The organism is Hydrogenophaga palleronii, assembly GCF_031457455.1.
Lineage (GTDB): Bacteria > Pseudomonadota > Gammaproteobacteria > Burkholderiales > Burkholderiaceae_C > Hydrogenophaga > Hydrogenophaga palleronii_A.
The window spans coordinates 280697-338085 of record NZ_JAVDWU010000006.1 but is presented as its reverse complement, the minus strand read 5'-3'; the positions used below and the strand labels follow the sequence as shown (position 1 = coordinate 338085).

Genomic DNA, 57389 nt, shown 5'->3' with positions numbered 1-57389 from the left:
TGAACATCTGGCATTTTCCCTGTATGCCACAGACGCCGACATCCCACATCGGCTGTCGAACAGTGCTATTCGACTATCGTCTGATCCAGAAGGCGAGTCTGGCCCATAGCGAACGTGGCTTTGATGATCTTGCCCGCTTGCACTTCATAGACGCAAATCATCTCCACGGTCGCAAGGCCCTCAGGAAACGTGCGCGTGACCAGTTCGTGGTCTACCACGACGCTTTCCATGCAGGTTCGGTGAAGCAACTTGGCGTGAAGGGCAGGATCCTTGAAGCGCTCCTCCATTCGCTGGCGTATGGCAGCCTGCCCTCTGGCGAGCGAGCCTGCGTGCAGCAGGAATTGCTCCGCGTCCTCGCTGTAGGTGGAAAGCCAGCCCTCAAGGTTGCGTGCGTTGTAGGCTTCAAGTTGCGCCTGAACCACATTGATGGATGCATCCGAGATAGGCGATGATTGCTGTGTTTTCATTGGCTTTTTGAATGCGGATGAAACCTCGCTGCGCCTGCTACCACCCAGACTTGGCGGCCTGGCGCTCGACTGCGGCATTATCGATCCATGGCCACCATCACCCTGCCCCATCTGCGTCGCTACGCCATTGCCCGCAGCCTCTTCACCCCCACCACCCTGCCCAGGGCCATCGAACGGTTGGGCTTTGTGCAGGCCGACCCGATCCGCGCGCCTGCGCGCGCCCAAGACCTCACGCTGCGCCACCGGGTGAAGGGCTACCTCGCGGGTGACCTGGAGCGGCGGTATCCGCAGCTGCCGGTGGAGGAGGATTTTTTCGTCAACTACGGTTTCGTCACGCGCGAGCTGCATGCGCGCATGCATCCGCGCACGGCTCGCATCGAATGGCCAGCCGAGCGCTGGGCGCAGGCCCAGGCGGTGTGGCACCACGTGCAGCAACTGGGCGTGGCTCACCCCCGTGAAATTGACGCGCACTTTGCCCATGGCCACACCACCAACTGGTTCGGTGGCCGGTCAAAAGCCAGCACACAATTGCTGGATGGCATGCATTACCGGGGGCTGCTGCGCGTGGCGCGGCGGGCCAATGGCATTCGCCTCTACACGGCACACATGCCCCAAGTGGCGCCCGACGACGTGCCGGCGGTGCTGGACCAACTGGTGGACGTCTTAGTGAACAAGTACGCACCCTTGCCGCTGCCTGGCCTGCGGCAACTGGTGGCCATGCTCAAGCATGCCGTGCCGCAATGGCAAGGCGACTTGCGCGCCGCCCTGCTGCGCGCGACGCAGCGGTTGCCCCGTGCAGAGGTGGAAGGGACAACGTGGTTCTGGCCTGAGGGAGAAGACCCGGGCTCACGCCGCTGGAAGGCACCTGAAGGGGTGCGCCTGCTGGCACCCTTCGACCCCGTGGTCTGGGACCGCGACCGCTTTCAGCGCTTTTGGGGCTGGGCCTATCGGTTCGAGGCCTACACGCCACCTGCCCAGCGCGTGCGCGGCTACTACGCCATGCCGCTGTTGTGGCGTGATCAGGTCATCGGCTGGGGCAACCTTTCAGTGGTTGGCGGCACACTGCGGGCCGAGTTGGGACACGTCAGCGGTGCAGCGCCGCAAGACCTGGCCTTTCATTCCGCGCTGCAGGCCGAGCTGGCGTCCTTTGCAACCTTTCTCGGTGTCGCCAGTCGTTGAGCCAGTCCGCCGTCTGCCCCGTCACAAGACAGACGACCGCGGGTGCCGATCGTTCAGCAATTTCCCTTCTTCGCCTGTCCGGGCGGGCAGAACTTGCCATTGCTCTTGCCATGCGAATGACCCGGGTCCACGACCACGGCGCCCGAGGGCGTGTAGACGGCGCAGCTGGTGAGCGATGCAGCCACAAACAGCAATGCGATGAGTTTTTTCATGGGGTGTCTTTCCTTGTGAGTTGAAGGGGCAGTCTATGCGCTGGAACCCCAGCGAACCGATACCCCTTCACGCCATCGGCACAGAAGGACATTGCAGCGCTGAGAAGCGCGCACAGGGCCAGCGAAGCCTGCTCAGCCCGGCCGGATGTTGTTGCGCTGAATCACTTCCGTCATGGCCTTGGTGTCGCTCTGAATGCGGCGAGCCAGACCCTCAGGGCCGGTGCCGGCCACCTGCCAGCCCTGCAGGAAGATCTTCTGGCGGATGTCTTCGCGGCGCACGAATTCGGACAACAGCCCGGCGAGCTTTTGCACGTTTGCCTTGGGCATGCTGTTGGGCGCGGCCACGGCGTTCCATATCTCTAGCTGGAAATCGCGTACGCCCGCCTCAGACAGGCTGGGCACTTCAGGCACCACGCTGCTGCGCCCAGCGGACGTGACACCAATGGCACGCAGTTTGCCGGCCCGCACCTGGGCCATGGCCAGGCCTGGGGGCAGCAGCGACATCTGGATCTGGTTGGTGAGCATGGCGGCAATCACCTGCGGGTTGCCCGGGTAAGGCACATGCACGGGCGCGATGCCGGCCTTGGGCTTGAGCAATTCCATGCCCAGGTGGGCCACCGTGCCGACGCCGGGGGTGCCGTAGTTCCACCGGTCACCGCCTTCGCGGGCAGCGGCAAAAAAGGCTGCACCGGTGGCGGTGGTTTCGGCCGGCACGCACAGCACCAACGGGGCCACGGCAATCAGCGCCACCGGTGTGAGGTCCTTGAGCGGGTCGTAAGGGGTGGCCGGATTGAGGATCTTGGCGATCGTCATGTTGCCGTTGATCATCAGGCCGATGGTGTGATCGTCGGTGGCGCGCGCCACCAGGTCGGCAGCGATGTTGCCACCGGCGCCGGGGCGGTTCTCGATCACCACGGGTTGACCGAGGGCCTGCGAAAGGGGCTCGGCCAACAGGCGGGCCATGAGATCAGGCGAGGACCCGCCCGGGAAACCCACCATGATCTTCAGCGGCTTGTTGGGCCAGGCGGCCGACTGGGCCTGGGCGGCGGGCAGGATCAGCGAAGAAGCCATAGCGGCTCCCACGGCCAGCGCGTGGCGGCGGTTCGGGGCGGTGGGGGGTGTGGTGGTGTTTTTCACATTTGTCTCTTTATGGTGGGGAGCGGAAAAAAGGCAGGCTCATCGTATCGGATGGGGTGGACCGCTGTACAGCCAGGGATTGTCCATGAGGCGCTCGTCCATCAGACCCAGCCCGATGTTGCGGCCCAGGCGCAGCAGCCCGGTGGCATGAAAGATGGTGCCGTTGCGTTGTGAGCGGGCCTGCACGCGTGCGTTGCGCGACCAGCGCGTGCGGGCGTAGCGGGCGAGCAGGGGCGACCAGTCCACCGGCCCCTGATGGACGGCCTCCTGCAGCAAGCGACCCAGGGTCCACGCGTCTTCGATGGCCATGGCCGCACCCTGCGCCAGGTAGGGGCGCAACGGGTGGGCCGCATCCCCCAGCAGCGCCACGCGGCCGTGTGCGTGCTCGTCGGGGCCGCGCATGGGCGGGCGATCGTTCAGTGCCCAGAGCTTCCATTCCGATACGGCGTCGATCACACCTGCGAGGCTTTCACACACCTTGCCCATCGCCCGCTTCAGATCGGCCGCATGCGCTTCGTGGGTCCAGCTCTCGGCGGGCTCTGCATGCCCCTGTCCCAGAACACCTTCCACCACGGCCACCACGTTGAACCAGTCACCGCCGCGAACCGGGTAGTGCACCACGTGCAGCCTCGGACCCATCCAGGCCGTGACCACGTTTCCACGCGATCCGATCGGCATGTCACGCGCAGGCACCATGCCCCGGTAGGCCAAATGCCCGCTGGAGCGCACGGGCTGTGCGCCCAGCAAGCCCGTGCGCACCTGGCTCCACAAACCGTCGCATCCGATGAGCGCGTCGCCCGCGACCTCGCGGCCATCTTCCGTGTGGACACGCACACCATTGGCCGTGTCTTCAAAACTGGCGATGAGGGTGTTGAGCGAAAGGGCCACCTTCGCCTGGTGTTGCACGGCGTCCAGCAGCAGCTTGTGCAGATCGGCCCGGTGCAAGGTGGCGTAGGGTTGACCGTAACGTGCCAGCATGACCGCACCCAGCCGAAGGCGACCCAGCGACTTCGCCGATCGGGCGTCGCACACGCGCAAGCTCTCCGGAAAAGCGGCGCAGGCACGCAAGGCTTCAGTGAGGCCCCACTCGTGCAGCACGCGCACGGCATTGGGGCCCAGTTGCAAGCCAGCGCCCACTTCACCAAACGCGCCTGCCTGTTCCATCACGTTCACCGATGCGCCAGCGCGTGCCATGGCCAATGCACAAGCCAGACCGCCAATACCACCGCCGGCCACCAATACGTTTTTGTTCATTGGCCCGAATTGTCCCCCGGCAGGCGCTTGGCGCCTTGACACAGGGCAAACCGGCGCATGTTCACCTGAAGGACGGCTGGAAAAAAATGCACCTCCGGTTCTCAGACCTCAGCAGACATTCACATTCCTAGGCCACTCGGTTGAACCAGAGGAGCGACAAGCCTGCAGACACCATGACCAATACCGATGCCAGCAAAGCCAGCAGGCCAGCGATTTCGGTTTCCTTTTTTTCCACCGTCAGTCGGGTGCTCAGCGACTCGTACACCTGCTTGAGGTTTTCTGCCGTGCCAGCATAGAAGTATTCGCCCTTGGTCTTCTCGGCCACATCCTTCAGCGTCTCTTCGTCCAGCCGCACTCGCATGGACCACCCCTCAAAACCGATGATCTCGCCATCGACCGTGCCCACACCCACGGTGTAGACACGCACTCCCCGGTCGGCCGCCATCTGGGTCGCTTCCGCCGTTTCCACGCCAGTGGTGCGCTGTCCGTCGGTGAGCAGGATCACTGCGGCCGAGGTGTAGGAACCGGGCGCCACAGGCGTGAAAGGTGCTTCATCGGATTTGGGCTGATCCAGGGAACGGCCCTTGGGCGCAAACGGGTCGCTGTTGCGGCTGTAGGTCATGTCGCCGAGGTTGATGCGCTGCTCGGGAAACAGTTCGGACAGGGACACCACGATGGCGCTGCCGATGGCGGTGGCGCGCTGGAGCTGGAATTTGTCGATCGCGGCGACCAGGTCTTCGCGACTCAGGGTGACGGGCTGCACCACCTGCGCGGTGCCTGCAAACGCGACGATGCCCACCTTCACATGGCGCGGCAGCTCGGCCAGAAAGGCTTTGGCCGCGTTCTGCGAAGCCACCAGCCGGTTGGGCTGCACGTCTTCGGCGCGCATGCTGCCTGAGACGTCCATGGCCAGGATGATGGTCTGCTCCTGCGAAGGCAGCACGATGGACGCCATGGGCCGGGCAGAGGCCAGCAGCATGGCCGCGAACGCCAGCAGCAGCAGCAACGGCGGCACATGCCGGCGCCAGCCGGGGCCTTTGCCCATGGCCTCGCGCACTATTGCCAGGCTGGCGTAGCGCAAGGCCGCGTGCCGGCGGCGGCGCAACAGCCACCAGTAGATCAGCACAAGCAACGGCAAGGCCAGCAGCAGCCAGAGAAACTGTGGCCAGATGAAGGTGACGGGCAGGTTGTTCATGCTCGGACTCCCAGGTGGGATGGCAGACCGGCGCGCAGGCCGCTGCGGCGCTTGCGCAGGTCCACGAATCGCAGGACGGCGTCGGCCAGATCGTCGTCGGTGGCCAGTTCCAGCGTGTCCACACCGGCACGCGTCAGGCTGTTGCGCAGCACCGCTTCACGTTCGGCGGCGATGCGGGCGAAACGCTGGCGAAAGCCGGTGTCGTGGGTGTCCACCAGCAGTTGTTCACCGGTTTCAGCGTCTCGCATGGTCAGCAGACCCAGGTCCGGGAGCTCCTGCTCCAGGGGATCCAGCAGGCGCACCGCCACCACATCATGGCGCCGCGCCAGTTCGCCCAGTGGTTTTTCCCAGTCAGGTTCGCTGATGAAGTCGGACACCACGAACACCGTGCTGCGCTGGCGCACGGTGCGGGTGGCGGTCGTCAACAGGTCTGAGAGGCGGGTGGCACCAGCGGGCGGTGTCTTCTTGCCCGGCTTGACCGAGGGCGCAGCGGGCTGCTGGATCAGCTGCAACAGGCGCAGCACCTGATTGCGACCACCCCGCGCGGGCAGCACGGCATCCACCGCGGCCCGTCCGCGCGAACCGTAGAGCACCGCCCCAACCCTGTTGCCGTGGCGGCTGATGAGCCGCGCCAGCACCGCCACAAAATCGCGCAGCACCTGGCTCTTGTGCTGGTCGCCAGAGCCGAAGTCCACCGACGGGCTGAGGTCCAGCAGAAACCACGCAGCCATTTCGCGGTCTTCGGTGAACACGCGCACATAGGGCACTTGCTGGCGCGCGGTCACGTTCCAGTCGATGTGGCGCACGTCGTCGTGGTGCTGGTATTCACGCAGGTCGGCGAGGTCCAATCCCGTGCCGCGCATGAGGGTGCGGTAGTCGCCCTGCAGCAAGCCATCAAGCCGACGGATCACCGTCCACTCCAGGCGGCGCATCAAGGCATCTGCGCGTTCGGGCACTTCGGCAGGCAACACCCGTGCCGCCACGGCTGATGTGTCTGGGGGATGAGACTTGAAGAGACCGAAGAACATCCTTCACCCCCGTATTTCAATACTCCACGCCGGAACACGATCCGCAACGCGTGAAGCGCCCCTTCCAGGGCTCCCGTGGAACCGGCCTTGCCGGGCCACAGGGTGCGTCCCCCTCCCGCCGAAGGCGAGAGAGGGGGAAGACGCGAAGCGGCGCAGGGGGTGTTTCATGTCAAGCAACACGCTTCTCGTGTTCAAGCGGCTTGGCTGGTGGGGTGATCGCCGCCATGATGCGTTCAATCAGCGCATCGGCATCGAGCCCTTCGGCCAGGCCTTCGTAAGAGAGCACCAGCCGGTGCCGCAGCACATCGGGCACCAGATCGGTCATGTCTTCAGGCAACGCGTAGCTGCGGCCCCGCAGCATGGCCAGCGCGCGGGCCCCTTCCACCAGCCCAATGGTGGCGCGCGGGCTGGCGCCGTAGGTGATGAACGCACCCAAGCCCTTGATCCCGTGCTTTTCCGGATTGCGCGTGGCAGACACCAGCTTCACCGCGTACTGCACCATGGAAGGGTCCACGTACACGTTGCGGCACTGGGCCTGCAAGGCAGCCAGCTGATCGGTGGTGGCCACCGACTGCACCGTTACCGCAGGGCCGGTGACGCGCTCGACGATGACGTACTCTTCCTCGTCGGTCGGGTAGTCGACCAGCACCTTCATCATGAAGCGGTCCACCTGCGCTTCAGGCAGCGGGTAGGTGCCCTCGGTCTCGATCGGGTTCTGTGTGGCCATGACCAGGAACGGCGAAGGCACCTTGTGCGATTCGCCGGCGATGGTCACCTGGCGCTCCTGCATCACTTCCAGCAGCGCGCTCTGTACCTTGGCAGGTGCGCGGTTGATCTCGTCGGCCAGCAGCAGGTTGGCAAACACCGGACCCAGTGACGTGCTGAAATCGCCGGTTTTCTGGTTGTAGATGCGTGTACCGATCAGGTCGGCCGGTACCAGGTCGGGTGTGAACTGGATGCGCTTGAAGCGCCCGCGCACCACATCGGCCAGCGTCTTGACCGTGAGCGTCTTGGCCAGCCCCGGCACCCCTTCGACCAGCAGGTGTCCTTGCGCCAGCATGGCCACCATCACGCGCTCCAAAAACCGGTCCTGCCCCACCACCACCCGTTTGACCTCATACAGGATCTGCTCCATGAGCTGCGCTGAATCGGGGGTGTTGGATGTGTCCATGGAGCGCTCCTGAAAAAAAGCTAAAACGGCGGAAGGCCAGCTGCAGATGCGGCGCTTTCAATCGGCACAGCAAAACCGATGCCAACAAAGGTCCGGTGGCTGGTGGGATTCAGAATACCGGTGACCACGCCCACCACCTCACCACCCATGGTGACAAGCGGTCCACCCGAATTGCCGGGGTTGGCGGCCGCATCGAACTGGATCAGGTTGCCGATCTCCTGCTCACCTTCCGGTGACTGGAACGAGCGCCCCAGGCCAGACACCACGCCCGCCGACACCGACGGACCAATGCCGAAGGGGAACCCCACGGCCACCACCTGGTCGCCAGGCAGCAGATCTGCCGTGGAACGCATGGTGGCGGCAGCCAGATCATCGGGAATCGTGTGGGCCTGCAGCACCGCCAGATCGTTTTCGGGTTGAGCCCCCACCACGCTGGCGGCGGACTCGGAACCATCTGAGAAGGTCAGTTTCAAGGTCTCGGCACCCTGCACCACGTGCAGGTTGGTCAGGATGATGCCTTTATCCACGATCACCACGCCTGTGCCCACGCCTTGTTCTTCCTCTTCGCCCTTGGCGTTCTTGGCGAACGACATCACCCGCACCACCGAAGGCCGGATGATCTCCGCCGCCTTCGCGGCCGCAGAAGGCAAGGTCTGGGTGGTCAGGGTGCGCAGCACGGCTGCGTCAATGTCCTTCTGCGTCAGCGCCTTGGCGCCCATGGCTCCTTGCTGCAGACTGGTCGCCAGCAGCAGGGCCGCCAGCAAGGCCAGCGCCGCCCACATCACGCGCGGGTTGATGGCCGCACGCGCCAGACCGGCGCGCAAGCGTTGCCGGCCGCCTGGGCGCACCGCCGTTTCGCCGGCAGGCGTTTCGCCACCGCTGTCCGTCGGCACGGGAGCGCCGCCCGCCCCAGGCCTTGCACGGGCCGTTCGGCTGTAGAGAGCGGGCTTTCGCATGGCAACTCCTTGGAGGCTGGCGGAAAACACATCATGCCGCGTTGCGGCCGCTGGCTCAAGCGGTCAGCAATTGCCTGAGCACGAAGGGGAGGATTCCACCGTGACGGTAATAGTTCACCTCCACCGGCGTATCGATGCGCAGCGTGACCGACAACTGGCGTATCTGACCATCCGGGCGGGTGATCACCAGCTGCGCATCGCTCTGGGGGGTCAGATCCGGGTGCGGCAGCACGTCGATGGTTTCTTCGCCGGTCAGGCCCAGGCTTTCCCAGGAATCACCAGCCTTGAACTGTAGTGGCAGCACGCCCATGCCCACCAGGTTGGAGCGGTGAATGCGCTCAAAACTGCGCGCAACCACCGCCTTGATGCCCAGCAACTGCGTGCCCTTGGCGGCCCAGTCACGGCTGGAGCCAGTGCCGTATTCCTCGCCTGCGAACACCACGGTGGGCACACCGGCGGCCTGGTAACGCATGGCGGCATCGAAGATGCTCAGCTTCTGCCCTTGGGCGGCGCCTTCGAGCTGATAGGTGGTCCAGCCACCCTCCTCTCGCGATCCGCTCGCGTCGGGGGCCAGCATGAGGTTTTTGATGCGCACGTTGGCAAAGGTGCCCCGCATCATCACGTCGTGATTGCCACGCCGCGCGCCGTAGCTGTTGAAGTCCGCCTTGAGCACGCCGTGTTCCAGCAGCCACTGACCAGCGGGCGATTTTTCCGCGATGTTGCCGGCCGGCGAGATGTGGTCGGTGGTGATGGAATCGCCGAACAGTGCCATGATGCGCGCGCCCTTCACCGAAGGCGGTTCGCTCGAAACCGGTGGCGCAAGCTCGAAGGTTTCAAAAAATGGCGGCTCTGCGATGTAGGTGCTCTTGGGCCAGGTGTAGGTAGTGCCGTTCACACCACGAATGCGCTCCCACAACTTGCCGGGCTCGCTGGCCACACGCGCATAGTTGTCGCGGTAGGCCTTGCCCTTCATGGCAAATTTCATCAGCGCGTGGATCTCGTCGCTGGTCGGCCAAACGTCGCCCAGGTACACCGCTTGCCCACCTTTGCCCTTGCCCAGTGGCTCGGTCATGAGGTCCGTCATCACATTGCCCGCGATGGCGTAGGCCACAACCAGCGGCGGGCTGGCCAGGAAGTTTGCCTTGAGGTTGGGGTGGATGCGGGCTTCAAAGTTGCGGTTACCTGAAAGCACGGCGGCGCACACCAATTCGTGTTGGGTGATGACTTCGTTAAGTTCGGGCGCCAGATCCCCCGCGTTGCCAATACAGGTGGTGCACCCATAGCCCGCCAACGAGAAGCCGAGTTTCTCGAGATAGGGAAGCAGCCCTGTTTCGGTCAGATATTCAGTGACGATGCGCGAGCCGGGCGCCAGCGAGGTCTTGATATGCGGCTTGACTTTCAGCCCGGCCTCCACCGCCTTTTTGGCGAGCAGACCCGCTGCCAGCAACACACCCGGGTTGGAAGTGTTGGTGCAACTTGTGATCGCGGCAATCAGCACGTCGCCGTTGCCCACGGTCAAGGCGCGACCGGGCACATGAGCCGCCGTCTTGGCGCTGGTGCGGGCCGGCTTGTTCGCTTCCATCTCGGCCACAAAACGGGGCGCACCAGGCGGGGTCGGCGTTTGCCGCATGGTGCCTGGCACGTCAGAGCGTCCTTCCGGCTGGTAGCGCGTGTGCAGCAGTTCAGCGGGTCGATTGAAACCGTTCAGGGCATTGGGCAGGCTGAACAGTTCGGCGAACTGACGGGACACCTGGCCCAGCTCGATGCGGTCCTGCGGGCGCTTCGGGCCAGCCAGGCTGGGCGTCACCGTGCCCAGATCCAGCCTGACCACCTGCGAATAGTCGATCTCACCCGCCTTTTGTGATGCCCCTGCCGCACCCGGCACACCGAACAGACCCTGTGCGCGGAAATAGGCTTCAAAGGCTTCGATCTCGGTCTTGCTGCGGCCCGTGCCACGGAAGTAGTCCAGCGTCTTGTCATCCACCGGGAAAAAGCCCATGGTGGCGCCGTACTCTGGCGCCATGTTGGCGATGGTGGCGCGGTCGGGCAGTGTGAGCGAGGCGGTGCCGGCCCCGAAGAATTCCACGAACTTGCCCACCACCTTGTGGCTGCGCAGGATTTCCGTCACGGTGAGCACCAGATCGGTGGCGGTCACACCCTCGCGCAGGCGCCCCGTCATCTCGAAGCCCACCACGTCGGGCGTGAGCAGGTACACGGGCTGGCCGAGCATGGCGGCCTCGGCTTCGATGCCGCCCACGCCCCAGCCCACCACGCCAATGCCGTTGATCATGGTGGTGTGGCTGTCGGTGCCGACCAGGGTGTCCGGGTAGTACAGGCCACCCTTCATGTGCACCCCACGCGCCAGATGCTCCAGGTTCACCTGGTGCACGATGCCGAAGCCGGGTGGCACCACGCCAAACGTGTCAAAGGCCTGCATGCCCCACTTCATGAACTCGTAGCGTTCGCGGTTGCGCTGGAATTCCAGCTTCATGTTCAGGTCGAGCGCGTTCTTGCTGCCAAAGTGGTCGATCATGATGGAGTGGTCCACCACCAGATCCACGGGCACCAGCGGCTCGATGCGCTCGGGATTTTTGCCCAGGCGCTCGGCCACACTGCGCATGGCGGCCAGGTCAGCCAGCAGGGGCACGCCGGTGAAGTCCTGCAGCACCACGCGCGAAACGGTGAATGGAATTTCGTCGGTGCGCGCAACGTGTGGCTGCCACTGCGCGAGTTGCGCCACATGCTCGTCGGTCACGCGTTCGCCATCACAGTGGCGCAGCACACTCTCCAGCACGATGCGCAGCGAAACCGGCAACCGCCTGACCGAAGGAAACTGCTTCGCCAGTTCAGGCAGCGAATAGAAACGACCGCTCTTGCCCGAAGCGGTCTTGAAGGTCTTCAGGGTATTGGAAAAGGGATGCGAAAACGGGGCGCTTTGTGCCATGGGGGCTCCTGCAGGTTCGGTCGGACGTCTGCCCATTCTGTCAGTTGCGCCCATCACCGTGCAGTCAGCATGGTTTGACGCGCTTCAGGCGTCAAGCCCCGGCGACCTGGTTTCAGGTCATATGCGCCCCATGAGCAGCAGAATCACCACCACCACGAGCACCAGCCCCAGGATGCCACTGGGACCGTAGCCCCATGACCTGCTGTGCGGCCAACTGGGAATGACGCCCAGCAACAGCAACACCAATACGATCAAAAGAATGGTTCCGATGCTCATGGCAATCTCCTCAAATGGCTTTTCAGCGGGTTCAGTTGGTGGTGGCGGGTGGGGCCGGAACGACGATCACGCTGGTATCGCCGCCAGTGCGCCCTTTTTCACCGGTTTCGCCTTGAGCCCCAGCACTACCGGTGTCTCCAGTTGTGCCTGTGCTACCGGTGCTACCGGTGCTGCCCTGGGCACCGGTGGCGCCCGTTTCGCCAGCCGGGCCGGCTGGTCCGGGAACCACCACGGTGGCAGGGGGTGTGTTGACCACCACCGGTTCACGGTCACAGGCGGTCAGCGCCAGAGTGGACAGCGCGGCTGTCAGCAAGAGTGCGAGTTTCATCAGAGTTCCTGGTTGGATGCACGGAACCTGCATCAAGTCGATGCTCTCGGCAGGCTCAACAGGTCTGCATGACCTGATGAATCGCAGCGTAGACCACTTGTACCCCGGCATCTGTTCGCTGTCGCACACGGCAGCCACCAACCGAAGCTGGCCGGGATCAGGCCGCCACCACCATTCGAGACTGACGCAGGCCCATCCACTGCAACTCGGCCAGCGCCGCCACCACCAGCACCTGCACCATGAGATAGGCCACACCCAGGATGGTGGCGCCGGGTGCACCACCCAAAGCCAGCCAGAGACAGCCGATGACCCAGGCGAAGTTGCCAACCACGAGCACCGCCAAACCGGCGCGGGACGGCGTGCGTTGCATGGCCAGCCAGGCGGCCAGCGCCACGAAAGCAAAGATGGCGATGCCGGAAGAGCGCAGCAAGGGCTCGGACAAACCCAGCATCCCCGACAACAGGCCACTGGCCGCCAGTTGCAGCAACCCGGTGCCCACACCGGAAATGGCGTCGAACGCCAGCACACGGCGCAGGCCAGCTGGGGAGGTGAAGTAGGCAAGTACTGACATGGTGAACTCCTTGAAAGGTTGAAACGTACGGTTGCTTGGAACCGGTCGCCATGTTCCAGTCCACCCTGCACAGCGTCCATAACCTCAGAGGTCATGGCCGGCCGGCTGCTTTCGACCTACGATGCCGGGCATGCAGCGCCATTCCTTGCCCTCGTCCGTCACGTCCACTCCGTCGCCTTTCGGCGAGCGCCTGCGCCACTGGCGCCAGCACCGCCGCCTGAGCCAGCTTGACCTGGCCCACGTGGCCGACGTGTCCACCCGCCACCTCAGCTATGTGGAAACCGGCCGCGCCAGCCCCAGCCGCGACATGGTGTTGCGCCTGGTGGACCGGCTGGATATTCCGCTACGCGAACGCAACGGACTGCTGGAAGCCGCAGGATTTGCCCCGATGTACCGCGAACGTCCGCTGGATGCGCCCGACATGGCAGCCGCCCGTGCAGCGGTACAACGCATCCTGGACTGCCATGCGCCCTGGCCTGCGCTGGCCATGGACCGCCACTGGAACCTGGTCATGTCGAACCAGATGGTTTCGGTGCTCATTGGCGATGTGGCGGCAGAACTGTTGCAGCCGCCGGTGAATGTTCTTCGCCTGAGCCTGCATCCGCAGGGCCTGGCGCCACGCATTGCCAACCTGCGGCAGTGGCGCGACCACCTGTTCGAACGCCTGCGCCAGCAGATCCACACCACCGGCGACGACACCCTCGCCGCCCTGCTGGCTGAACTCAAAACCTACCCGGACCACCTGGGCGGCGAAACGGTGTCCTTGCCCGGCGAACACCACGGCGTCCTCATGCCATTCGAATTCCACACGCCACAGGGTGTGCTCAGGCTGATCAGCACCACCACCGTGTTCGGTTCGCCGGTGGACATCACGCTGCAGGAACTCGCGCTGGAGACTTTCTTCCCAGCGGACGAGGACACAGCAGCCCGCCTGCGTGCGATGGTCGCCAGCGAGTGAGATTCAGAAGGTTCGTGACTCGTCAACCACCGAGAACGAGCGCCCCCATTGCGCGTGCGTGATGACACTGCCATCGGTCCTGCCGTCGAACCGGCCCCCCAGCACAGCACCCTGAAGCACCGCACTGGAACCATTCGAATCATCTGCGCGCGAGTCATCGCTGCTGCCACGGCACCCTCCTGGGCTCAGGGGTGCGATGTATTCCAAAGATGTACAGCTGGCATGCTGAGGTCCAATCCCCCGTGTCGCGGAAACCTGCTCAAGAGGGTGTGACCGGATGGGCGGTGCATGCCAACCTTAGAATTTGTCGCATGGTGATAAAAATTTCTCGGGGATGGAACGTCAGCGGCGATCAAGGTCTGCCACCCGGAAGGCCCAGCAATGCCCAGAGCCGGTCCGATGACCCGCCGCTGATGGGGGTGATTTGATGCAGGACACGGCCTCTGTCCTTGCGCTTGCGCCCGACGAGGCTTCCGCCAAGGCTGCGCGGGGCTTGGTGGCTCCGGCCAAATGGCCCGCGCTCGGTGCCGACGAGGTGGCGGTGTGGGGCGAGTGCCAGGGCAGTGGGTCCAAGCCGTATCAGACCCAAGTCGATCTGTCGGGGCCGGCTTTCCGCTGCTCTTGCCCGAGTCGGAAATTCCCCTGCAAGCACGGGCTCGCGCTGTTGCTCCTGAAGGTGGACGACGCCAGCCGCTTCAAGGCGGCAAGACCCGCCTGGGTGGACGAGTGGCTGGCCTCGCGCGAACAAAAGGAAAAGAAGAAAGAGGAACGCGAAGCCCAGAAGGCCGAGGCCCCGCCCCCTGACCCGAAGAGCGTGGCAAAACGCGAGGCCCAGCGCTGGGAGCGCATCGAAGGCGCGGCCCAGGACCTGCAGCGCTGGATGGCCGATCAATTGGCCCATGGCTTGGGCGCGGTGGACGACGATACAGTTAAAGGATGGCAGGCCATGGCCGCCCGCATGGTGGACGCACAGGCGCCGGGTCTCGGGCAGCGCCTGCTCCAGGCCGCCGAGCAAGTTCGCCAGGGAGCGGACTGGCCCGAACAGGTGTTGCATCGCCTGGGGTTGCTGCAACTGGCCTGTGACGGCCTGCAACGCCGCGCCAGCCTGCCCGAGGCGGTGCAGGCGGACTTGCGCCAAGTGGCTGGTTGGCCGGTGGACAAGGACGGTGTCATCGCGCACGGTGATGCCGTCACCGATCGCTGGACGGTGCTGGGTGTGGTGCAGGAGATGCGCGATGCCAAGCTGACCGAGCGGCGCGTGTGGTTGCACGGGCAACGGAGCCAGCGGCGGGCCTTGCTGCTGGACCACGCCTACGGTGGGCGCGGCTTCGAGCAGGTCTGGGTGGGCGCGAGCAGCGCTGAGGCAGTGCTGCACTTCTTCCCCGGCGCGGCGCCTTTGCGCGCGCTGTGCGAGGGGCCTCAGCTCGGCGGTGCGGCGGTCTGGCCGGCCGAGCCACTGGCGCAGGAGTGGGACCGCATCACCCAACGCATGGCCGCCTCGCCCTGGATGGGGCTGCACCCGCTGGTCCTGCACGACGCCACGCCCGAGCGCACCCCCCTCGGATGGCGCTGCCTCGTACAGGGCCGCAGCCTGGACATGCGCACCGACGAAGCTTTCGGGTGGCAATTGCTCGCGCACAGCGGCGGTCGAGCGCTGAACCTTGCCGGCGAATGGGACGGTCAGGCGTTTTCGCCCATGAGCGCCTGGCGCGATGGCGAAGCGGCGCCGCTCTGGACCAGGAGCCAAGCATGAGCTTCGCGCCGGGCCGCCCCAAGCAAGCTCGCACCGCAGCTCGAAGAGCGGAGGTTGCCTTATGAGCAGCGGTGTGTTGGCCCCGTTGCTGCCCATGGCGCTGGTGGGCACGGACCGCCACGCCGATGCCTGGCCTGTCTGGCCGGGCGATCACGGTACCGTGATCGAAGCGGCGACCATCGGCGCCCCGCATCCCGCCACCGGCCTGCTGCGTGCTGCCGGTGTATTGGCCACCTGCCGGCTCGCGGGCGCCTTGGGACAGCCGGCGGTGGCGGGGCCACGGCCCGGCGCCGGTGCCGAAACACTGCCGCCCCTGGAGGACAAACGCCTCGTGGGCCTGATCGCGTGGGCACTGGAGCAGGGGCCGGTGCGGCTCGGCGGCGAGTGCCTGGCGACCCTGGCCCAGCGCGGTCTTCGGCTGCCGGCGGAACTGTTGCCCACCGCGCTGGATGCCAGCCGGCGGGCCACGGTCTTGCGGCCTTGGCTGGCGCCGGTGCTCGGCGCCACCGGTTTCTGGCTGGCCGCCCAACGGGAGGACTGGAAGCATGCTGCGGGCGTGCAGACCACCGACGAGGCCGCCGAGATCCTGTGGCAGGAGGGCAGCCTCGAACAACGCTGCGCCTTCTTGCGCCACGAGCGTCGCCGCGCGCCCGAGGCGGCGCGCGAGCGGCTGAGCATCGCCTTGCCAGAGTTGGCGGTGCGCGAGCGTGTTGAACTGGTTCAGACGCTGAGCGTGGGGCTTTCGATGCAGGACGAGCCCCTGCTCGAACGCTTGCGCACCAGCGACCGGGGCCGCGAAGTGCGCCAGCTTGCGTTGCGTCTGCTGCTGCGCCTGCCCCAGGCGGCCCATCCACAACGCGCGGTGGCGCGGCTCGCGCCCCTGGTCGTGCAGCAACGCGGACTGATCCGCAAGCACTGGAGCATCGACGCGCCCACCGCCGTCGGGGTCGACTGGGCCGGCGATCAGGTGGAGGCAGAAAAACCCAAACACGACAGCCTGGGCGAGCGCGCCTGGTGGTTGTATCAACTGGCGTGCCAGGTTCCGCTCACCTGGTGGGGCGAGCACACCGGCATGGCGCCCGAAGAACTGCTGGCCTGGAGCGCCAAAGGCGATTGGAGCCAGGCCCTCACCCGCGCCTGGTTCGAGGTGCTACTGGCCACGCCCGATCCCGAATGGGCCGACGCATTTGTCAATGCCTTGCCTGCTGCCAGCAAAGGCCTGGACACCGCACGCCTGTTGCCCATGTTGTCGCCCACCGCGCGCGACAAACGCTGGGAGCGCCTGCTGCACGGCGGGGGTTCGGCGGTCGAGGCCTTGTTGCCGGAAATGGTGACGGCTTGCCCATTGCAGCCAGAGCAGGCTGTTGCGCGCCTGGCACCCGACCTTTCGAACCGGCTGGTGGCCTGGATCCATGCCCGCCTGGCCGAACCCAACGCCAACGCCTCATGGGTGCTGCGCAGCCACTTGCCCGATCTGTGCTGCATCGTCGATGCCTCGGCGCTGCCGGCCTTGAACGCGCTGCCCCGCAATACCGAAGAAACCCCGGCCATGGCCGAACTCATGCACGTTGTGGCGCAGATCGTTGCCACGCGTGACGCATTGAAAGACGCTTGATGAACACCTCCACATCCACCACCCCAGCCGATGCCGTGATGCGGCAACACGCCGAACAGCAGTTCGCCGAAGAGCTCGCCGAGCTGGCGCGGCAGGATCAGCGCACCCGTCCCGAGAACTGGGCGCTGTCACCCTGGGCCGTGGTGCGCTACCTCATGGGCGGTCGGCTCGACAACGGCTTCGAGGTCAGCCCCAAGTACATCGGCAATGAGCGCCTGATGGAGGTGGCCGTGGCCACGCTCGCCACCGACCGGGGCCTGCTGCTCTACGGCGTGCCGGGCACGGCCAAATCCTGGGTGTCGGAGCACCTGGCCGCAGCCATCAGCGGCGACTCCACGCTGCTGATCCAGGGCACGGCCGGGACCAGCGAGGAACAGCTGCGTTACGGCTGGAACTACGCCCAGTTGCTGGCCCACGGACCGTCCGAGAAAGCGCTGGTGCCCAGCCCGCTCATGAACGCGATGCGCCTGGGAAAGATCGCACGCGTCGAAGAACTCACCCGCATCCCGGCCGACGTGCAGGACAGCCTGATCACCGTGCTCTCCGAAAAAACCCTGCCGATCCCCGAGCTCGGCAGCGAGGTGCAGGCGGTGCGCGGCTTCTCGGTCATTGCCACCGCCAACAACCGCGACAAGGGCGTGAACGAGTTGTCCTCCGCACTCAAGCGGCGCTTCAACACCGTGGTGCTGCCGGTGCCATCGAGCGAAGAGGAAGAGGTGAGCATCGTGGTCAGGCGCGTGGCCGACATGGGCCGTGCGCTGCAATTGCCCGCCGAACCGCCCGCGCTCAAGGAGGTGCGGCGCATCGTGCAGATCTTCCGCGAGCTGCGCAACGGCAAGACCGAAGACGGCAAGACCCAGCTCAAGTCGCCCAGCGCCACCCTATCCACCGCCGAGGTGATCTCGGTCATCAACAACGGCATGGCGCTGGCCGGCCACTTTGGTGACGGCGTGCTGCGACCGCACGACATGGCCTCGGGCCTGATCGGCGCCATCGTCAAGGACCCGGTGCAGGACGCCGTGGTCTGGAACGAGTACCTGGAGGCCGTGGTCAAGGAGCGCAGCGACTGGAAGGATCTGTATCGCGCGTTCCGGGACCAGGCGTGAAACCCGTGCGCCCCTTTTGACTGCGTCCCCGATGAGCGCCTTGCACTATTTCGGTGTGCGTCACCATGGCCCCGGCTGCGCGCGCAGCCTGCGCGACGCGCTGTTCGCCTTGCAGCCCGACTGCGTGCTGGTGGAAGGGCCGCCCGAGGCCGATGCACTGGTGCCGCTGGCCATCGCCGACGGCATGCAGGCGCCGGTCGCGTTGCTGAGCTATTGCCCCGACGAACCCGGCTTCGCGGTCTACCACCCCTTCGCCGAGTTTTCGCCCGAATGGCAGGCCCTGCAGTGGGCGGCGCGCGCAGGCGTGCCGCTGCGCTTCATCGATCTGCCGCGCGCGAACGACTTCGGGCTGGACAAGGCCCGCAAGGAAGCGGCGGCCCAGGCAGCTCAGGGCGAGCCCGTCGGCGGGCTGGACGAGGTCCATGGCGAAGATCTCGGTGCGGGCGAAGCGGCCAGCCACGCAGAGGGTCCGACCTCAGACGAAGCCGCCGCCACAGCGAACAATGACCCGCTGAGCTGGCTCGCCCGTGCGGCCGGTTTTGACGACGGCGAAGCCTGGTGGAACCATCTGGTGGAAGAACGCGGTGCTCCCGAGTCCATCTTTCCGGCCATCAGCGAGGCCATGATCGGCTTGCGCCGCGAGCTGGGCGATCCGGTGCGCAGCGCCGACGAGACGCAACGTGAAAAGCTGCGCGAGGCCCACATGCGCCAGTGCATCCGCGCGGCACAGAAAGAGGGGTTTGAGCGCATCGCGGTGGTCTGTGGGGCCTGGCACCTGGCCGGGCTGCAGGCCGAGGTCAAGGCGCGAGACGATGCCGCCCTGCTCAAGAGGCTCCCCAAGCTCAAGGTGCAGGCCACCTGGGTGCCCTGGAGCTACCGCCACCTCACGCGCGCCAGCGGCTACGGCGCCGGCATCCACTCACCCGGCTGGTACGAACACCTCTGGCGCAGCCAGGGCGCCCCCCTGGAGCGCACCGCTGGCTGGCTGGCGCGGATCGCCCGGCTGATGCGCGCGCGCGACCTGGACTGTTCCTCGGCCCATCTGATTGAAGCCACCCGCCTGGCCGAAGCGCTGGCGGCGTTGCGCGGGCGCCCCGCCCCCAGCCTGGCGGAGTTGCAGGAAGCGACCCGCTCCGTGTTCGCCATGGGTGACGATGCGGTGTTGACCTTCATCCGCGACGAGTTGCTGATGGGCGATCGCCTGGGCACGGTGCCCGCGAGCGTGCCCACCGTGCCGCTGCAGCGCGACCTGGAGCAGGCCCAGAAGTCGCTGCGCCTCAAACCCGAGGCCTTGCAAAAGACATTGGACCTCGACCTGCGTCAGCCCAACGATCTCGCGCGCAGCCAGTTGCTGCACCGCCTGAACCTGATGGACATTCCCTGGGGCCGCATCGCCACCGTGGGGCGCTCGGCCCGCGGCAGCTTTCACGAAATCTGGACGCTGCAATGGCAGCCGGAGTTCGCCTTGCGCGTCATTGAAGCCAGCCGCTGGGGGCAGACCATCGCGCAAGCCGCGTCCGCCCAAACGGTGGACCGCTGCGCCGGTCTGCACAGCCTGGCCGAACTGGCCCAGGTAGTGGACAGCGCCCTGCTGGCCGACCTGCAACCGGCGGTGAACGCCGCCACGCGGGCGCTGCAAGACCGTGCCGCGTTGACCGGCGACGCGGCACAGCTCCTGACCGCCTTGCCGCCGCTGGCCAATGTGTTCCGCTACGGCAACGTGCGCGGTACCGACGCGGCGCTGGTGGCGCAGGTGCTCGACGGTCTCATCCTGCGCGCGGCCATCAGTCTGCCGCTGGCGGCGATGGCGCTGGACGAGACCGCCGCCAACGCCTTGCGTGAGAGCGTGCTCACGGCGCACAAGGCCATCGGCTTGCGCGATAGCGCCGAACAGACCGGCGCGTGGCAGCGCGCGCTGCGCCAGCTCGCCGAGGCGGCGGGCGTGCACCCGCTGTTGCAGGGCCTGTGCTTGCGCCTGCTGCTCGAAGCCGGTGTCTGCAGCGACGACGACGCGGCGCAGGCCATGTCGCTGCACCTCTCACGCGGCGCCGACCCCGCGCAGGCGGCGGCCTGGCTCGACGGCTTCCTCAACCGCAACGCCACCGTGCTGCTGCACGACGCCACCGTGTGGGGCCTGCTCAATGCCTGGCTCGCCTCGCTGAGCGAAGACCATTTCCTGGGCGTGTTGCCGCTGGTGCGCCGCAGCTTCAGCGCGTTCGGCGCCAGCGAGCGGCACGACCTCGCGCAACGCGCCAGCCAGGGTGTGGTGGCCGCACCGGTGTCCGCCGCGCACAGCGAGTGGGACCTGACCCGCGCCCTGCAACCGTTGCCCGTGTTGCATCAACTGATGGGACTCAACGTATGAACGAGAACGACCTCCCCGACGCATCGCCGATTTCCGACGCCCAGCGCCTGCGCCGCTGGCGTCTGGTGCTGGGGCGTGAGGCCGACGAGGCCTGCGGCACGCTCTCCGGCGAGCTCAAGGAAATGGATCAGGCGCTCTCGGCCCTGTACGACCCCACTGGCCCCGGCGGTCTGGGTGCCAAGGAACGGCGGGGTGGTCGTGAAGCGTCGGCGCCCAGCGTGGCGCGCTGGCTCGGCGACATCCGCAAGTACTTTCCCGGCCAAGTGGTGCAGGTCATGCAGCGCGATGCGCTGGAGCGCCTGAACATGCGCGACATGCTGCTCCAGCCCGAAATGCTCAAGAGCATGCAGCCCGACGTGCACCTGGTGGCCAACCTGATCGCGTTGTCGAAAGTGATCCCGGCCAAGACCCGGGACACCGCGCGCATGGTGGTGCGCAGCGTGGTGGACGCGCTGCTGGCCAAGCTCGAAGAACCCATGCGCTCGGCCGTCAGCGGCGCGCTCGACCGCAGCCAGCGCAACCGGCGCCCGCGCCACAGCGAGATCGACTGGAACCGCACCATCCGCGCCAACCTGCGGCACTGGCAACCCGACTACCGCACCATCGTGCCGCAAACCCTGCACGGCTATGGCCGCAAAGCGCGCCGGCCCCAGCGCGAGGTGATCCTCTGCATCGACCAGAGCGGCTCGATGGCAGCCTCGGTCGTCTACTCCAGCATCTTCGGCGCTGTGATGGCCTCGTTGCCCGCGGTGTCCACCAGGCTGGTGGTGTTCGACACCGCCGTGGTCGACCTGAGCGATCAACTGGACGATCCGGTCGAGCTGCTGTTCGGTGTGCAGCTCGGTGGCGGCACCGACATCAACGGCGCCGTTTCCTACTGCCAGAGCATCATCCGCGAGCCCCGCAACACCATCATGGTGCTGATCTCCGACCTGTACGAAGGCGGGGTGGAGGCACAGCTGCTGCGCCGGGCCAATGAGCTGGTGGAAAGCGGTGTGCAGTTCATCACCCTGCTCGCGCTCAGCGACGAAGGCGCGCCCAGCTACGACCACGCCCTGGCCGCCAAACTCGCGGCCCTGGGCGTGCCCAGTTTTGCCTGCACACCCGATGCCTTCCCCGGCCTGATGGCCGCCGCCATCCGCCGGGACGACATCCACGCCTGGGCCGCCACACAAGGGATGGTCACGAGCCCCAAAGCGCGTTGACGTTCCTGTCCACTGCGCCCTCATCAGGCACTCCAGGCGTGGTCTCCGTGATCCGGCGAACCGCCGTCGCAACCGCCCAAAAAAACGGCCCCGAAGGGCCGTTTGTTGATTCAGCACATCGCCGCCGCTCAGGCCGCAACGCCTTTCGCGTTCTCCGCATACTCTTCGATCTGGTCGAAGTTCATGTACTTGTAGATCGCCGCGCCGTCCTTGTTCACAACACCCATGGCTTCGTGGTACTCGGCCACGGTGGGGATCTTGCCCAGCTTGGAGGCAATCGCCGCCAGTTCGGCCGAAGCCAGGAACACGTTGGTGTTCTTGCCCAGACGGTTGGGGAAGTTGCGGGTGGAGGTGGACACCACGGTGGCGCCTTCGCGCACCTGGGCCTGGTTGCCCATGCACAGCGAGCAGCCTGGCATTTCGGTGCGCGCACCGGCAGCGCCGAAGTTGGCGTAATGGCCTTCCTTGATCAGCTCGCTCTCGTCCATCTTGGTGGGTGGCGCCACCCACAGCTTGACCGGGATGTCGCGGCTGCCGCCGAGCAGCTTGGCCGCTGCGCGGAAGTGGCCGATGTTGGTCATGCACGAACCGATGAAGGCTTCGTCGATCTTGGTGCCGGCCACTTCAGACAGGGTCTTGGCGTCGTCCGGATCGTTCGGGCAGCACAGGATGGGCTCGTGGATGTCGGCCAGGTCGATCTCGATGACGGCGGCGTACTCGGCGTCCTTGTCAGCTTCGAGCAGGTTGGGGTTGGCCAGCCATGCCTCCACCTTCTCAATGCGGCGCTGCAGGGTGCGCGCGTCCTGGTAGCCATCGGCGATCATGTTCTTCATCAGCACGATGTTGCTGGTGAGGTACTCCTTGATCGGCTCGGGGTTGAGCTTCACCGTGCAGCCTGCGGCCGAGCGCTCGGCCGATGCGTCGGAGAGTTCAAACGCCTGTTCCACCTTCAGGTCTGGCAGACCTTCGATCTCCAGAATGCGGCCCGAGAAGATGTTCTTCTTGCCAGCCTTGGCCACGGTCAGCAGACCGGCCTTGATCGCGTACAGCGGAATGGCGTGCACCAGGTCGCGCAGCGTGATGCCAGGCTGCATCTGGCCCTTGAAGCGCACCAGCACCGACTCGGGCATGTCCAGCGGCATCACACCGGTGGCGGCACCGAAGGCCACCAGGCCGGAGCCGGCAGGGAAGGAAATGCCGATGGGGAAACGGGTGTGCGAGTCACCGCCGGTGCCCACGGTGTCGGGCAGCAGCAAGCGGTTGAGCCAGCTGTGGATCACGCCGTCGCCGGGGCGCAGCGACACGCCGCCGCGGCTGCTGATGAAGGCTGGCAGTTCGCGGTGGGTCTTCACGTCCACCGGCTTGGGGTAGGCGGCCGTGTGGCAGAACGACTGCATCACCAGGTCGGCGCTGAAGCCCAGGCAGGCCAGGTCTTTCAGCTCGTCGCGGGTCATGGGGCCGGTGGTGTCCTGCGAACCCACGGTGGTCATCTTGGGCTCGCAGTAGGTACCGGGGCGCACGCCCTGACCTTCGGGCAGGCCCACCGCGCGGCCCACCATCTTCTGGGCCAGTGTGAAGCCGGCTTTGGTTTCAGCCGGTACGCTGGGCAGGCGGAACAGGGTGGAAGCGGGCAGGCCCAGGAACTCGCGCGCCTTGGCGGTGAGCGAACGGCCGATGATCAGGTTGATGCGGCCGCCGGCGCGCACTTCGTCAAACAGCACGTCGCTCTTGAGCTTGAACTCGGCGACGGTCTCGCCGTTCTTCACCAGCTTGCCGTCGTAGGGCAGCACGTCGATCACGTCGCCCATTTCCAGCTTGCTCACGTCCACCTCAATCGGCAGCGAACCGGAATCTTCCTGCGTGTTGAAGAAGATGGGGGCGATCTTGCCGCCCAGGGTCACGCCACCAAAGCGCTTGTTGGGCACAAAAGGAATGTCCTGGCCGGTGGCCCAGATCACGCTGTTGGTGGCCGACTTGCGCGAAGAACCGGTGCCCACCACGTCGCCCACGTAGGCCACGAGATTGCCCTTCTTCTTCAGGTCTTCGATGAACTGCATCGGGCCGCGCTTGCCGTCTTCTTCCGGCTTGAAGGCGGCGTCCGGACGGGTGTTCTTCAGCATCGCCAGGTAGTGCATGGGGATGTCAGGACGCGTGGTCGCATCCGGTGCGGGCGACAGATCGTCGGTGTTGGTCTCGCCAGGCACCTTGAACACGGTGACCGTGATCTTTTTCTCGACCTCGGGGCGGCTGGTGAACCACTCGGCGTCGGCCCAGCTCTGCATCACTTCCTTGGCCTTGGCGTTGCCGGCCTTGGCCTTCTCTGCCACATCGTTGAAATAGTCGAACATCAGCAGCGTCTTCTTCAGCGCCTCGGCGGCCACGCCCGCCACCTCAGCGTCGTCCAGCAGTTCGATCAGCGGATGCACGTTGTAGCCACCCACCATGGTGCCCAGCAGCTCGGTGGCCTTGGCTTTGGAGATCAGCCCCACCTTCTCGTCGCCATGCGCCACGGCCGCGAGAAAGCTGGCCTTGACCTTGGCTGCATCGTCCACGCCCGGTGGCACGCGGTGGGTCAGCAGGTCCAGCAGGAAAGCATCTTCACCGGCTGGCGGTGCCTTGATCAGTTCGACCAGGGCCGCCACCTGCTTGGCGTCAAGCGCCAGCGGCGGGATACCCAACGCGGCGCGTTCAGCGACATGGGCGCGGTAGTCGGTGAGGAAGTTGTTGGACATCTTGTTCTCCAGAAAAAAGGGAATACGTGGGGTCAAAAAATGGGTGGGCAAAAATGCGAAGCAAGCTCAATGCCGAAGCGCCACAGACTCGGCGAAGTGGCCCTGCATCGATTCAGGCAGCAGAAGACCGGTCTGGTGTGCGCGTTCAAGCACCTGCCAGAAATAGCGGTAGCTCGCGCGGTCGTGCAGGCGCCCTTCGAATTGCACGGGCGCCCAGTCGGCCGCCATGGCGCATTCGATCAGGGCAGCCGCAGTGTCCACCTCGCGTTCAGACGGTGCAAACGCCGCAATGATCGGGCGTATCTGGTCGGGGTGAATGCTCCACATGCGGGTGTAGCCCAGTTCGCGCGCGGCCTTGTGTGCGGCGGTCTGCAATGCGGCAAGGTCCTTGAATTCGGTGACCACGTTGTGCGACGGCACCTTGCCATGTGCATGGCAGGCAGACGCAATCTCGACCTTGGCGCGCAACACCAGAGGGTGGCTGAACTGCCCAGCCACGCCCATGCCATCGGCCGGGATCGCGCCGCCGTGCGACGACACAAAATCCATCAGACCGAAGCTCAGACTCTGCACACGCGGATGGGCCGCGATATCGAAAGCGCGGTGCACCGCTGCTGGCGACTCGATCAGCACATGCAGGGGCAACGCAATCGCGCCGCAGGCATCCAGCGCGGCCACAGCCGTCTGCACATCGGCCACCGATTCCACCTTGGGCACCATGAGGTGCACGAGCTTCGATGCGGCCTGCCCTGCGATGGTGGCCACGTCGGCCTGAAAAGCCAGGTGGTCCACCGGGTGCACGCGCACAGCCACACGGGCTTCGGGCGCCGCACCCAGCGCCAGCGACGTGACCAGCGCTGCATGCTCCGCCTCGCCACCCACCGGCGCACCATCTTCGCAGTCCAGGGTCACGTCGAACACACAGGTGCCGAACTCGGCCGTGAGATCGGCCTGCAACTGCAGGCTCTTTTTCATCCGCGTTTCTACACCACTGTAGTGATCACAAACCGGCAGCGAGAAAGCGCCGGCTTGTGCCCCCAGAAGAATGGAACGCGGGTGAGTTTTCACGGATGAGTTACGAGGTGGTTACGGAGACCAACGCGTGCCGCCTGCTTCCAGCACACACCACGGAACTGGCTTTGCCAGGCCGTAGGTGTGGCCCCCTTTCAGGGGGGTGACGCGAAGCGGCGCGGGGGGTCACAACAAATGTTTGACGCCGTCCTGCTCACCCTGCAACTCAGCCAGGGTCTTGTCGATGCACTCCTGCGAGAAGGCATCGATCTCCAGGCCTTCGACGACCTTGTACTCGCCGTTTTCGCAGGTGACGGGGAAGCCGAACATGATGTCCTTGGGAATGCCATACCAGCCTTTGGAAGGGATGCCCATGGTCACCCACTCGCCGTTGGTGCCCAGTGCCCAGTCGCGCATGTGATCAATGGCGGCGTTGGCGGCCGAAGCGGCCGACGACAGGCCGCGCGCTTCGATGATGGCCGCGCCCCGCTTGCCCACGGTGGGCAGGAACACGTCCTTGTTCCAGGCCTGGTCGTTGATCATGTCCTTCACCGAAGCGCCGTCGATGGTGGCGAAGCGGTAGTCGGCGTACATGGTGGGCGAGTGGTTGCCCCACACGGCCAGTTGTTTGATGCTGGCCACCGGCTTGCCAGTCTTGGCGGCGATCTGCGAAGCGGCGCGGTTGTGGTCCAGGCGCAGCATGGCGGTGAAGTTGCCGGGCTTGAGATCCGGAGCGCTCTTCATGGCGATATAGGCGTTGGTGTTGGCGGGGTTGCCCACCACCAGCACTTTCACGTCGCGGCTGGCCACGGCGTTGAGTGCCTTGCCCTGTGCGGTGAAGATGGCGCCATTGATCGCCAGCAGCTCGGCGCGCTCCATGCCGGGACCGCGGGGGCGCGAGCCCACCAGCAGCGCGTAGTCGGTGTCCTTGAAGGCGGTCATCGGGTCGCTGTGGGCTTCCATGCCGGCCAGCAGCGGGAAGGCGCAATCGTCGATTTCCATCATCACGCCCTTGAGCGCCTTCTGGGCTTTTTCGTCGGGGATTTCGAGCAGTTGAAGGATCACCGGCTGGTCCTTGCCGAGCATTTCGCCCGATGCGATGCGGAACAGCAGGGCGTAACCAATCTGACCAGCGGCTCCGGTAACGGCCACGCGAACAGGCTTCTTGCTCATGGTGAGAACTCCAGAAATTGACGTAAGAAAAGTGAAATTCGGATCGGAATTGTCCAGGCGTCGATCCAAAAACCGGACGCAAATCCGAAACTTTTGGCGTGCAAGACAGCCCGTGAGTGTACCCTCGCAAACCCTGATACGTCAATTTGTCTTATGTCTTATATAAGATATGATTGCGTGCATCGACAGCAGGTCCAAAAGCCACAGACGCATGGCCACCCTTCCCTCTCAAGTCACCGAAGCCTCCCCGCCGGACGCGCGATTTGCGCCCGGACCGGGTGCGTCTGCGGGTGGTGAAAGCGCACCTGCGCAAGGCGCGCCCGCTTTCAGTCCGTTGTATCAACAGATCAAGGGCCTGATCCTGCGAAGCCTGCAATCCGGGGAATGGAAACCCGGGGATGTCATCCCCAGCGAATTCGATCTCGCCGCACGCTTTCGGGTCAGCCAGGGCACCGTGCGCAAGGCCATCGACGAACTCGCCACCGACAACCTGCTCGTGCGCCGCCAGGGCAAGGGCACCTTCGTGGCCACGCACGCCGAACAACACATCCAGTACCGCTTTCTGCGCCTGCTGCCCGACACGGGCGACCTCGACGGCCAGGGGCCGGCCGAGCGACGCATCATCGAATGCAAACGCCTGCGCGCCTCTGCGGAAGTGGCCCGCCAGCTTGGATTGCGCACCGGCGATCCGGTGTTCCTGGTGCGCCGTGTGCTCGCGTTCGCAGCCGTTCCGGCGATTCTTGAAGACATCTGGCTGCCCGGCAGCAGGTTCAAGGGGCTCACCCAGGAAACGCTGGCCGAAGACAAGGGCCCCATGTATGCCCTGTTCGAGTCGCAATTCGGCGTTCGCATGGTGCGAGCGGTTGAAAAGATCAAGGCGGTGAGTGCCGACCCGGATGTGGCATCCTTGCTCGGTTCCCAGCCGGGCACCCCGTTGCTGAGCGTCGAGCGGGTGGCTTACACCTACAACGATGAACCCATGGAACTGCGCCGGGGCCTGTACCGGACCGACAACCGCCACTATCGCAACGAACTGAGCTGATCCACGAGGCCATTGACCCCCCACCCATCAACGGGCACGTCCCTCATCAGGGCCTGCATGCTGCGTTGCAATAGAATTTACGAGCCCGTGGCTTGAGTTACCACCGAGTTACGAATCCTTCCAAATTTCAATCCCCACCGGAAGAAAGCCCCCACCATGACCGAGTTGACCCGAAAGCGGCCAGAGTTCCGCAACATCAACGCCTTCACCGACCTCACCACCTACCGCCTGCCGCCGGCGGGTTGGGTGTCCATCCTGCACCGTGCCAGTGGCGCGCTGATGTTTGTGTTGTTGCCGCTGATCGTCTGGCTCTTTGACACATCGGTGTCCTCGGAACTGTCCTTCGACCGTTTCACTGCGGCATTCGCGGTGGGTCTGGGCTTTGTGCCTGGCTGGCTGTTCAAGCTGGTGGTGCTGTCCATCATCTGGGCCTACCTGCATCACCTGATTGCCGGCATTCGCCATCTCTACATGGATGCCAGCCACGCGGTGAGCAAGGAATTCGGCAAATCGTCGGCCATCGTCACGCTCGTGCTCAGCATCGGGTTGACCGTCGTTCTGGGTGCCAAGCTGTTCGGCCTGTACTGAAGCGAAATCAAGAACTCCAAGGATCACCCCACATGTCTGTCAACTACGGTTCCAAACGCGTCGTCACCGGCGCCCACTACGGCTTGCGTGACTGGCTTGCCCAGCGCATCACCGCCGCCCTGATGGCCCTGTTCACCCTCATCGTCCTGGTGCAGGTGCTGTTCTCCACGGGCCCCATCGGCTATGACAGCTGGGCGGGCATTTTCGCGGCCCAGTGGATGAAGGCGCTGACCTTTGCGGTCTTCCTGGCGCTGGCCTACCACGTGTGGGTCGGCATGCGCGACATCTGGATGGACTACGTCAAGCCCGCCGGCATTCGCCTCGTGCTGCACGTTTTCACCATCGTCTGGCTCCTGTCCTGCCTGGGCTGGGCCGTGCAAGTTCTCTGGAGACTCTGAAGTCATGACCACATCTGCATCCCTTCCCAAGCGTCAATTCGACGTGGTCATCGTCGGCGCCGGTGGCTCCGGTATGCGCGCCTCGCTGCAGCTGGCCCGCGCCGGCCTCAAGGTGGCCGTGCTCTCCAAGGTGTTTCCTACCCGCTCGCACACCGTGGCCGCTCAAGGCGGCATTGGTGCCTCGCTGGGCAACATGAGCGAAGACAACTGGCATTACCACTTCTACGACACCATCAAAGGGTCTGACTGGCTGGGCGACCAGGACGCCATCGAGTTCATGTGTCGCGAAGCGCCCAAGGTAGTCTACGAGCTTGAGCATTTCGGCATGCCGTTCGACCGCAACCCCGACGGCACCATCTACCAGCGCCCCTTCGGCGGCCACACCGCCAACTACGGCGAAAAGCCGGTGCAACGCGCCTGCGCCGCCGCCGACCGCACCGGCCACGCCATGCTGCACACCCTGTACCAGCAGAACGTGCAGGCCCGCACCACCTTCTTCGTCGAATGGATGGCTTTGGACCTTATCCGCGACGCCAGCGGCGACGTGGTCGGCGTGACCGCCCTGGAAATGGAAACCGGCGAGACCTACATCCTCGAAGCCAAGACCACGCTGTTGGCCACCGGCGGTGCGGGCCGCATCTTTGCCGCCTCCACCAACGCCTTCATCAACACCGGCGACGGCCTGGGCATGGCGGCGCGTGCCGGCATTCCGCTGCAGGACATGGAGTTCTGGCAGTTCCACCCGACTGGCGTGGCCGGCGCGGGCGTGCTGCTGACCGAAGGTTGCCGTGGCGAAGGCGCGATCCTGCTCAACAGCGAAGGCGAGCGTTTCATGGAACGCTACGCACCCACCCTGAAAGACCTGGCGCCACGCGACTTTGTTTCTCGTTGCATGGACCAGGAGATCAAGGAAGGCCGCGGCTGCGGTCCCAACAAGGACTACGTGCTCCTGAAGCTGGACCACCTGGGCGCCGACACCATTCACAAGCGCCTGCCGTCGGTGTACGAAATCGGCGTGAACTTTGCCAACGTGGACATCACCCGCGAGCCCATCCCCGTCGTGCCCACCATCCACTACCAGATGGGTGGCATTCCCACGAACATCAATGGTCAGGTCGTCACGCCTGATGGCAACGGTGGCCAGGCGGTGGTGAACGGCCTGTATGCCGTGGGCGAATGCTCATGCGTGAGCGTGCACGGCGCCAACCGCCTGGGCACCAATTCTTTGCTGGACCTGCTGGTGTTCGGCCGCGCGGCGGGCAACCACATCGTGCAGTTCAACGACAAGAACAAAATCCACAAGCCCCTGCCCGCTGATGCTGCAGACAGGACGCTGGCGCGACTGGCCCGGCTGGACAACACCTCTGGCGGCGAGTACGCACAGGACGTGGCTAACGACCTGCGTGCCGCCATGCAACAGCATGCGGGTGTGTTCCGTACTCAGGCGAGCATGGACGAGGGTGTGCAGAAGATCAACGCCATGCGTGCCCGCGTGAACGACATTGCGCTCAAGGACAAGTCCAAGGTCTTCAATACGGCCCGCATCGAAGCGCTGGAAGTGGAAAACCTCATGGAATCGGCCCAGGCCACCATGACCTCGGCGGCCGCGCGCCACGAATGCCGTGGCGCCCACACCGTGAACGACTACGAGCGTCCGGCCGACGATGCCCAGTTCCCGCTGGGTCGCAACGATGCCGAGTGGATGAAGCACACCCTGTGGCACAGCGCCGACAACAGCCTGACCTACAAGCCCGTCAACCTCAAGCCCCTGACCGTGGAGTCGGTGCCGCCCAAAGTCCGCACCTTCTGAAGCCTTTTACTTCGAACCCACGACGCACGGAGAAAAAAACACCATGGCCAAACGCACATTCAAGATCTACCGCTACGACCCGGAAAAGGATGCCAAACCGTACATGCAGACCATCGAGGTCGAACTCGATGGGCACGAGCGCATGCTGCTCGATGCCCTGATGAAGCTCAAGGCGGTCGATCCCTCCATCTCGTTCCGCCGCTCCTGCCGTGAAGGCGTGTGCGGTTCGGATGCCATGAACATCAACGGCAAGAACGGCCTGGCCTGCCTGACCAACATGAACACGCTGCCCGGCGTGATCACGCTCAAGCCCCTGCCTGGCCTGCCGGTGGTGCGCGATCTGATCGTGGACATGACGCTGTTCTTCAAGCAGTACAACAGCGTCAAGCCCTACCTGATCAACGAAACCGTGGCGCCCGAGAAGGAACGCCTGCAGAGCCCCGAGGAGCGCGACGAGCTCAACGGCCTGTACGAATGCATTCTGTGCGCGAGCTGCTCGACCAGTTGCCCCAGCTTCTGGTGGAACCCGGACAAATTCGTCGGTCCTGCCGGCCTGCTGCAGGCCTATCGCTTCATCGCCGACAGCCGCGACGAGGGCACCGCCGAGCGCCTGGACAACCTGGAAGATCCCTACCGGCTGTTCCGCTGCCACACCATCATGAACTGTGTGGATGTCTGCCCCAAAAACCTGAACCCCACCAAAGCCATCGGCAAAATCAAGGAAATGATGGTGATGCGCTCGGTCTGAGTCGCATCCATCACACCACCCATGAACACCTCTGCCCCAGACGATCTGCTGGACGAGCGCGCCCTGAGCAAGCTCAGGTGGCGGTGCCGGCGGGGGCTGCTTGAGAACGATTTGTTCATCGAGCGGTTCTTCGCCAAGCACCAGTCTGGCTTGACCGTCAGGCAGGCAGAAGCTCTGGGCGTTCTAATGGACCTCTCAGACAACGATCTGCTGGATCTGTTGCTGGCCCGCAAGAGCCCCGAGGGCGACCTCGCCCGTGATGACATCACGCACGTACTGGGCATGCTTCGCCATGCTCGGCCATCCGTTTCAGCCGTATAGAAAAGGAAATCGCATGAAACTCGTCGACAACAAAGCCACCCTCTCCTTCTCCAACGGCAGTCCCAGTGTCGAGCTGCCCGTTTACGCCGGCAGCATCGGGCCCGACGTGGTCGACATCCGCAAGCTCTATGCGCAAACGGGCATGTTCACCTACGATCCTGGGTTTCTGTCGACCGCCTCCTGTCAGTCGTCGATCACCTACATCGACGGTGACAAAGGCGAACTGCTCTACCGTGGCTACCCCATTGAGCAGTTGGCCACCCACTGTGACTACCTCGACACCTGCCACCTGCTGCTTAACGGCGAACTGCCCAATGCACAGGAGCGCACCGAGTTTCACAAGCTCGTGACCAACCACACCATGGTCAACGAGCAAATGCAGTTCTTCCTGCGCGGCTTCCGCCGCGATGCCCACCCCATGGCCATCCTGACCGGCCTGGTGGGCGCGATGTCGGCCTTCTATCACGACAGCACGGACATCAACAACCCGGAACACCGGCACGTGGCCGCCATCCGCCTGATCGCCAAGATGCCCACCCTGGTGGCCATGGCGTACAAGTACAAGATCGGCCAGCCCTACATCTACCCGAAGAACAGCCTGAGCTACGCCGGCAACTTCCTGCGCATGATGTTCGGCACGCCGTGTGAAGAGTACGAAGTCAACCCCGTGCTGGAGCGCGCGCTTGACCGCATCTTCATCCTGCACGCCGACCACGAGCAGAACGCCTCCACCTCCACGGTTCGCCTATGCGCATCGTCGGGCACCAACCCGTTTGCGGCGATCGCCGCTGGCGTGGCCTGCCTGTGGGGCCCGGCTCACGGTGGCGCCAACGAGGCCTGCCTGAACATGCTGGAAGACATCCAGGCCCAGGGTGGCGTGTCCAAGGTCGGCGAGTTCATGGAAAAGGTCAAGGACAAGAACTCCGGCGTCAAGCTCATGGGCTTTGGACACCGGGTCTACAAGAACTACGACCCCCGCGCCAAGCTCATGCAGGAAACCTGCAACGAGGTGCTGGTCGAACTGGGTCTTGAAAACGACCCGCTTTTCAAGCTCGCCAAGGAGCTGGAGAAGATCGCCCTGGAAGACGACTATTTCGTCCAGCGCAAGCTCTACCCGAACGTGGACTTCTATTCCGGCATCGTGCAACGCGCCATCGGCATCCCGGTCAACCTGTTCACCGGCATCTTCGCACTGGCTCGCACCGTGGGCTGGATTGCCCAGCTCAACGAGATGATCGGTGACCCCGAGTACAAGATCGGCCGTCCGCGTCAGCTGTTCACCGGCTCCGAGCGCCGCGACGTGAAACCTCTGGCGTAAGGCCACGAGCCCAGCGGTCTCTGACCGTTCAGAAAACCCGCCCGGCGCACGCTCGGCGGGTTTTCTTTTGGCGGCATCAGACTTCTCAAATTACGATGCCTCGATCACAAGAAAGAGAGGAAAATAGCAATTTCATCGTCATCCGCGATGGCTCAGCCATGAACTTCCCCGACCGCTGCTTCGTTCGCCGCATCGACCTCACCTCGCTCCAGCTCTATGTGGCGGTGTGCGAGCGCGGCAGCATCGGCAAGGCGGCGGAGCTGGCCTTCATGGCCACATCGGCTGTCAGCAAGCGCTTGTCTGACCTTGAAAACACCTTGGGCAGCAGACTGCTTGACCGACATGCCCGCGGGGCCACGCCCACGCCGGCTGGGCAGAGCTTGCTTCACCATGCGCGCTCGGTGCTGTTCAGCCTCGACAAAATGCAGGGTGAACTCTCCGAATACGCCGATGGGGTGCGCGGCCATGTGCGGGTGCACGCCAACATCTCGGCCATCGTGCAGTTCCTGCCTGAAGATCTGGGCACCTTCATCGGCCGCCACGAAGGCATCAAGATTGACCTGGAGGAGCATCTGTCCACCGAAGTGGTGCGGGCCGTTCATGAAGGCGCGGCCGACCTGGGCATCTGCCACACCGGCTCCACCGGCCAGCCGAGCGAACTCCAGACCCGTCGCTACCGGCAAGACCAGCTCACGCTCGTGGTGCCCAGCCATCACCCCTTGGCCGAACGCGAATCGTTGGCCTTCTCAGACAGCCTGGAGTGGGACCACGTGGGCTTGCATGCCAACAGCTCCATCTATCTCGCCATGCACGCGGCCGCGGCCGCCGCCGGGCGAAGCATCCGGTTGCGCATCCGGGTGACCGGCCTCGACGCCATGTGCCGCATGATCCACAACGGCCTGGGCGTGGGCCTCATGCCTCTGCGGGCATTCGAATTGATGCATGGTGTGGGAGACCTCACCTGCGTGGCACTGACCGATGCCTGGGCCACCCGCCAGATCGACCTCGTGGCACGCGACTTCGCCACGCTCCCGGTGTCGGCCCGCCTCCTGGTGGACCACTTGGCCACCCCACCTGTTTCAAGCACCCCCACCTAAAATCGCCTCATCAGAAGGAACATTGCCCCATGCCTCGCACGCTCTACGACAAGATCTGGGACGAACACGTCGTCCACACCGAAGAAGACGGCACCTCCGTCCTCTACATCGACCGCCATCTGGTGCACGAAGTCACGAGTCCGCAAGCCTTCGAAGGCCTGCGTCAGACCGGGCGCAAGATGTGGCGTGTGAGCTCGGTGGTAGCCACCGCCGACCACAACACGCCCACGACCGGCTGGGAACTGGGCTACGACGGCATCACTGATCCGATCAGCAAGGAACAGATCACCACGCTGGACAGCAACATCGCCGAATACGGTGCGGCCGCCTTTTTCCCGTTCATGTCCAAACGACAAGGCATCGTGCACGTGATCGGCCCGGAGAACGGCGCCACCCTGCCCGGCATGACCGTGGTCTGCGGCGACTCGCACACCTCCACCCACGGTGCCTTCGGCGCGCTGGCGCACGGCATCGGCACCAGCGAGGTGGAGCACGTAATGGCCACGCAGACGCTGCTGGCCAAGAAGGCCAAAAACATGCTGGTCAAAGTGGAAGGCCAGTTGGCCAAGGGCGTCACCGCCAAGGACATCGTGCTGGCCATCATCGGCAAGATCGGCACCGCGGGCGGCACGGGCTACACCATCGAGTTCGGTGGCAGCGCCATCCGCTCGCTCAGCATGGAAGGTCGCATGACGGTCTGCAACATGGCCATCGAAGGCGGCGCCCGTGCCGGTCTGGTGGCCGTGGACGAAAAAACCATCGAGTATGTTCGTGGGCGCCCGCTCGCCCCCACGGGGGTGGAATGGGATCAGGCCGTGGCCTACTGGAAAACGCTGTTCTCCGACCCGGACGCGAAGTTCGACGCCGTGGTCGAACTCGACGCCAGCCGGATCGTTCCGCAGATCACCTGGGGCACCTCACCCGAAATGGTGCTTGGCGTGGATGGCCGTGTGCCCGACCCGGACAAGGAAAAGGACCCCAGTAAACGCGGCGCCATCGAGCGTGCACTGAGCTACATGGCGCTGGAACCCGGCAAACCGCTGGCCGACATCTTTGTCGACAAGGTGTTCATTGGCTCCTGCACCAACAGCCGCATCGAAGACATGCGCGAAGCCGCTGCGGTGGTGAAGAAGCTCGGGCAGAAAGTGGCCAAGAACATCAAGCTGGCCATGGTCGTGCCGGGATCCGGTCTGGTCAAGGAACAGGCCGAACGCGAAGGCCTCCACGAAATCTTCAAGGCCGCCGGCTTTGAATGGCGTGAGCCAGGGTGTTCCATGTGCCTGGCCATGAACGCCGACCGGCTGGAGCCGGGCGAACGCTGCGCTTCCACCAGCAACCGCAATTTTGAAGGCCGTCAAGGCGCAGGCGGACGCACCCACCTGGTGTCGCCGGCCATGGCGGCAGCCGCAGCGATCAACGGTCATTTCATCGACATCCGCACCATCGCCTGATTTCATTTTTCACACTTCCACATCTCACCGTCGACACAGGAGCCTCTCATGAAGCACCTTGCCATCTTTGCTACCGTTGCACCCCTCATGCTTGCCCTGGCAGCCTGTCAGCCGCTGACCCGGGTCGAGCGAGGCGCGAACAATGCCGGTCAGGCCGCCGGGCGGGGTATCGAACGCGCCGTTGAAGCAACGGAACGCGGCGTGAACCGAGCGGTGGGCGCCACCGGCACAGGCATCGAACGAGCCGCAGGAGCGGCCAGCCGTGGCGTCGAGCGCGCCGTGGGCGCGACCGAGCGAGGCGTCGGGCGGGCGGCGGATGCCACCGGGCGAGGCCTGGAACGCGCCGGTGAAGCCACCGGGCACGGGCTTGAGCGGGCCGGCGAGAAGATCGAAGAAGTGACCAAATAACTCCCCAATACCATGCAAAAGTTCACCCTTCACCAAGGCATCGTGGCCCCCATGGACCGCGAAAACGTCGACACCGACGCCATCATTCCCAAGCAATTCCTCAAGTCGATTCGCAAGACGGGCTTTGGCCCGAACCTGTTCGACGAATGGCGCTACCTGGACAAGGGCGAGCCTGGCCAGGATCCCGCGACCCGCAAGCCCAACCCCGACTTCGTGCTGAACCAGCCGCGCTACCAGGGCGCTTCCATCCTGCTCGCACGCCGCAATTTCGGTTGCGGCTCCAGCCGCGAACACGCACCCTGGGCCATCGACCAGTACGGCTTTCGCGCCGTCATCGCGCCCAGCTTTGCCGACATCTTTTTCAACAACTGCTTCAAGAACGGACTACTGCCTATCCAGTTGCCCGAAGCCACCGTCGACCAACTGTTCAACGAGGTGGCGGCCTTCCCTGGCTACCAGCTCACCATCGACCTGGAGCGCCAGGTAATCGTCAAGGCGCAGGGTGAAGAAATCCCGTTCGACGTCCAGGCCTTCCGCAAATACTGTCTGATCAATGGCCTGGATGACATCGGTTTGACGCTGCGCCACAAAGACAAGATTGCAGCCTTCGAAAAAGAGCGTCTGACCACCAAGCCCTGGCTCGCCAAGACGATGTGATCGACACCACGCCGCGAGACCGATCCCCCCCCGCACCGCCTGCGGCGTCTCCCCCTCAAGGGGCGTTGCCAGTGGCCCGGCAAGCCGGTTCCACGGTAACCTCGACAAGAACCCCTTCATCTCTACCCAACCACTATGAAAATCGCAGTTCTCCCCGGTGACGGCATCGGCATCGAAATCGTCGCAGAAGCCGTCAAGGTTCTCAATGCGCTCGATCTATCCTTCGAGATGGAATCCGCACTGGTGGGCGGCGCCGCTTACGAGGCGCACGGCCACCCGCTGCCCGATGCCACCCTGAACCTGGCCAAGGCGTCCGACGCCATCCTGTTTGGAGCGGTGGGCGACTGGAAATACGACAAGCTCGACCGCCCCCTGCGCCCCGAACAGGCCATCCTGGGTTTGCGCAAGCACCTGGGCCTGTTTGCCAACTTCCGGCCCGCGATCTGCTACGAACAGCTGGTGGGTGCCTCGAGCCTCAAGCCGGAACTGATTTCCGGCCTCGACATCCTGATCATCCGCGAGCTCACGGGCGACATCTATTTCGGCCAGCCACGCGGCCGTCGGGTGGCCACCGATGGCCATTTCCCCGGCGCCGAAGAAGCCTTCGACACCATGCGCTACAGCCGCCCCGAGATCGAACGCATTGCCCGCGTGGCATTCGAAGCCGCCCGCAAGCGCAACAAGAAGGTCACCAGCGTCGACAAGGCCAACGTGCTGGAAACCTTCCAGTTCTGGAAAGACGTGGTCACCGACGTGCACAAGGAATACCCGGACGTGGCGCTGGAGCACATGTACGTGGACAACGCCGCGATGCAGTTGGTCAAGGCGCCCAAAGCGTTCGACGTGGTGGTCACCGGCAACATGTTTGGTGACATCCTGTCGGACGAAGCATCGATGCTGACCGGCTCCATCGGCATGCTGCCTTCCGCTTCGCTCAACTCGAGCGGCCAGGGTCTTTACGAACCCAGTCATGGCAGTGCCCCCGACATCGCCGGCAAAGGTATTGCCAATCCCCTGGCCACCATCTTGAGCGCGGCCATGATGCTGCGCTTCAGCCTGAACCAGGAAGCTGCGGCGCAACGCATTGAAGCCGCTGTGCAGAAAGTGCTCGCGCAAGGCCTGCGCACGCCAGACATCCATAGCGAAGGTACCACCAAGGTGGGCACGGCGGAAATGGGCGATGCGGTGGTCAAAGCGCTGAAATGAAACACCCCCGCGCCGCTTCGCGTGCCTTGTAGGCCGCAGCATCGCCAGAGTCGATGCTTCTTCGGGCTGTCCAAGCCTGCGCAGGCAGGCTTGGAGCCGCAGCCCTCAGCCCCCTCAAGGGGGCGGCACTGGCCGTCCGGCAAAGCCGGCCCGGCGGTGCCCCTGGGCTGGACCGTTTTATTCGTCGTGGGTCGCGCGCTGCGCGGTGGAGCACCTAGGCTGATCACTTCGGGCCATCGCGCTGGCGCAAAAGGGCAACCCAGGGTTGCCTATTTTGTGGCCGGCGATCGGGCGCCAGCCTCCCTCCATAAGGCATCAGCTACAATCCTGCGCTATGTTTGCCGCCCGCCCGTTCCCGTTGAACAGTGCATCCACCGCCCTGGTGGATGTGGCGTCGCGCGCAATCTCCATCAAAACCACGACCATTAAGGGCTGATCCAGCCTGGTTCGTCGTGCGCCCTCCCTGGCCAGACGAGCCGGGGGGAACAGGTCGGTCGACACTGTTTTTTAACTTGAAAGGGCGTTGAAATGAGCAAGTTGGTAGGCCTGGTGGGCTGGCGCGGCATGGTGGGCTCGGTGTTGATGGACCGCATGATCGAAGAGAAAGACTTTGATCACATCGAACCCCTGTTTTTCTCCACATCGAATGCCGGTGGCCAGGCGCCAGCGATGGCGAAGAACGAAACCAGGCTGCAGGACGCGCACGACCTCGCTGCCCTGAAGCGTTGCGACATCATCATCACCGCCCAGGGTGGCGACTACACCAGCGAGGTGTTCCCAAAGCTGCGCGCCGCCGGCTGGAACGGCCACTGGATCGACGCCGCGTCCACCCTGCGCATGGAAAAGGACGCCGTCATCATTCTCGACCCGGTCAACATGCCGGTGATCAAGGACGCTCTCGCCAACGGCGGCAAGAACTGGGTTGGCGGCAACTGCACGGTGAGCTGCATGCTCATGGGTGTGGGCGCCCTGTACAAGGCTGGGCTGGTGGAATGGATGAGCACCCAGACCTATCAGGCGGCGTCTGGTGGTGGCGCGCAGCACATGCGCGAATTGCTCACCCAATATGGCACGCTCCACCAGGAAGTCAAAGCCCTGCTGGACGATCCCAAGAGCGCCATTCTTGAGATCGACCGCAAGGTGATCGCCAAGCAGCGCTCCCTCACAAACGCCGAGACCGCCCATTTCGGTGTGCCACTGGGTGGCTCCTTGATCCCCTGGATCGACAAGGATCTTGGCAATGGCATGTCCAAGGAAGAATGGAAGGGCATGGCAGAAACCAACAAGATCCTGGGCCAAGGCGAGGCCTTCGGCTCAGCGGCCATCCCGGTGGATGGGTTCTGTGTTCGCGTCGGTGCCATGCGCTGCCACAGCCAGGCCCTCACATTCAAACTCAAAAAGGATGTGCCGCTGGCCGATCTGGAAGCCATGATCGCCGAAGACAACGCATGGGTGAAGGTCGTGCCGAACACCCGCGAAGACACCGTCCGTGACCTGACACCGGTTGCCGTCACGGGCACCATGACCATCCCCGTGGGTCGCATCCGCAAGCTCGCCATGGGGCCTGAATATGTGGGTGCGTTTACCATCGGCGACCAGTTGCTCTGGGGCGCCGCGGAACCTTTGCGTCGCATGCTTCGAATCCTGCTGGCCGCCTGAATGTTTCAAGATGGCAGAGGTGATACAACCCGTCCCGAGCCATTCACGTTGCAAAGTTGCAACGTGAATGGATGGTCGATGGCGACGGAAGGCAGGCAATGAAACTCAAGCGGATTCTCAGCTTGTCACTGTAATGCGTTGATGTTAAGGTCATTTCTCGGATTTTTACGTCGAGGTTCAAGTGCCATCCAACTCCCGTCACACCCATTCTTTCCCGGTCAAAACCCATAGAGTGGGCGCCGAATCTCGCGGTCTAGCGCGGATGCATTCGGTTGCGATTGCTGCGCTGCTTTGTGCAGGACTGGCGCAACACGCAGATGTTCAGGCACTGGCTCTCGGGCGCATCGTGGTGCAGTCGGCGCTGGGCGAGCCCCTGCGTGCCCAGATCGAAATTCCCGAAATCAATGCGGACGAGGCCTCCACGCTTACGGTGGGGCTGGCGTCGGGCGATGCTTTCAGTGCTGCGGGCATGGACTTCAACCCCGCACTGAGCAACCTCCAGATCACCTTGCAGCGCCGCGCGGATGGCCGCGCCTATCTCCAGCTGTCGAGCTCCCGGCCTGTCACGGAGCCGTTTGTTGACCTGATCGTGGAAGCCAACTGGTCTTCCGGTCGCATTGTTCGTGACTACACGCTGCTGTTTGATCCACCCCGGCTGCGCGCGGCAACGCCCGTGGCCCCGGTCGCTCCCGGTGTCTCTGCACCTGCCAGGCCGTCCGCGCCTGCCGCGGCGGCCACGCCCACACCTGCCGCTCCAACCACCCAGCAGGTCCTGCCTCCTTCTTCGCCAACGACGCCCAGCCTCCCGCCGACTCAAGCCCCGGAACCCAGCTCACAGGTCACCGTGGTACCGGGTGATACGGCAGGGCGAATTGCAGAAGCCAACCGGCCAGCCAATGTGTCGCTCGATCAGATGCTGGTCGCCATGCTGAGGTCAAACCCGCGGGCTTTCATTGGCAACAACGTCAACCGATTGCGCGCAGGCGTGGTCCTTGATCTTCCAAGCGCAGAAGAGGCCTCGGCGATAGGTGCAGGAGAAGCGCGCCAGGTCATTGCCGCCCAGAGCCGCGATTTCAACGAATTCCGACGCCGCCTTGCCGGCGCAGCCCCAGAAGCCAATGTGGGCCAGGCAGACCGACAAGCCGCTGGCAGCGTGCAGACGGAAGTACAGGACGCCAGCCCTGCGGTCACCGCACCTGACCGCCTGACACTTTCGAAAGAGGCCGCACCTGGGCAAGCGGCGCCCGAAGCGCAGATTGCCCAATCTCGCCAGACGCAGGAGGCTTCCAACCGCGCTGCGGAGCTGTCCCGAAACATCGAAGAATTGGCTCAATTGCAGCAACCGGCTGCGCCACCAGCTGCGGCACCGACCGCGCCACCAGCAGCAGAAGGAAGCGCACCTGCAACCGGTGCAGCAGATGGCCCCGCTGTGGTGGTGCCGGGCGCGCCTGCCACTGCCCCTGATCCCGCTGCAGCCACCGACGGCCCGCCTGCGGAACCCGCCGCGGCACCGCAGGAACCGGCCCCGCCCGTCACGCCCGCACCCGTGCTGAAACCAGCACCGGTTCCAGCGCCCCTGCCCGATGAACCAAGCCTGATCGACAAAATCAGGGACAACCCACTGGTCATCCCGCTGGCCGGTGCGCTTCTGGCCTTGCTGGCCGGGCTCGGTTTTTACCGCCTGCGGCAACGCAACAAAGGCGCCAGCGTGGACAGCTCCTTCCTCGAAAGCCGTCTGCAACCCGACTCCTTCTTCGGTTCGAGCGGCGGCCAGCGCATCGACACCGCAGACGCCAGCGTTTCCGGATCCTCCATGGTGTATTCACCCAGCCAGCTGGATGCCGCGGGTGATGTGGACCCCGTCGCAGAAGCCGACGTGTACCTGGCCTATGGGCGTGACCTGCAGGCGGAAGAAATTCTCAAAGAGGCCATGCGCAGCACCCCCACCCGGGTAGCGATTCATGTGAAGCTGCTGGAGATCTACGCCAAGCGCCGTGACGCCAAAGCGTTTGAGGTCGTGGCAACGGAGGCCTACAACCTCACACAGGGTCAGGGTCCTGAATGGGAGCATGCCTGCGACATGGGCAAGGAACTCGACCCGTCCAACCCCCTCTACCAGCCGGGAGGCAGCCCAGCCGTCAAGCTGGCCGCAGCGGCGGGTGTGGCCGGTGGTGCGCTCAACACAATGCCCTTCACCAACAGCACGCTTTCCCCCGACGGAGATGCGCAGGGCGGCTCCGGACTCGATCTCGATTTCTCTTTCGACGATCCTGTCGAACCCGCAGGACTCGCTGATGCAGCACCTGCACAGAGTGGCGGCGAATCCATCTCCGCTATGGACGATCTCAAGTTCACCGAAGCCTTGACCGATCTGCCTGACGAGCCTGCGGCCGGCCCGGCATCAAAGTCCATGGATTTTGATCTCGACTTCCCTTCTGAACCCGTCCCCCTGGGAAGCTCTGCTGAAGCTGATCGTGCGTCAAAGGGCCCACAGGGCAGCGCAGTGGCGCCCACGTTCGATGAAAGCGAAGTCCTGCCCGATTTCAGCGCCAGCGACTCGATGCCCCTGAATCTGGATGCGCCTCAGGTTGAAGAGCCATCCAATGCCAACGGGGCGGAATTGATGGCATTCGATCTCAACGAACTCAACCTCGACCTTGACGACGGATCAAACGCCGCGTTGGCCGACGTTGAACAGGTCACCGAAGAGAGCCCACTGGATACCAAGCTTTCGCTGGCCGAAGAGTTCCGGGCCATCGGAGACCTGGAAGGCGCCCGTTCTCTGGCGGAGGAAGTGCTTGCTGAAGCCTCCGGCACACTCAAGACCAAAGCCCGCACGTTCCTTTCGGACCTTGCCTGAGTCTGCGGCGTCCTCCCCGGCGGTTGTGGACGAAAGCCGGGCGGCTCCAGACCAGGCCACAGTCGCTCCGTCGGCACGCATCGCACTGGGTGTCAGCTACAACGGTGCCAGCTACGAAGGCTGGCAGAGTCAGCCCAGCGGTCAAACCGTACAGGACCAGCTTGAGCTGGCTTTGTCGAAGTTCACCGCACTGAACAAGGTGACCACCCTGTGCGCCGGCCGAACAGATGCCGGCGTGCACGGTCTCATGCAGGTGGTGCATTTTGATTGCCCGGTCGAACGATCAGACACGGCCTGGGTGCGCGGCACCAACAGTTTTTTGCCCCCAGACATTGCCGTCCAGTGGGCACGGCATGTTCCTTCCTCCTTTCATGCGCGCGCCAGTGCGCAGTCGCGCCGCTACGCCTATGTGCTGCTGGAGTCACCGGTCAGGCCCAGTGTGGAGGCGCGGCGCGTGGGATGGGTGTTTCGACCACTGCAACTGGACGCCATGCGGCAAGCATCGGCGGTTCTGCTCGGAGAACACGATTTTTCGTCGTTTCGGGCGTCCCGCTGCCAGGCCCTGTCACCCGTCAAACGCATGTTGCGCATCGACATCGAGCAGCGAGGGGCCTACTGGCGCCTGGAATTCGAGGCCACGGCATTCCTGCACCACATGATTCGCAACATCATGGGCTGTCTCGTGGCCATCGGGAGCGGCAGTCGACCCGTGAGCTGGATGAACGAAGTGCTGCAAGCGAAAAGCAGGGATGCTGCAGCACCCACGTTTGCCCCTGATGGACTCTATTTCCTGGGGCCGCGTTACGATGACGCACTGAACATCCCCACGCACACGCCTGCCTTTGACTGGCTCCCCTGAGCCATCCAGCCCCTCCGGTTTCCTCCGCGCTTCGGCTTCCTGCGTACCCGTGTTCGGGCCAATGCATCGAAACAACCGATTTCCGGACACCTCTGCACCCCATGCCGACCCATCGAACCCGCATCAAGATCTGTGGCCTCACCCGCGAAGAGGACGTGGATGCGGCTGTCCAAGCGGGCGCTGATGCCATCGGGTTCGTGCTCTACGCGTCCAGCCCCCGCGCGGTCACCGCGAAGCGTGCGGGTGAACTGGCCCGCCGCCTGCCTGCTTTCGTCACACCGGTGCTGTTGTTTGTCAACGCATCCCCAGAGCACATTGAGGGGGCCTGCGCCGAAGTGCCGAATGCCCTGCTCCAGTTTCACGGAGACGAAACACCTGAGGCCTGCAGAGCCGCTGTCCGGCCCTACCTGCGGGCCGCCCGAATTCCCCCTGGTTCTGCCGGAGCCAGCTTTGATCTTCTAAAATACGCCCTCGATCATTCCGATGCCCAGGCCATCCTCCTCGACGCCCATGTCGAAGGCTACGGCGGCGGGGGTCAATCTTTCGACTGGACGGCTTTCCCTTGGTCACATCCGCATCTAAACGCCAGCTCTCGCCTCGTTTTGTCTGGTGGACTCACGCCTGCAAACGTGATCGATGGCATCAGACACGTACGGCCCTGGGCCGTTGACGTGAGTTCAGGCGTGGAGGTGTCCAAAGGCATCAAAGACCGCGCCAAGATGCTCGCCTTCGTGGCTGCCGTGCGGGCAGCCGATGCTTTGATCGACCGTTCGGGCTGATTCCCTCCAGGGAAGGCCCGGACCACCGTTTTCGGGAATCCCATGACCACTTACCAGCAACCCGATGCCAAGGGCCACTTTGGCATCTACGGCGGCAGCTTCGTGAGCGAAACGCTCACGCATGCCATCAATGAACTCAAGGCCGCGTACGCCAAGTACCAGAACGACCCTGAATTCCTGGCCGAATTCAAGAGTGAACTCGCTCACTTCGTGGGCAGGCCCAGCCCGGTTTACCATGCCGCGCGCATGAGTCGCGAACAAGGTGGCGCCCAGATCTTCCTCAAGCGCGAAGACCTCAACCACACCGGTGCCCACAAGGTCAACAACACCATTGGCCAGGCCATGCTGGCCAAGCGCATGGGCAAACCGCGCATCATCGCCGAGACCGGGGCAGGGCAACATGGCGTGGCCACCGCCACCATCTGTGCCCGCTACGGGCTGGAGTGCGTGGTCTACATGGGCAGCGAAGACGTCAAGCGCCAGAGCCCGAACGTCTACCGCATGAAGCTGCTGGGCGCCACCGTGGTACCGGTCGACAGCGGCAGCAAGACGCTGAAAGACGCGCTCAACGAAGCCATGCGCGACTGGGTGGCCAATGTGGACAACACTTTTTACATCATCGGCACCGTGGCCGGACCTCACCCTTACCCGATGATGGTGCGCGACTTCCAGAGCGTGATCGGCAATGAGTGTCTGGTACAGATGCCCGAGATGCTCAAGACCGCCGGATGCAAGGGCGAGCAACCCGACGCCGTGGTGGCCTGCGTGGGCGGTGGAAGCAACGCCATGGGCATTTTCTACCCCTACATCGATCACGCCTCTACCCGCCTGATTGGCGTCGAAGCCGCTGGCGAGGGGCTCGACAGCGGCAAGCACTCGGCCTCACTGCAGAAGGGCAGCCCGGGCGTGCTGCATGGCAACCGCACCTATGTGCTGCAGGACGACAACGGTCAGGTCACCGAAACTCACAGCGTGAGCGCCGGCCTGGACTATCCCGGTGTGGGGCCGGAGCACGCCTTCCTGAAAGACATCGGTCGCGCCGAGTACGTGGGCGTCACGGATGCAGAGGCGCTCGAAGCCTTCCACTACCTGTGCCGTACGGAAGGCATCATTCCGGCGCTTGAGTCCAGCCATGCCGTCGCCTACGCCATGAAGCTGGCCAAGACCATGCGTCCGGACCAGTCCATTCTGGTCAACTTGTCTGGCCGGGGCGACAAGGACATTGGCACCGTGGCCGACCTTTCTCAGGCCGATTTCTATTGCCGGCCCAGTTGTCGCGGACAGTCTGTCAAGGGCAGCATGGACACCGCCTCGGTGCAGATCAAGGCCAAGCCCGCCACGGTGCGTGCTTCGCGCGCGAAAACATCCAAAGTGGGAAATGCCCAATGAGTCGCATCGAAACCGCGCTGGGCGCGTTGAAGACCCAGAACCGCAAAGCGCTCATCCCGTACGTCACCGCCGGCTTTCCCTATGCCGACATCACACCGGACCTGATGCACGGCATGGTCGAGGCCGGCGCCGACGTGATCGAACTGGGTGTGCCTTTTTCAGATCCTTCGGCCGACGGCCCGGTGATTCAAAAGGCCGGTGACCGTGCGCTGGCGCTGGGCATTGGGCTCACCCAGGTGCTGACCATGGTCAAGACCTTTCGCGAACGCGACACCACCACCCCCGTGGTGCTCATGGGGTACGCCAATCCGGTTGAACGCTACGACCAGAAGCACGGCACCAAGGCGTTCGTCCGGAACGCCAGCGCGGCTGGTGTGGACGGCGTGCTCATCGTTGACTACCCGCCCGAAGAGTGTGAAGACTTTGCCGCCGACCTGCGTGCGCACGGCATGGACCTGATCTTCCTGCTCGCGCCCACCTCCACCGACGAGCGCATGGCACAGGTGGCGCGTGTGGCCAGTGGCTATGTCTATTACGTGTCTCTCAAAGGCGTCACCGGTGCCGGCACGCTGGACATTGGCCAGGTCGAAGCCATGTTGCCGCGCATACGCGCGCATGTCAGTGTTCCGGTCGGCGTGGGTTTCGGGATTCGGGACGCCGAGACCGCCAGAGCCATTGGGCAGTCAGCCGATGCGGTGGTGATCGGCAGCAAGATCATTCAGCTGATCGAGAATGAACCCCACGAAAAAGTGATTGCCGTGGCGTCGAATTTCCTTCGCACCATCCGAAAAGCGCTCGACGCATAATCCCGAATTCGCGTCGGTCGCGAGCCGTCCACGCAAAGGAGAAAACATGTCCTGGCTAGAAAAACTGCTGCCCCCCAAGATCACCCCCACCGACCCCACCGAGCGCCGCAGCGTGCCCGAAGGCCTGTGGATCAAGTGTCCCAGCTGCGAGGCGGTGCTGTACAAGAACGATCTGGAAAAAAACCAGAACGTCTGCCCCCACTGCAGTCACCACCACCGGATCGGTGCGCGCGCGCGGCTGAATGCTTTTCTCGATGCCGAAGGCCGCTACGAACTGGCCCAGGAAGTGCTGCCGGTGGATGCCCTCAAGTTCAAGGACAGCCGCAAATACCCTGAGCGCTTGAAGGAGGCCTTGGAAACCACCGGTGAGACCGATGCGCTGATCGTCATGGGCGGCGCCGTGCACGGCATCAGCCTGGTGGCGGTCTGCTTCGAGTTCGACTTCATGGGTGGTTCCATGGGTTCGGTGGTCGGTGAACGTTTCGTTCGCGGCGTGGAAGAAGCGATTGCGCAAAAGGTCCCTTTCGTGTGTTTCACCGCCACCGGCGGCGCGCGCATGCAGGAAGGCTTGTTGTCTCTGATGCAGATGGCCAAGACCAATGCCGCGCTGACCCGCTTGGCCAAGAAGGGTCTGCCCTACATCAGCGTGCTCACCGACCCCACGATGGGCGGCGTTTCTGCCGGGTTTGCTTTTGTCGGCGACGTGGTGATCGCCGAACCCAAGGCATTGATCGGATTTGCAGGACCTCGCGTGATCGAAAACACCGTACGGGTGAAGCTTCCTGAAGGGTTCCAGCGGGCTGAGTTCCTGCAGACCAAGGGCGCAGTGGATTTCATCTGTGATCGTCGCGAACTGCGTGCCACCATCGCCAGCACGCTGGCCATGTTGCAGCGCCAAAGCGCTGACGCGGTGGTCGCCGATTGACCTCGAGGACCGAGGCTGAACCGCTCACGCTGTCACAGCTGCCCCTGTTTCCGCTCCAGACCGTTCTTTTTCCGGGCGGTTGGATGTCCTTGCGGATTTTCGAGGTGCGCTATCTGGACATGATTGGTCGTTGCCACAAAGCCGGGGCGCCATTCGGCATCGTGGCCTTGAGCGTGGGCAGCGAAGTGCGCCGGATCGATACCCATGCCTCCCCCGGCGGTGACAGCTTTGCCAAAGAGGTGTTTCACTCCGTCGGGACCATGGCGCAGATTGCGCAGCTGGAACGACCACAGCCAGGCTTGATGCTGATCCGATGTGAAGGACTTCAACGCTTTCATGTCACCCGTCGGCAGCAGCTGCCACACGGCCTGTGGATAGCCGATGTGCGTCTGGACGCTACCGAACCGACAGTGGCTGTTCCGGACCATCTGGCTGGCACGCGTGACGCCCTGCAACGGCTCTTGAACAATCTTCAGGAGCGGGACCCAGAACAATTGAAAGACCTGCCCATTCAGCCGCCGCACCATTGGGACGACAGCGGCTGGGTGGCCAATCGCTGGGCCGAGTTGTTGCCTGCGCCCACCGAACTCAAGCAACGACTGATGGCGCTGGACAACCCGCTGTTGCGACTGGAACTGGTGTCCGACCTGCTCGACAAGCTGGGGCTGGACGGCTAACCCGTGCTTGATCAGCCAGGCACCACCGTTCAGGGCAGCAGATGCATGGCCCGCATGTAGGGCTCGCTGACCATCAGATCGTCCCAATCCGGCGCCTTGGAGCGAGGTAGCAACGCCAGTCGTCTCGCCTCGCTTGAAGGCTCGGGCGTCCACTGCCCCTTATAGATGGCGCGGGAGAGTGCCTCAATCGCGTCATCGATGGGTGCCCCGCCGTCCACCACCGATTGATTGCACAGCACCACCATGTCAACGCCAGCCGTGAGCGCGGCCAGCGCGGCTTCGGCAAAGCTGACCTGTTGGCCATCGAGGTGACGAGCCGCTTCCATGCTCAGGTCGTCGCTGAAGATTGCGCCGGTGAATCCGAGTTGCTGTCGCAGCACATCGTGCAACCAGCGCGCGGAAAACCCTGCTGGCCGCGAGTCCACGCTGGGATAGATCACGTGAGCCGGCATGATCGCCTGCAGACTGGCAGACAACCAGCCATAGGGTGCGGCGTCTTCGGCCAAGATGCGCTTGAAGCTTCGTTTGTCGACGGGGATGGCCAGGTGCGAGTCGGCACGGACAAACCCATGCCCTGGAAAATGCTTGCCGCAGTTGCCCATGCCGCTTTGCAGCAGGCCGTGCATCAGGCTTTGCGCCAACAGCGAGACGACCCGGGGATCTCGCGCAAAAGATCGATCGCCAATGACCGAGCTGCCACCGTGGTCCAGATCGAGCACCGGCGTGAAGCTCAGGTCCACCCCGCAAGCGCGCAGTTCGGCACCCATCACGTAGCCCACAGCCACTGCTGCATTGGTGGCCCTCAGGGCGGCCGCACCGTCCATCTCATTCTTGTTGGCCGGCGACATCCACATCCGACCCAGTTCCGCCATGGGAGGCAGATGGGTGAACCCGTCGGTACGGAAGCGCTGCACGCGCCCGCCCTCGTGATCAACCGCGATCAGGAGGTCACTTCGCACCGCCTTGATTTCCTTGCACAACGCGCTGAGCTGGGCGCGATCGCGCCAGTTGCGACCAAAAAGCGTGACCCCCCCCACCAAGGGATGCGCGAGTCGGCGTCGGTCGTCAGCGTTGAGGGAGAAACCGGCCACATCAATGATCAAAGGGGCATGGGGGTGCATGGCTGACTGGTTGAAAGAGATTGCGGGGCGTGGTTCAGTCCCGCTCCACGACCACGAAGCTGGCCGCGTAGTCGGTTTCGTCGGTGACCGTGACGTGAGCGCGAAGACCTTGACCTTCAAACCAGGCCTTGAGCTCACCATGAAGCACGATGACGGGTTGACCGCTGGGCAGGTTGCGTATCTCGCAGCTTCGCCAGGTCATTGGCATCCGCATGCCCATGCCCACCGCTTTGGAAAACGCTTCCTTGGCAGAGAACCTGGTGGCGAGGTAGCGAAGACCGCGCTGGGGCCAGCGCGCGCTGCGCTGCTGCCAGACAACAAACTCGGCGTCGGCCAGCACCCGTCGAGCGAAACGCTCGCCCTGGCGCGCCCAGGTGGCTTCAACACGCCGGATATCGCAAATGTCGGTGCCTATGCCGTAGATCATCCGGCTTCTGCCAGCGATGCATGGCTTCCGGCCTGTGCCTCGTCCATGACCATTCGATAGGCCCTGACCGTTGCGGAGTAACCCATTTCGAGAGCATCAGCGATCAAGGCGTGACCAATGGACACCTCGCGCACGCCAGGCACCTGGCGAAGAAACGCTGCCAGATTTTCCCGGTTGAGATCATGGCCGGCATTCACACCAAGACCCACCGCTGCAGCGGCCTGTGCGGCAGCCCGAAACCGGTCCAGTTGCAAGGCGCGCTCTGACGGCTGCTGCCAGGCTGCGGCATAGGGCTCGGTGTACAGCTCTACCCGATCCGCGCCCACTGCACGCGCGGCGCTCATGGCAACCGCATCGGCATCCATGAAAAGGCTCACGCGCGCCCCCAGCGCCTGCCCCTGAGCGATCAGGGTGCGAAGCTTTTCTTCATCCTGCGGAAAAGACCAGCCGTGATCGCTGGTGAACTGGCCTTCGCTGTCGGGCACGAAGGTCAACTGGTGCAACGGCAACCCCTTTGCCTTCACCTCGCGCGCCACGTTCATCAGGTTGTGAAGGGGGTTGCCCTCAATGTTGAACTCCCGGTCGGGCCAGGACCGCATGAGCTCGCCCAGTTCGAACACATCGCCAAGGCGCACATGGCGTTCGTCGGGACGGGGATGGATCGTGATGCCTTGTGCACCCGCCTCAAGGCACAGGGTCGCCGCCCGAACGACCGAAGGTATGCCCAGATGTCGGGTGTTGCGCACCAGGGCCACCTTGTTCAGGTTGACAGACAAGGCCGTGCTGGAGGTGCCAGGAGATGTGGCAGGGGTCATGTGGGTGCGGAAGAAAGGTTCTGGACGGGAGGTGGAGCGTTGTCGGGCGCGGGTGGGACACCAGAGCGCATCATGGCCTGTACATCGATCATCAGTTGCCGGGTCTTGAACACCTGAACACCGCAATGGTAGTGCAGCAGGCCCCGCAAAGGTATGCGCAGCGCCGCCATGCAGGAAGCACATGCTCGCAGAGTTGCCAGAAAGGAACTGTTTCCCTCCATGGCACGGTAGAGATCCAGGCACTGCTCACCAGACAGCGGGCGGCTGTCGCCCTCTTGTGCCAGGCGCAGTCCGCTCTCGGGCACCAGCACGTAGGCTTTTTGAGGATCCACGGCCACCATGGAACTGCCGTCTCGGGACAGGTCCGGAAGCAGACCGACTTCTTTCAACAGCAACAGCTCGAAAGCCCTCAGCAAGAGTTCCTGTGTATCGCTTTGCTCCGCCAGCAGTTGAACCGCCATCGCGTAATGATCAAACAGCCGCTCATGTGCGTCGTCCCGGGCCAGAAGGCGCATCAGCAGTTCGTTCAAGTAGCTGCCCGACAGCAGGGCCTCCCCGGTCGGCATGACATGCCCTCCCTGCCATTGAGCCGATTTGAGCGTTCTGACTTCGGCGTCTCCACCCCAGCTCAACAGGAGCGGCTGCAGTGGCAACAACACCGGGCGGAATTGCGACGTCGGCCGCTTGACCCCTTTCGCCACCAAGGCGATGCGTCCGTGGTGGCGGGTGAACACCTCCAGCACAAGGCTCGATTCGCTCCAGTCGTACCGATGGAGGACAAATGCGGACTCGTCAGCAAATCGACGTGAAGCCATGTCAAGCGCCCATCAACGCAAAAGCACCCGCGCGGGAGGTGGTGCCACCCCGCTGGCAGTCCCCTTCACACGAGGGTGAGGCAGGACGGGGCCTGGCATTCACTCATAACCGAAAGAGCGCACGCGGGCATCGTCGTCGGCCCAGCCAGAACGCACCTTCACCCAGAGTTCCAGGAACACCTTGCAATCCCAGAGTTTTTCAAGCTCTTGCCGCGCTTCGGTGCCAATGCGTTTGAGCTTTTCACCCTTGTCGCCAATGACCATGCCCTTGTGGCCTTCACGTTCGACCACGATGGTGGCGGCTATGCGCTTGAGGCGCCCTTCCTCTTCGAACTTGTCGATGATCACGGTTGAGGTATAGGGCAGCTCATCGCCGGTGAGCCGAAACAGCTTCTCACGCACCATCTCGCTGGCCATGAAGCGTTCGCTCCGGTCGGTCAGGTCATCAGGACTGTGCATCCAGGGCTGTTGCGGGAGGTACTTCTCGCAGATGCCGAACAGGCGCTCAATGTCTTTGGACGCCTTGGCCGACATGGGCACGAATTCGGAGAAGGGATGGCGTTCCTGCATGGAGCGCAACCAGGGGGCCAGTTCACCCCGGCGATGAACCAGATCGAACTTGTTGGCCACCAATATGGCGGGCACATTCGCGGGCAGCAGCGACAACACCTTGGCATCGGCCAGATTGAACTGACCAGCCTCCACCACGAACAGAATCAAGTCCACATCACTGACCGCACCCAGCACGGTCTTGTTGAGCGCCCGGTTCAGCGCATTGCCGTGCCGGGTCTGAAAGCCGGGTGTGTCGACAAACACGAACTGAGTGGCCCCGAGCGTGCGCATGCCTGTGATCCGGTGGCGCGTGGTCTGCGCCTTGCGCGAAGTGATACTGACCTTTTGTCCCACCAGTGCATTGAGCAGAGTCGATTTCCCGACGTTGGGTTTGCCGACAATGGCCACGTAGCCACATCGCTGCACCGCAGGATCCACCACCTCTGATGGCACATCTGCCGGAGAGTCGATTTCTGCAGTCTCACCCCCTGACTTGCCCAGTGCACGTGCCAGCATGGCGTCGAGCTCGGCATCGGTGCCAGGTAGAACAGGCCTGGCTGTCGAGTCGAGTGGATGGGCAGGATGTTTGGGCATGTGTTCGGATCAACTTGGTTCGGTCTGGATGTGTCGGGAGCACATCGTATGCAGGTGGGCGTCAGGCTTTGCGGTCGCCCGAGCGAGACGCAAGGTGCTGCAACATGGCCGCAGCAGCTGCTTGCTCACCCGCTCGCCGGGAAGCCCCAATGCCGCGCTCGTTGAGTGCGAGCTCGGTCACTGCACACTCCACGTCAAAGGTTTGCTTGTGCGCTTCACCCAGTGTGGCCACCACCCGATAAACAGGCAGCTTCATTTTGCGCGCCTGCAGCCACTCCTGCAATTCCGTCTTGGGGTCTTTGCCCATGGCACCCATTTGGGCGTTCAGCTCCACGTCGGCATACAAGCGACGCACCATGGCCGCGGCGGCGTCGAATCCGGCATCCAGGTACACAGCGCCGATGATGGCTTCCAGTGCGTCCGCCAGGATGGACGGACGCTTGTGCCCACCCGAGCGCTTCTCGCCATCGCCCAGACGAAGCACCGAAGCCAGTCCCAGCGAAACCGCCATTTGAAACAGGGTGTCCTGTTTGACCAGGTTGGCACGTACCCGTGACAAATCGCCCTCAGGCAAATCACTGAGCTTTTCGAAGAGGAGGCCGGAAACAGCCAGGTTCAGCACGGAATCGCCCAGAAACTCCAGGCGCTCATTGTGATCCGAGGAAAAACTGCGATGGGTCAGTGCGCGCTCAAGGAGGCGCAGGTGGTTGAACCTGTGGTCCAGGCGCTGTTGCAGCGCTGTCAGATCTGCGTTCAAGAGCCAGGGCACCCCACCGGGCAACGTTCACCGTCCCACATGTTCATCGCGAACGCCCCTCGTATCGCATCACCAGGTAAGCCGGCCCGGTCAGATGGATTTCCCGGTCATAAGAAAACGAGACCACCACACGATCGCCCTCTTTGCCAATCACGAGGTCCTTGCCTGAAATGGTGCGGATGTCGTCGATTGTGGCGGCCTTGTCAAAAATGTTTCGTACCTCTGCGACCGTCGTTCCCGCCGACGCCTGCCTCACCGCTTTTTGCACGGCCAGGTATTCAATGTAGGTGGGCACAACCTGTGCAGCCACCACCCCTGCAAGAGCGAGCAGGATGCCGACCACCAGCAATCCGAAAAAGGTAAGCCCTTGCTGATGTTTTTTCGTTTTCATTTCATGATCTCCAGATTGGCCGAAAAGAACAGATCTATTCAAAGGCGCCAATACGCCCCAAATCACCAAAATTCATCCACACGAAAAAAGCTCTGCCGACGATGTTGGCCTCAGGCACAAACCCCCAATAGCGAGAGTCGAGCGAATTGTCCCGATTGTCGCCCATCAAAAAGTAGTGCCCTTCTGGCACCTTGCAGATCACGCCTTCAACAGAATAGCGACAACTGTCCTTGAAGGGAAACTCGGTGGCGCCTGCTACGAAGGCCGGGCGTTCATCGTCGTTGAGCGTGTTGTAAGAACGCGACCCCAGTGTCTCGCGAAACTGCCGCGCGTAACGCATGCTGTCGTTGTCGAAGAACTCAGGTTGGGCGACCTTGGGCACGGGTTGACCATTGACCGTGAGCGACTTGTTCATGTAGGCCACTTCGTCGCCGGGCAAACCCACCACGCGCTTGATGTAGTCGAGGCTGGGCTGCGGAGGGTAGCGAAAGACCATGACATCACCACGCTGCGGATCGTTGTTGGCCATCAGCTTCGTGTTGAAAACCGGCAATCGGATGCCATAGTGAAATTTGTTCACCAGGATCAGATCACCCACACGCAGCGTCGGAATCATGGAACCGGACGGGATCTTGAACGGCTCAAACAAAAACGACCGAAGTACGAACACGGCCAGAATCACCGGAAACAGACCAGCGGTCCAGTCGAGCCACCACGGCTGAGCGAGGATCTTCTGGCGGGCCGTATCGACATCTCCCTCGATCTGACTGAAGCCCTGCTGCTGCAAAGCAGCCCTTCGAGCATCGTGCTCGACCAGCAATTGATCAGCTGCTTTCTTTCGCTGGGGCAGGAACACCAGCTTCTCGGCGATCCAGTAAATACCGGTGACGAAGGTGGCCATCATCAGCAACAAGGCGAAATTGCCTTCGACCATGCCCAGGTACCAAGCCCCCGTGTACGCTGCAAATGCGGTGAGAACCAGCGCCGTCATCGCGCTCATTGCGGCCCCCATCAATCTTGCACCTGCAGAATGGCTAGGAATGCTTCTTGAGGCACTTCAACAGATCCGATTTGCTTCATGCGCTTTTTACCCGCCTTCTGTTTTTCGAGGAGTTTTCGTTTGCGGGTGATGTCACCGCCGTAGCATTTTGCCAGCACATTCTTGCGAAGCGCCTTGATGGTCTCGCGCGCAATGACATTACCCCCGATCGCGGCCTGGATGGCCACATCGAACATCTGGCGACTGATGATTTCCCGCATCTTGGCCGCCACGGCCCGCCCCCGGTATTGCGACTGGGAACGGTGCACGATGATGGAGAGGGCATCGACCTTCTCGCCGTTGAGCAGGATGTCGACCTTGACCACATCAGATGGCCGGTACTCCTTGAACTCGTAGTCCATGGAAGCGTAGCCGCGGCTCACCGACTTGAGTTTGTCGAAGAAGTCCAGCACGATCTCGCCCAGTGGCATGTCGTAGGTGAGCATGACCTGCTTGCCGTGGTAGGCCATGTTGAGCTGCATGCCGCGCTTCTGGTTGGCCAAGGTCATCACGGCCCCCACATACTCCTGCGGCATGTACAGATGCACGGTCACGATGGGTTCGCGGATTTCTTCGATGCGACCCTGCTCCGGCATCTTGGAAGGGTTCTCCACCATGATCACTTCGCCATCGGGCTTCACCACCTGGTACACCACGCTGGGTGCAGTGGTGATGAGATCCTGATCAAACTCCCGCTCCAGGCGCTCCTGCACGATTTCCATGTGCAGCAGCCCCAGAAAACCGCACCGAAAGCCGAAGCCAAGTGCCTGAGACACCTCGGGCTCGTACTGCAGCGCCGCATCATTGAGTTTGAGCTTCTCCAGCGCATCGCGCAAACCATCGTACTGATTGGCTTCGGTCGGATACAGGCCAGCAAACACTTGAGGCTTGACCTCCTTGAACCCCGGTAGGGCCTCTGTGGCCGGTCCTGCGTTGTTGGGAAGCTTTTTCTCCAGCGTGATGGTGTCACCCACTTTCGCCGCCTGCAGTTCCTTGATGCCCGCGATGATGTAGCCCACCTCACCCGCTTCCAAGGAGTTGCGCGGCGCATTGGCTGGCGTGAACACGCCCAGGTTGTCGGCGTTGTACACCGTGTTGGTCGCCATCATCTTGAAGCGCTCGCCCTTGAGGAGTCGCCCGTCAACCACGCGAACCAGCATGACGACGCCCACATAGGCGTCGTACCAGCTGTCCACGATCATGGCCCGCAAGGGCGCGGCCGGATCCCCTTTGGGCGGTGGGATGCGAGCGACCACCGCTTCCAGGATGTCCTCCACCCCCATGCCCGTCTTGGCCGAACACGGAATAGCATCCGTCGCATCGATGCCGATCACGTCTTCGATTTCACTCTTCGCGTTGTCTGGATCGGCGTTGGGCAGATCCATCTTGTTGAGCACGGGCACCACCTCGACGCCCAGATCCAGCGCCGTGTAGCAGTTGGCCACCGTCTGGGCTTCAACGCCCTGGCTGGCATCGACCACCAGCAACGCGCCTTCGCACGCCGACAACGATCGGCTGACCTCATAAGAGAAATCCACGTGCCCGGGTGTGTCGATCAGGTTGAGGTTGTAGACCTGCCCATCGCGAGCCTGGTATCGCAGTGCGGCTGTCTGCGCCTTGATGGTGATGCCACGCTCCTTCTCGATGTCCATGGAGTCGAGCACCTGCTCGCTCATCTCCCGATCGGAGAGCCCACCGCACAACGAGATGATCCGGTCCGCGAGTGTGGACTTGCCGTGATCGATGTGCGCGATGATGGAAAAGTTGCGGATGTGGTTCATCAAAAAAACAGCTCAGACACAGAGAACATGGCCATCCAGAACAGAGGCGGACAGCCATAAAAAAGGGCGCGTCAACTGCTGACGCGCCCATAACCAACAATCAATGGCAACTGCGATAGTTGGGGTTTCATTGTAGGCAAAAAGCCGGGAAAACCAACCCTCATACCGCTTGCCAACGCCTGTCGCAGGGCTACAACAGCGCATTTATCAACAACTTATCAACAGAAGCATCCACCAAAACAAAAACGCGTCGGGATGTCCACAGCGTGGCCATCGACCTTCTCACATAGTGAACTCAACGCTTCTTGTATGGCCGGAATGTGTCTGCGAAATCGGCGATTTTAGCGAATTCGGTCAATGCAAGACCAAATATGTTGGCGAACACTAACTTTCTTCAGTCTCCGGCGCATGTTCAAGATCGCGGAGCTTGTGGCGCCCACGCCACCTCTGCCCGGCCAGATGCCCCTGACCCATCTGGGGGCTTGACGTGCCCCCCGACTTCGGATCTGGTCAACGCTGAGGGCGAATCACCACGTACTGCGCCCACTCTCCGCGCCTGAACAGCACATTGACAGGACGCGATTTGTCAAGGCCCGCCATCGCTGCTTCCATCTGCTTCAGATTGGCCGTCTCCTTGTTGGCGATGGCAAGGATCACATCGTCCTCTCTCAGCCCTGCACGCGCCGCAGGCCCCTCTGCTTTGGCGACACGAACCCCGCCCTGCAATTTCAGTTCCTTTTTCTGCGCGTCGGTGAGCTCAATCAAGGTCAAGCCCAACGACTCCCCCGCCACCGAGGCCCCTGGTCCAGGTGTTTGAGGGGCCTCTGCCAGTGCTGGAGGACGCTCGGGTTCCAGCTCTGCCACCGTCACCGTCAGTTCCTGCCGGTTTCCGCGGCGAAACACCGTGATCCGGCTCTTGCTGCCCGGCTTGGTGGCCCCCACCATGCGGGGCAGATCCACCGAGCGCTCGACCTCTTTGCCATCAAATCTGAGGATGATGTCCCCAGGCTCCACACCGGCTTGAGACGCAGGTGAATCGGGCTCCACGCCGCGGACCAGAGCACCCCTCGGTCGCCCCAAGCCGATCGACTCGGCCACTTCCTTGCTGACCTGATCGATCCGCACGCCGATACGGCCTCGCGTGACCTTGCCGGTGGCACGCAATTGCTCGGACACGCTGACCGCTTCGTCGATCGGAATCGCAAAAGAAATACCCTGGAAGCCGCCCGAGCGGGAGTAGATCTGACTGTTGATCCCGACCACCTCGCCACGCATGTTGATCAAGGGCCCACCCGAATTGCCTGGGTTGATTGCCACATCCGTTTGAATGAAGGGAAGAAAGTCCCCGGTGTCGCGCTTCTTCGCGCTGACGATCCCGGCGGTGACGGTGTTCTCCAGGCCATAAGGCGACCCAATGGCCATCACCCACTCGCCCACCCGCAAACGGTTGATGTCACCGATCT

Annotated in this window: 52 protein-coding genes (1 of these 52 cut by a window edge); 27 read left to right on the top strand and 25 right to left on the bottom strand. The window is 63.5% G+C overall.

From position 1 onward, the window contains the following. Positions 1-65: 65 nt before the first annotated feature. Positions 66-467, bottom strand: a complete 402-nt coding sequence (locus J2W49_RS16105) for a nuclear transport factor 2 family protein (protein ID WP_310318290.1) — start codon at positions 465-467, stop codon at positions 66-68. 87 nt (positions 468-554) lie between these two features. Here J2W49_RS16105 and J2W49_RS16100 point away from each other — a divergent pair, with 87 nt between their 5' ends. Next, positions 555-1646 (top strand): DNA glycosylase AlkZ-like family protein, encoded by a 1092-nt coding sequence (locus tag J2W49_RS16100; RefSeq protein ID WP_310318287.1) that lies wholly within the window; start codon positions 555-557, stop codon positions 1644-1646. 53 nt (positions 1647-1699) lie between these two features. Here J2W49_RS16100 and J2W49_RS16095 read toward each other — a convergent pair whose 3' ends face one another. The 11 genes from J2W49_RS16095 to J2W49_RS16045 form a co-directional block, all read right to left on the bottom strand. After that, entirely contained in the window at positions 1700-1858 is a 159-nt protein-coding gene (locus tag J2W49_RS16095; protein WP_310318285.1) for a hypothetical protein, read from the bottom strand. Positions 1859-1990: 132 nt separating this feature from the next. Further along, entirely contained in the window at positions 1991-2929 is a 939-nt protein-coding gene (locus J2W49_RS16090) for a Bug family tripartite tricarboxylate transporter substrate binding protein (RefSeq protein ID WP_310318370.1), read from the bottom strand. 105 nt (positions 2930-3034) lie between these two features. After that, complete coding sequence (locus J2W49_RS16085) at positions 3035-4249, bottom strand: FAD-dependent monooxygenase (protein ID WP_310318283.1); 1215 nt, start codon at positions 4247-4249, stop codon at positions 3035-3037. 127 nt (positions 4250-4376) lie between these two features. Continuing rightward, positions 4377-5444, bottom strand: coding sequence for a VWA domain-containing protein (locus J2W49_RS16080; protein WP_310318280.1), 1068 nt, complete (start codon positions 5442-5444; stop codon positions 4377-4379). Beyond that, complete coding sequence (locus J2W49_RS16075; RefSeq protein WP_405001037.1) at positions 5441-6472, bottom strand: DUF58 domain-containing protein; 1032 nt, start codon at positions 6470-6472, stop codon at positions 5441-5443. The genes J2W49_RS16080 and J2W49_RS16075 overlap by 4 nt, the downstream gene beginning before the upstream one ends. Positions 6473-6641: 169 nt before the next feature. Continuing rightward, on the bottom strand, positions 6642-7643 hold the full coding sequence (locus J2W49_RS16070) for an AAA family ATPase (RefSeq protein WP_310318278.1): 1002 nt from the start codon (positions 7641-7643) through the stop codon (positions 6642-6644). A gap of 20 nt (positions 7644-7663) precedes the next feature. Continuing rightward, positions 7664-8599: a S1C family serine protease gene (locus J2W49_RS16065; protein ID WP_310318276.1), complete on the bottom strand. Its 936-nt coding sequence runs from the start codon at positions 8597-8599 to the stop codon at positions 7664-7666. A 55-nt stretch (positions 8600-8654) separates the two neighbouring features. After that, entirely contained in the window at positions 8655-11543 is a 2889-nt protein-coding gene (locus J2W49_RS16060; protein ID WP_310318274.1) for an aconitate hydratase, read from the bottom strand. Positions 11544-11660: 117 nt separating this feature from the next. Beyond that, the gene (locus J2W49_RS16055; RefSeq protein ID WP_310318271.1) at positions 11661-11819 is read right to left on the bottom strand and encodes a DUF3309 family protein; all 159 of its coding nucleotides are present in this window, start codon (positions 11817-11819) and stop codon (positions 11661-11663) included. A gap of 31 nt (positions 11820-11850) precedes the next feature. Then, a complete protein-coding gene (locus tag J2W49_RS16050; RefSeq protein ID WP_310318269.1) occupies positions 11851-12147 on the bottom strand; it encodes a collagen-like protein in 297 nt (98 codons plus the stop codon). Positions 12148-12304: 157 nt separating this feature from the next. Beyond that, positions 12305-12718 (bottom strand): hypothetical protein, encoded by a 414-nt coding sequence (locus J2W49_RS16045; protein WP_310318267.1) that lies wholly within the window; start codon positions 12716-12718, stop codon positions 12305-12307. Positions 12719-12839: 121 nt separating this feature from the next. Between J2W49_RS16045 and J2W49_RS16040 the strand changes: the two genes are divergently transcribed. From J2W49_RS16040 to J2W49_RS16015, 6 genes are all read left to right on the top strand, one after another. Continuing rightward, positions 12840-13676, top strand: coding sequence for a helix-turn-helix domain-containing protein (locus J2W49_RS16040; RefSeq protein WP_405001036.1), 837 nt, complete (start codon positions 12840-12842; stop codon positions 13674-13676). A gap of 427 nt (positions 13677-14103) precedes the next feature. Then, positions 14104-15429, top strand: a complete 1326-nt coding sequence (locus J2W49_RS16035; protein WP_310318263.1) for an SWIM zinc finger family protein — start codon at positions 14104-14106, stop codon at positions 15427-15429. Between the two features lie 61 nt (positions 15430-15490). Beyond that, complete coding sequence (locus J2W49_RS16030; protein ID WP_310318261.1) at positions 15491-17044, top strand: DUF5691 domain-containing protein; 1554 nt, start codon at positions 15491-15493, stop codon at positions 17042-17044. Continuing rightward, positions 17044-18150, top strand: coding sequence for an ATP-binding protein (locus J2W49_RS16025; protein WP_310318259.1), 1107 nt, complete (start codon positions 17044-17046; stop codon positions 18148-18150). Before J2W49_RS16030 ends, J2W49_RS16025 begins: the two co-directional genes overlap by 1 nt. 31 nt (positions 18151-18181) lie before the next feature. Next, positions 18182-20515, top strand: a complete 2334-nt coding sequence (locus J2W49_RS16020; protein WP_310318255.1) for a DUF5682 family protein — start codon at positions 18182-18184, stop codon at positions 20513-20515. After that, positions 20512-21720: a vWA domain-containing protein gene (locus J2W49_RS16015; protein ID WP_310318252.1), complete on the top strand. Its 1209-nt coding sequence runs from the start codon at positions 20512-20514 to the stop codon at positions 21718-21720. Before J2W49_RS16020 ends, J2W49_RS16015 begins: the two co-directional genes overlap by 4 nt. Positions 21721-21848: 128 nt before the next feature. On the opposite strand, the gene acnB is transcribed toward J2W49_RS16015, so the two are convergent. The 3 genes from acnB to J2W49_RS16000 form a co-directional block, all read right to left on the bottom strand. Beyond that, positions 21849-24452, bottom strand: a complete 2604-nt coding sequence (gene acnB / locus J2W49_RS16010; RefSeq protein ID WP_310318249.1) for a bifunctional aconitate hydratase 2/2-methylisocitrate dehydratase — start codon at positions 24450-24452, stop codon at positions 21849-21851. 66 nt (positions 24453-24518) lie between these two features. Beyond that, positions 24519-25520, bottom strand: a complete 1002-nt coding sequence (locus J2W49_RS16005) for an HpcH/HpaI aldolase/citrate lyase family protein (protein WP_310318247.1) — start codon at positions 25518-25520, stop codon at positions 24519-24521. Between the two features lie 129 nt (positions 25521-25649). Continuing rightward, the gene (locus J2W49_RS16000; RefSeq protein WP_310318245.1) at positions 25650-26636 is read right to left on the bottom strand and encodes a malate dehydrogenase; all 987 of its coding nucleotides are present in this window, start codon (positions 26634-26636) and stop codon (positions 25650-25652) included. A gap of 211 nt (positions 26637-26847) precedes the next feature. On the opposite strand from J2W49_RS16000, the gene J2W49_RS15995 reads away from it, so the two are divergent. The 20 genes from J2W49_RS15995 (at position 26848) to J2W49_RS15900 (ending at position 47634) form a co-directional block, all read left to right on the top strand. Next, complete coding sequence (locus tag J2W49_RS15995) at positions 26848-27678, top strand: GntR family transcriptional regulator (RefSeq protein WP_310318242.1); 831 nt, start codon at positions 26848-26850, stop codon at positions 27676-27678. A gap of 156 nt (positions 27679-27834) precedes the next feature. Further along, positions 27835-28266 (top strand): succinate dehydrogenase, cytochrome b556 subunit, encoded by a 432-nt coding sequence (gene sdhC / locus J2W49_RS15990; RefSeq protein WP_310318239.1) that lies wholly within the window; start codon positions 27835-27837, stop codon positions 28264-28266. Between the two features lie 32 nt (positions 28267-28298). Further along, positions 28299-28664 carry a succinate dehydrogenase, hydrophobic membrane anchor protein gene (sdhD, locus tag J2W49_RS15985; RefSeq protein ID WP_310318233.1) on the top strand — a complete coding sequence of 122 codons (366 nt, stop codon included), beginning with the start codon at positions 28299-28301 and terminating at the stop codon, positions 28662-28664. A 4-nt stretch (positions 28665-28668) separates the two neighbouring features. Then, positions 28669-30474 carry a succinate dehydrogenase flavoprotein subunit gene (gene sdhA, locus J2W49_RS15980; RefSeq protein WP_310318231.1) on the top strand — a complete coding sequence of 602 codons (1806 nt, stop codon included), beginning with the start codon at positions 28669-28671 and terminating at the stop codon, positions 30472-30474. Between the two features lie 43 nt (positions 30475-30517). Then, positions 30518-31222, top strand: coding sequence for a succinate dehydrogenase iron-sulfur subunit (locus tag J2W49_RS15975; RefSeq protein ID WP_310318229.1), 705 nt, complete (start codon positions 30518-30520; stop codon positions 31220-31222). 21 nt (positions 31223-31243) lie between these two features. Continuing rightward, the gene (locus tag J2W49_RS15970; protein ID WP_310318225.1) at positions 31244-31543 is read left to right on the top strand and encodes an FAD assembly factor SdhE; all 300 of its coding nucleotides are present in this window, start codon (positions 31244-31246) and stop codon (positions 31541-31543) included. Positions 31544-31556: 13 nt separating this feature from the next. Continuing rightward, positions 31557-32861: a citrate synthase gene (locus J2W49_RS15965; protein WP_310318222.1), complete on the top strand. Its 1305-nt coding sequence runs from the start codon at positions 31557-31559 to the stop codon at positions 32859-32861. Between the two features lie 158 nt (positions 32862-33019). Beyond that, on the top strand, positions 33020-33958 hold the full coding sequence (locus J2W49_RS15960) for a LysR family transcriptional regulator (protein WP_310318219.1): 939 nt from the start codon (positions 33020-33022) through the stop codon (positions 33956-33958). A gap of 29 nt (positions 33959-33987) precedes the next feature. Further along, the gene (gene leuC, locus J2W49_RS15955) at positions 33988-35409 is read left to right on the top strand and encodes a 3-isopropylmalate dehydratase large subunit (protein WP_310318215.1); all 1422 of its coding nucleotides are present in this window, start codon (positions 33988-33990) and stop codon (positions 35407-35409) included. A 48-nt stretch (positions 35410-35457) separates the two neighbouring features. Continuing rightward, on the top strand, positions 35458-35817 hold the full coding sequence (locus J2W49_RS15950; protein WP_310318212.1) for a hypothetical protein: 360 nt from the start codon (positions 35458-35460) through the stop codon (positions 35815-35817). Between the two features lie 12 nt (positions 35818-35829). Continuing rightward, the gene (gene leuD, locus J2W49_RS15945) at positions 35830-36474 is read left to right on the top strand and encodes a 3-isopropylmalate dehydratase small subunit (RefSeq protein WP_310318209.1); all 645 of its coding nucleotides are present in this window, start codon (positions 35830-35832) and stop codon (positions 36472-36474) included. A 135-nt stretch (positions 36475-36609) separates the two neighbouring features. Beyond that, positions 36610-37680 carry a 3-isopropylmalate dehydrogenase gene (gene leuB / locus J2W49_RS15940; RefSeq protein ID WP_310318206.1) on the top strand — a complete coding sequence of 357 codons (1071 nt, stop codon included), beginning with the start codon at positions 36610-36612 and terminating at the stop codon, positions 37678-37680. Between the two features lie 528 nt (positions 37681-38208). Continuing rightward, on the top strand, positions 38209-39339 hold the full coding sequence (gene asd, locus J2W49_RS15935) for an aspartate-semialdehyde dehydrogenase (RefSeq protein WP_310318203.1): 1131 nt from the start codon (positions 38209-38211) through the stop codon (positions 39337-39339). Positions 39340-39601: 262 nt separating this feature from the next. After that, complete coding sequence (locus J2W49_RS15930; protein WP_310318200.1) at positions 39602-42199, top strand: FimV/HubP family polar landmark protein; 2598 nt, start codon at positions 39602-39604, stop codon at positions 42197-42199. 25 nt (positions 42200-42224) lie between these two features. Next, on the top strand, positions 42225-43058 hold the full coding sequence (gene truA / locus J2W49_RS15925; protein ID WP_310318364.1) for a tRNA pseudouridine(38-40) synthase TruA: 834 nt from the start codon (positions 42225-42227) through the stop codon (positions 43056-43058). A gap of 101 nt (positions 43059-43159) precedes the next feature. After that, positions 43160-43837: a phosphoribosylanthranilate isomerase gene (locus J2W49_RS15920; RefSeq protein WP_310318197.1), complete on the top strand. Its 678-nt coding sequence runs from the start codon at positions 43160-43162 to the stop codon at positions 43835-43837. 42 nt (positions 43838-43879) lie between these two features. After that, positions 43880-45226, top strand: a complete 1347-nt coding sequence (gene trpB / locus J2W49_RS15915) for a tryptophan synthase subunit beta (protein ID WP_310318194.1) — start codon at positions 43880-43882, stop codon at positions 45224-45226. Then, complete coding sequence (trpA, locus tag J2W49_RS15910) at positions 45223-46032, top strand: tryptophan synthase subunit alpha (protein WP_310318191.1); 810 nt, start codon at positions 45223-45225, stop codon at positions 46030-46032. Before trpB ends, trpA begins: the two co-directional genes overlap by 4 nt. A 46-nt stretch (positions 46033-46078) precedes the next feature. Beyond that, the gene (gene accD, locus J2W49_RS15905; RefSeq protein ID WP_310318188.1) at positions 46079-46957 is read left to right on the top strand and encodes an acetyl-CoA carboxylase, carboxyltransferase subunit beta; all 879 of its coding nucleotides are present in this window, start codon (positions 46079-46081) and stop codon (positions 46955-46957) included. Then, positions 46954-47634, top strand: a complete 681-nt coding sequence (locus tag J2W49_RS15900) for an LON peptidase substrate-binding domain-containing protein (RefSeq protein WP_310318184.1) — start codon at positions 46954-46956, stop codon at positions 47632-47634. Before accD ends, J2W49_RS15900 begins: the two co-directional genes overlap by 4 nt. A gap of 29 nt (positions 47635-47663) precedes the next feature. On the opposite strand, the gene nagZ is transcribed toward J2W49_RS15900, so the two are convergent. From nagZ to J2W49_RS15850, 10 genes are all read right to left on the bottom strand, one after another. After that, positions 47664-48755, bottom strand: coding sequence for a beta-N-acetylhexosaminidase (gene nagZ, locus J2W49_RS15895; protein ID WP_310318182.1), 1092 nt, complete (start codon positions 48753-48755; stop codon positions 47664-47666). Between the two features lie 34 nt (positions 48756-48789). Then, entirely contained in the window at positions 48790-49182 is a 393-nt protein-coding gene (acpS, locus tag J2W49_RS15890; protein WP_310318179.1) for a holo-ACP synthase, read from the bottom strand. Further along, the gene (locus J2W49_RS15885; protein ID WP_310318176.1) at positions 49179-49997 is read right to left on the bottom strand and encodes a pyridoxine 5'-phosphate synthase; all 819 of its coding nucleotides are present in this window, start codon (positions 49995-49997) and stop codon (positions 49179-49181) included. Before J2W49_RS15885 ends, acpS begins: the two co-directional genes overlap by 4 nt. Then, complete coding sequence (gene recO, locus J2W49_RS15880; RefSeq protein WP_310318174.1) at positions 49994-50812, bottom strand: DNA repair protein RecO; 819 nt, start codon at positions 50810-50812, stop codon at positions 49994-49996. The genes J2W49_RS15885 and recO overlap by 4 nt, the downstream gene beginning before the upstream one ends. A 99-nt stretch (positions 50813-50911) precedes the next feature. Continuing rightward, the gene (gene era, locus J2W49_RS15875) at positions 50912-51958 is read right to left on the bottom strand and encodes a GTPase Era (RefSeq protein ID WP_310318171.1); all 1047 of its coding nucleotides are present in this window, start codon (positions 51956-51958) and stop codon (positions 50912-50914) included. 61 nt (positions 51959-52019) lie between these two features. After that, positions 52020-52715, bottom strand: a complete 696-nt coding sequence (rnc, locus tag J2W49_RS15870; protein ID WP_310318168.1) for a ribonuclease III — start codon at positions 52713-52715, stop codon at positions 52020-52022. A 43-nt stretch (positions 52716-52758) separates the two neighbouring features. Then, on the bottom strand, positions 52759-53106 hold the full coding sequence (locus J2W49_RS15865; protein ID WP_310318165.1) for a DUF4845 domain-containing protein: 348 nt from the start codon (positions 53104-53106) through the stop codon (positions 52759-52761). A gap of 34 nt (positions 53107-53140) precedes the next feature. After that, a complete protein-coding gene (gene lepB / locus J2W49_RS15860; protein ID WP_405001035.1) occupies positions 53141-54118 on the bottom strand; it encodes a signal peptidase I in 978 nt (325 codons plus the stop codon). Then, a complete protein-coding gene (lepA, locus tag J2W49_RS15855) occupies positions 54118-55926 on the bottom strand; it encodes a translation elongation factor 4 (RefSeq protein WP_310318160.1) in 1809 nt (602 codons plus the stop codon). Before lepA ends, lepB begins: the two co-directional genes overlap by 1 nt. Before the next feature lie 510 nt (positions 55927-56436). Further along, on the bottom strand, positions 56437-57389 hold the 3' portion of the coding sequence (locus J2W49_RS15850; RefSeq protein ID WP_405001041.1) for a Do family serine endopeptidase. The gene runs 514 nt beyond the window's last position; the window shows 953 of its 1467 coding nt (coding positions 515-1467); its start codon lies off the right edge, out of view; the stop codon is at positions 56437-56439.

What these genes read in the sequence shown, in the direction of transcription:
- era (WP_310318171.1), bottom strand. Translation starts at nt 51,958, where the DNA reads ATGCCCAAACATCCTGCCCATCCACTCGACTCGACAGCCAGGCCTGTT.
- J2W49_RS16015 (WP_310318252.1), top strand. Translation starts at nt 20,512, where the DNA reads ATGAACGAGAACGACCTCCCCGACGCATCGCCGATTTCCGACGCCCAG.
- J2W49_RS16050 (WP_310318269.1), bottom strand. Translation starts at nt 12,147, where the DNA reads ATGAAACTCGCACTCTTGCTGACAGCCGCGCTGTCCACTCTGGCGCTG.
- J2W49_RS15995 (WP_310318242.1), top strand. Translation starts at nt 26,848, where the DNA reads ATGGCCACCCTTCCCTCTCAAGTCACCGAAGCCTCCCCGCCGGACGCG.
- J2W49_RS16080 (WP_310318280.1), bottom strand. Translation starts at nt 5,444, where the DNA reads ATGAACAACCTGCCCGTCACCTTCATCTGGCCACAGTTTCTCTGGCTG.
- trpB (WP_310318194.1), top strand. Translation starts at nt 43,880, where the DNA reads ATGACCACTTACCAGCAACCCGATGCCAAGGGCCACTTTGGCATCTAC.
- J2W49_RS16000 (WP_310318245.1), bottom strand. Translation starts at nt 26,636, where the DNA reads ATGAGCAAGAAGCCTGTTCGCGTGGCCGTTACCGGAGCCGCTGGTCAG.
- leuC (WP_310318215.1), top strand. Translation starts at nt 33,988, where the DNA reads ATGCCTCGCACGCTCTACGACAAGATCTGGGACGAACACGTCGTCCAC.
- J2W49_RS15965 (WP_310318222.1), top strand. Translation starts at nt 31,557, where the DNA reads ATGAAACTCGTCGACAACAAAGCCACCCTCTCCTTCTCCAACGGCAGT.
- J2W49_RS16030 (WP_310318261.1), top strand. Translation starts at nt 15,491, where the DNA reads ATGAGCAGCGGTGTGTTGGCCCCGTTGCTGCCCATGGCGCTGGTGGGC.
- J2W49_RS16060 (WP_310318274.1), bottom strand. Translation starts at nt 11,543, where the DNA reads ATGGCACAAAGCGCCCCGTTTTCGCATCCCTTTTCCAATACCCTGAAG.
- leuD (WP_310318209.1), top strand. Translation starts at nt 35,830, where the DNA reads ATGCAAAAGTTCACCCTTCACCAAGGCATCGTGGCCCCCATGGACCGC.
- lepB (WP_405001035.1), bottom strand. Translation starts at nt 54,118, where the DNA reads ATGGGGGCCGCAATGAGCGCGATGACGGCGCTGGTTCTCACCGCATTT.
- J2W49_RS15975 (WP_310318229.1), top strand. Translation starts at nt 30,518, where the DNA reads ATGGCCAAACGCACATTCAAGATCTACCGCTACGACCCGGAAAAGGAT.
- acpS (WP_310318179.1), bottom strand. Translation starts at nt 49,182, where the DNA reads ATGATCTACGGCATAGGCACCGACATTTGCGATATCCGGCGTGTTGAA.
- J2W49_RS16070 (WP_310318278.1), bottom strand. Translation starts at nt 7,643, where the DNA reads ATGGACACATCCAACACCCCCGATTCAGCGCAGCTCATGGAGCAGATC.
- J2W49_RS16075 (WP_405001037.1), bottom strand. Translation starts at nt 6,472, where the DNA reads ATGTTCTTCGGTCTCTTCAAGTCTCATCCCCCAGACACATCAGCCGTG.
- J2W49_RS16045 (WP_310318267.1), bottom strand. Translation starts at nt 12,718, where the DNA reads ATGTCAGTACTTGCCTACTTCACCTCCCCAGCTGGCCTGCGCCGTGTG.
- J2W49_RS15960 (WP_310318219.1), top strand. Translation starts at nt 33,020, where the DNA reads ATGAACTTCCCCGACCGCTGCTTCGTTCGCCGCATCGACCTCACCTCG.
- asd (WP_310318203.1), top strand. Translation starts at nt 38,209, where the DNA reads ATGAGCAAGTTGGTAGGCCTGGTGGGCTGGCGCGGCATGGTGGGCTCG.
- J2W49_RS15930 (WP_310318200.1), top strand. Translation starts at nt 39,602, where the DNA reads ATGCATTCGGTTGCGATTGCTGCGCTGCTTTGTGCAGGACTGGCGCAA.
- J2W49_RS16035 (WP_310318263.1), top strand. Translation starts at nt 14,104, where the DNA reads ATGCAGGACACGGCCTCTGTCCTTGCGCTTGCGCCCGACGAGGCTTCC.
- accD (WP_310318188.1), top strand. Translation starts at nt 46,079, where the DNA reads ATGTCCTGGCTAGAAAAACTGCTGCCCCCCAAGATCACCCCCACCGAC.
- J2W49_RS15950 (WP_310318212.1), top strand. Translation starts at nt 35,458, where the DNA reads ATGAAGCACCTTGCCATCTTTGCTACCGTTGCACCCCTCATGCTTGCC.
- sdhA (WP_310318231.1), top strand. Translation starts at nt 28,669, where the DNA reads ATGACCACATCTGCATCCCTTCCCAAGCGTCAATTCGACGTGGTCATC.
- J2W49_RS16020 (WP_310318255.1), top strand. Translation starts at nt 18,182, where the DNA reads ATGAGCGCCTTGCACTATTTCGGTGTGCGTCACCATGGCCCCGGCTGC.
- leuB (WP_310318206.1), top strand. Translation starts at nt 36,610, where the DNA reads ATGAAAATCGCAGTTCTCCCCGGTGACGGCATCGGCATCGAAATCGTC.
- recO (WP_310318174.1), bottom strand. Translation starts at nt 50,812, where the DNA reads ATGGCTTCACGTCGATTTGCTGACGAGTCCGCATTTGTCCTCCATCGG.
- J2W49_RS16095 (WP_310318285.1), bottom strand. Translation starts at nt 1,858, where the DNA reads ATGAAAAAACTCATCGCATTGCTGTTTGTGGCTGCATCGCTCACCAGC.
- J2W49_RS16025 (WP_310318259.1), top strand. Translation starts at nt 17,044, where the DNA reads ATGAACACCTCCACATCCACCACCCCAGCCGATGCCGTGATGCGGCAA.
- sdhC (WP_310318239.1), top strand. Translation starts at nt 27,835, where the DNA reads ATGACCGAGTTGACCCGAAAGCGGCCAGAGTTCCGCAACATCAACGCC.
- J2W49_RS16105 (WP_310318290.1), bottom strand. Translation starts at nt 467, where the DNA reads ATGAAAACACAGCAATCATCGCCTATCTCGGATGCATCCATCAATGTG.
- J2W49_RS16055 (WP_310318271.1), bottom strand. Translation starts at nt 11,819, where the DNA reads ATGAGCATCGGAACCATTCTTTTGATCGTATTGGTGTTGCTGTTGCTG.
- acnB (WP_310318249.1), bottom strand. Translation starts at nt 24,452, where the DNA reads ATGTCCAACAACTTCCTCACCGACTACCGCGCCCATGTCGCTGAACGC.
- J2W49_RS16065 (WP_310318276.1), bottom strand. Translation starts at nt 8,599, where the DNA reads ATGCGAAAGCCCGCTCTCTACAGCCGAACGGCCCGTGCAAGGCCTGGG.
- J2W49_RS15865 (WP_310318165.1), bottom strand. Translation starts at nt 53,106, where the DNA reads ATGAAAACGAAAAAACATCAGCAAGGGCTTACCTTTTTCGGATTGCTG.
- sdhD (WP_310318233.1), top strand. Translation starts at nt 28,299, where the DNA reads ATGTCTGTCAACTACGGTTCCAAACGCGTCGTCACCGGCGCCCACTAC.
- nagZ (WP_310318182.1), bottom strand. Translation starts at nt 48,755, where the DNA reads ATGCACCCCCATGCCCCTTTGATCATTGATGTGGCCGGTTTCTCCCTC.
- J2W49_RS16040 (WP_405001036.1), top strand. Translation starts at nt 12,840, where the DNA reads ATGCCGGGCATGCAGCGCCATTCCTTGCCCTCGTCCGTCACGTCCACT.
- J2W49_RS16085 (WP_310318283.1), bottom strand. Translation starts at nt 4,249, where the DNA reads ATGAACAAAAACGTATTGGTGGCCGGCGGTGGTATTGGCGGTCTGGCT.
- J2W49_RS16100 (WP_310318287.1), top strand. Translation starts at nt 555, where the DNA reads ATGGCCACCATCACCCTGCCCCATCTGCGTCGCTACGCCATTGCCCGC.
- J2W49_RS15885 (WP_310318176.1), bottom strand. Translation starts at nt 49,997, where the DNA reads ATGACCCCTGCCACATCTCCTGGCACCTCCAGCACGGCCTTGTCTGTC.
- J2W49_RS16090 (WP_310318370.1), bottom strand. Translation starts at nt 2,929, where the DNA reads ATGGCTTCTTCGCTGATCCTGCCCGCCGCCCAGGCCCAGTCGGCCGCC.
- lepA (WP_310318160.1), bottom strand. Translation starts at nt 55,926, where the DNA reads ATGAACCACATCCGCAACTTTTCCATCATCGCGCACATCGATCACGGC.
- J2W49_RS15920 (WP_310318197.1), top strand. Translation starts at nt 43,160, where the DNA reads ATGCCGACCCATCGAACCCGCATCAAGATCTGTGGCCTCACCCGCGAA.
- trpA (WP_310318191.1), top strand. Translation starts at nt 45,223, where the DNA reads ATGAGTCGCATCGAAACCGCGCTGGGCGCGTTGAAGACCCAGAACCGC.
- J2W49_RS15970 (WP_310318225.1), top strand. Translation starts at nt 31,244, where the DNA reads ATGAACACCTCTGCCCCAGACGATCTGCTGGACGAGCGCGCCCTGAGC.